The 55,693-nt window shown below is 70.2% G+C and carries 56 protein-coding genes and 1 tRNA gene (2 of these 57 cut by a window edge); 33 read left to right on the top strand and 24 right to left on the bottom strand.

All coding sequences use genetic code 11. The annotated features are described in order from the left end of the window. The 4 genes from ACK99Q_RS14315 to ACK99Q_RS14300 all read left to right on the top strand — a co-directional run. On the top strand, positions 1–912 hold the 3' portion of the coding sequence (locus ACK99Q_RS14315; RefSeq protein WP_410186783.1) for a phosphoglycerate kinase. Its footprint begins 285 nt before the window's first position; only the last 912 of its 1,197 coding nucleotides appear in the window; its start codon lies off the left edge, out of view; the stop codon is at positions 910–912. Positions 913–988: 76 nt separating this feature from the next. Beyond that, positions 989–1,786 carry a triose-phosphate isomerase gene (gene tpiA / locus ACK99Q_RS14310; protein WP_179424782.1) on the top strand — a complete coding sequence of 266 codons (798 nt, stop codon included), beginning with the start codon at positions 989–991 and terminating at the stop codon, positions 1,784–1,786. Between the two features lie 15 nt (positions 1,787–1,801). Further along, positions 1,802–2,038 carry a preprotein translocase subunit SecG gene (secG, locus tag ACK99Q_RS14305; protein ID WP_179424780.1) on the top strand — a complete coding sequence of 79 codons (237 nt, stop codon included), beginning with the start codon at positions 1,802–1,804 and terminating at the stop codon, positions 2,036–2,038. Further along, positions 2,035–2,391, top strand: coding sequence for an RNA polymerase-binding protein RbpA (locus tag ACK99Q_RS14300; RefSeq protein ID WP_410186997.1), 357 nt, complete (start codon positions 2,035–2,037; stop codon positions 2,389–2,391). Before secG ends, ACK99Q_RS14300 begins: the two co-directional genes overlap by 4 nt. 167 nt (positions 2,392–2,558) lie before the next feature. On the opposite strand, the gene pgl is transcribed toward ACK99Q_RS14300, so the two are convergent. The 6 genes from pgl to tkt are packed head-to-tail and all read right to left on the bottom strand — an operon-like array spanning position 2,559 to position 10,548. Further along, entirely contained in the window at positions 2,559–3,260 is a 702-nt protein-coding gene (gene pgl, locus ACK99Q_RS14295; RefSeq protein WP_410186782.1) for a 6-phosphogluconolactonase, read from the bottom strand. Positions 3,261–3,264: 4 nt separating this feature from the next. Then, complete coding sequence (locus tag ACK99Q_RS14290; protein WP_410186781.1) at positions 3,265–4,176, bottom strand: glucose-6-phosphate dehydrogenase assembly protein OpcA; 912 nt, start codon at positions 4,174–4,176, stop codon at positions 3,265–3,267. Further along, on the bottom strand, positions 4,176–5,693 hold the full coding sequence (zwf, locus tag ACK99Q_RS14285; RefSeq protein WP_179424772.1) for a glucose-6-phosphate dehydrogenase: 1,518 nt from the start codon (positions 5,691–5,693) through the stop codon (positions 4,176–4,178). The genes ACK99Q_RS14290 and zwf overlap by 1 nt, the downstream gene beginning before the upstream one ends. Next, complete coding sequence (locus ACK99Q_RS14280) at positions 5,690–7,249, bottom strand: glucose-6-phosphate isomerase (RefSeq protein WP_410186780.1); 1,560 nt, start codon at positions 7,247–7,249, stop codon at positions 5,690–5,692. The genes zwf and ACK99Q_RS14280 overlap by 4 nt, the downstream gene beginning before the upstream one ends. Before the next feature lie 2 nt (positions 7,250–7,251). After that, on the bottom strand, positions 7,252–8,340 hold the full coding sequence (tal, locus tag ACK99Q_RS14275) for a transaldolase (protein ID WP_410186779.1): 1,089 nt from the start codon (positions 8,338–8,340) through the stop codon (positions 7,252–7,254). A 24-nt stretch (positions 8,341–8,364) separates the two neighbouring features. Next, a complete protein-coding gene (gene tkt / locus ACK99Q_RS14270; protein WP_410186778.1) occupies positions 8,365–10,548 on the bottom strand; it encodes a transketolase in 2,184 nt (727 codons plus the stop codon). Between the two features lie 82 nt (positions 10,549–10,630). Here tkt and ACK99Q_RS14265 point away from each other — a divergent pair, with 82 nt between their 5' ends. The 3 genes from ACK99Q_RS14265 to ACK99Q_RS14255 are packed head-to-tail and all read left to right on the top strand — an operon-like array spanning position 10,631 to position 12,495. After that, positions 10,631–11,566, top strand: a complete 936-nt coding sequence (locus ACK99Q_RS14265; protein WP_410186777.1) for a heme o synthase — start codon at positions 10,631–10,633, stop codon at positions 11,564–11,566. Positions 11,567–11,593: 27 nt separating this feature from the next. Next, positions 11,594–11,959 carry a hypothetical protein gene (locus tag ACK99Q_RS14260; RefSeq protein WP_410186776.1) on the top strand — a complete coding sequence of 122 codons (366 nt, stop codon included), beginning with the start codon at positions 11,594–11,596 and terminating at the stop codon, positions 11,957–11,959. Continuing rightward, a complete protein-coding gene (locus ACK99Q_RS14255) occupies positions 11,956–12,495 on the top strand; it encodes a GNAT family N-acetyltransferase (RefSeq protein ID WP_410186775.1) in 540 nt (179 codons plus the stop codon). Before ACK99Q_RS14260 ends, ACK99Q_RS14255 begins: the two co-directional genes overlap by 4 nt. Here ACK99Q_RS14255 and ACK99Q_RS14250 read toward each other — a convergent pair. Genes ACK99Q_RS14250 through ACK99Q_RS14240 form a run of 3 tightly spaced genes read right to left on the bottom strand, consistent with a single transcriptional unit; the run spans position 12,389 to position 14,963 of the window. After that, complete coding sequence (locus ACK99Q_RS14250) at positions 12,389–13,261, bottom strand: COX15/CtaA family protein (protein WP_410186774.1); 873 nt, start codon at positions 13,259–13,261, stop codon at positions 12,389–12,391. The two genes, ACK99Q_RS14255 and ACK99Q_RS14250, sit on opposite strands and share 107 nt — an antisense overlap. Further along, on the bottom strand, positions 13,252–14,022 hold the full coding sequence (locus ACK99Q_RS14245) for an ABC transporter permease (RefSeq protein WP_410186773.1): 771 nt from the start codon (positions 14,020–14,022) through the stop codon (positions 13,252–13,254). The genes ACK99Q_RS14250 and ACK99Q_RS14245 overlap by 10 nt, the downstream gene beginning before the upstream one ends. Beyond that, positions 14,019–14,963, bottom strand: coding sequence for an ABC transporter ATP-binding protein (locus ACK99Q_RS14240; RefSeq protein ID WP_410186772.1), 945 nt, complete (start codon positions 14,961–14,963; stop codon positions 14,019–14,021). The genes ACK99Q_RS14245 and ACK99Q_RS14240 overlap by 4 nt, the downstream gene beginning before the upstream one ends. A gap of 31 nt (positions 14,964–14,994) precedes the next feature. Between ACK99Q_RS14240 and ACK99Q_RS14235 the strand changes: the two genes are divergently transcribed. Next, positions 14,995–16,083: an ATP-dependent DNA ligase gene (locus ACK99Q_RS14235; protein WP_410186771.1), complete on the top strand. Its 1,089-nt coding sequence runs from the start codon at positions 14,995–14,997 to the stop codon at positions 16,081–16,083. Between the two features lies 1 nt (position 16,084). On the opposite strand, the gene ACK99Q_RS14230 is transcribed toward ACK99Q_RS14235, so the two are convergent. Next, positions 16,085–16,480, bottom strand: a complete 396-nt coding sequence (locus tag ACK99Q_RS14230; protein ID WP_410186770.1) for a DUF2510 domain-containing protein — start codon at positions 16,478–16,480, stop codon at positions 16,085–16,087. A 228-nt stretch (positions 16,481–16,708) separates the two neighbouring features. On the opposite strand from ACK99Q_RS14230, the gene ACK99Q_RS14225 reads away from it, so the two are divergent. Then, a complete protein-coding gene (locus tag ACK99Q_RS14225) occupies positions 16,709–20,101 on the top strand; it encodes a M14 family zinc carboxypeptidase (protein ID WP_410186769.1) in 3,393 nt (1,130 codons plus the stop codon). A 54-nt stretch (positions 20,102–20,155) separates the two neighbouring features. Here ACK99Q_RS14225 and ACK99Q_RS14220 read toward each other — a convergent pair whose 3' ends face one another. Beyond that, complete coding sequence (locus ACK99Q_RS14220; RefSeq protein WP_410186768.1) at positions 20,156–21,211, bottom strand: DNA polymerase domain-containing protein; 1,056 nt, start codon at positions 21,209–21,211, stop codon at positions 20,156–20,158. 103 nt (positions 21,212–21,314) lie between these two features. Between ACK99Q_RS14220 and ACK99Q_RS14215 the strand changes: the two genes are divergently transcribed. The 10 genes from ACK99Q_RS14215 to ACK99Q_RS14170 all read left to right on the top strand — a co-directional run bounded on the left by ACK99Q_RS14215 (position 21,315) and on the right by ACK99Q_RS14170 (position 29,938). Further along, positions 21,315–22,019: a helix-turn-helix transcriptional regulator gene (locus ACK99Q_RS14215; RefSeq protein ID WP_410186767.1), complete on the top strand. Its 705-nt coding sequence runs from the start codon at positions 21,315–21,317 to the stop codon at positions 22,017–22,019. Then, the gene (gene sufB, locus ACK99Q_RS14210; protein WP_410186766.1) at positions 22,016–23,452 is read left to right on the top strand and encodes a Fe-S cluster assembly protein SufB; all 1,437 of its coding nucleotides are present in this window, start codon (positions 22,016–22,018) and stop codon (positions 23,450–23,452) included. The genes ACK99Q_RS14215 and sufB overlap by 4 nt, the downstream gene beginning before the upstream one ends. Positions 23,453–23,484: 32 nt before the next feature. Continuing rightward, entirely contained in the window at positions 23,485–24,639 is a 1,155-nt protein-coding gene (gene sufD, locus ACK99Q_RS14205; protein WP_410186996.1) for a Fe-S cluster assembly protein SufD, read from the top strand. Then, positions 24,636–24,962 carry a Rieske (2Fe-2S) protein gene (locus ACK99Q_RS14200; protein WP_410186765.1) on the top strand — a complete coding sequence of 109 codons (327 nt, stop codon included), beginning with the start codon at positions 24,636–24,638 and terminating at the stop codon, positions 24,960–24,962. Before sufD ends, ACK99Q_RS14200 begins: the two co-directional genes overlap by 4 nt. Next, the gene (sufC, locus tag ACK99Q_RS14195; protein WP_410186764.1) at positions 24,959–25,717 is read left to right on the top strand and encodes a Fe-S cluster assembly ATPase SufC; all 759 of its coding nucleotides are present in this window, start codon (positions 24,959–24,961) and stop codon (positions 25,715–25,717) included. The genes ACK99Q_RS14200 and sufC overlap by 4 nt, the downstream gene beginning before the upstream one ends. Before the next feature lie 2 nt (positions 25,718–25,719). Next, positions 25,720–26,952, top strand: coding sequence for a cysteine desulfurase (locus tag ACK99Q_RS14190; RefSeq protein WP_410186763.1), 1,233 nt, complete (start codon positions 25,720–25,722; stop codon positions 26,950–26,952). Position 26,953: 1 nt separating this feature from the next. Continuing rightward, positions 26,954–27,409 carry a Fe-S cluster assembly sulfur transfer protein SufU gene (gene sufU, locus ACK99Q_RS14185; RefSeq protein WP_410186762.1) on the top strand — a complete coding sequence of 152 codons (456 nt, stop codon included), beginning with the start codon at positions 26,954–26,956 and terminating at the stop codon, positions 27,407–27,409. Then, complete coding sequence (locus ACK99Q_RS14180; RefSeq protein WP_179424734.1) at positions 27,406–27,762, top strand: metal-sulfur cluster assembly factor; 357 nt, start codon at positions 27,406–27,408, stop codon at positions 27,760–27,762. Before sufU ends, ACK99Q_RS14180 begins: the two co-directional genes overlap by 4 nt. An 89-nt stretch (positions 27,763–27,851) precedes the next feature. Next, positions 27,852–28,202, top strand: coding sequence for a hypothetical protein (locus ACK99Q_RS14175; protein ID WP_410186761.1), 351 nt, complete (start codon positions 27,852–27,854; stop codon positions 28,200–28,202). A 134-nt stretch (positions 28,203–28,336) separates the two neighbouring features. Then, entirely contained in the window at positions 28,337–29,938 is a 1,602-nt protein-coding gene (locus tag ACK99Q_RS14170) for an ABC-F family ATP-binding cassette domain-containing protein (RefSeq protein WP_410186760.1), read from the top strand. On the opposite strand, the gene ACK99Q_RS14165 is transcribed toward ACK99Q_RS14170, so the two are convergent. Next, positions 29,925–30,668 (bottom strand): SURF1 family protein, encoded by a 744-nt coding sequence (locus ACK99Q_RS14165; protein WP_410186759.1) that lies wholly within the window; start codon positions 30,666–30,668, stop codon positions 29,925–29,927. The two genes, ACK99Q_RS14170 and ACK99Q_RS14165, sit on opposite strands and share 14 nt — an antisense overlap. Then, positions 30,669–30,950 carry a DUF3099 domain-containing protein gene (locus tag ACK99Q_RS14160; protein ID WP_179424728.1) on the bottom strand — a complete coding sequence of 94 codons (282 nt, stop codon included), beginning with the start codon at positions 30,948–30,950 and terminating at the stop codon, positions 30,669–30,671. It lies immediately after the preceding gene. Between the two features lie 60 nt (positions 30,951–31,010). On the opposite strand from ACK99Q_RS14160, the gene ACK99Q_RS14155 reads away from it, so the two are divergent. Further along, positions 31,011–31,226: a dodecin gene (locus ACK99Q_RS14155; RefSeq protein ID WP_179424726.1), complete on the top strand. Its 216-nt coding sequence runs from the start codon at positions 31,011–31,013 to the stop codon at positions 31,224–31,226. Between the two features lie 6 nt (positions 31,227–31,232). Here the strand turns inward: ACK99Q_RS14155 and serB are convergent, their stop codons facing one another. Further along, a complete protein-coding gene (gene serB / locus ACK99Q_RS14150; protein ID WP_410186758.1) occupies positions 31,233–32,465 on the bottom strand; it encodes a phosphoserine phosphatase SerB in 1,233 nt (410 codons plus the stop codon). 50 nt (positions 32,466–32,515) lie between these two features. Here serB and ACK99Q_RS14145 point away from each other — a divergent pair, with 50 nt between their 5' ends. Genes ACK99Q_RS14145 through ACK99Q_RS14130 form a run of 4 tightly spaced genes read left to right on the top strand, consistent with a single transcriptional unit; the run spans position 32,516 to position 35,570 of the window. Continuing rightward, complete coding sequence (locus ACK99Q_RS14145; RefSeq protein ID WP_410186757.1) at positions 32,516–33,319, top strand: ABC transporter ATP-binding protein; 804 nt, start codon at positions 32,516–32,518, stop codon at positions 33,317–33,319. Positions 33,320–33,327: 8 nt separating this feature from the next. Next, positions 33,328–33,777: an NfeD family protein gene (locus ACK99Q_RS14140; RefSeq protein WP_410186756.1), complete on the top strand. Its 450-nt coding sequence runs from the start codon at positions 33,328–33,330 to the stop codon at positions 33,775–33,777. Beyond that, positions 33,778–34,863 carry an SPFH domain-containing protein gene (locus tag ACK99Q_RS14135; RefSeq protein WP_410186755.1) on the top strand — a complete coding sequence of 362 codons (1,086 nt, stop codon included), beginning with the start codon at positions 33,778–33,780 and terminating at the stop codon, positions 34,861–34,863. Next, on the top strand, positions 34,860–35,570 hold the full coding sequence (locus ACK99Q_RS14130) for a lytic transglycosylase domain-containing protein (RefSeq protein ID WP_410186754.1): 711 nt from the start codon (positions 34,860–34,862) through the stop codon (positions 35,568–35,570). Before ACK99Q_RS14135 ends, ACK99Q_RS14130 begins: the two co-directional genes overlap by 4 nt. Before the next feature lie 16 nt (positions 35,571–35,586). Here ACK99Q_RS14130 and ACK99Q_RS14125 read toward each other — a convergent pair whose 3' ends face one another. Then, positions 35,587–36,114, bottom strand: a complete 528-nt coding sequence (locus tag ACK99Q_RS14125) for a YbhB/YbcL family Raf kinase inhibitor-like protein (RefSeq protein ID WP_410186753.1) — start codon at positions 36,112–36,114, stop codon at positions 35,587–35,589. A gap of 18 nt (positions 36,115–36,132) precedes the next feature. On the opposite strand from ACK99Q_RS14125, the gene ACK99Q_RS14120 reads away from it, so the two are divergent. Beyond that, on the top strand, positions 36,133–36,933 hold the full coding sequence (locus tag ACK99Q_RS14120) for a TrmH family RNA methyltransferase (protein WP_410186752.1): 801 nt from the start codon (positions 36,133–36,135) through the stop codon (positions 36,931–36,933). Here ACK99Q_RS14120 and def read toward each other — a convergent pair. After that, positions 36,920–37,525 carry a peptide deformylase gene (gene def, locus ACK99Q_RS14115; RefSeq protein WP_410186751.1) on the bottom strand — a complete coding sequence of 202 codons (606 nt, stop codon included), beginning with the start codon at positions 37,523–37,525 and terminating at the stop codon, positions 36,920–36,922. The two genes, ACK99Q_RS14120 and def, sit on opposite strands and share 14 nt — an antisense overlap. 135 nt (positions 37,526–37,660) lie before the next feature. Here def and ACK99Q_RS14110 point away from each other — a divergent pair, with 135 nt between their 5' ends. Continuing rightward, entirely contained in the window at positions 37,661–38,950 is a 1,290-nt protein-coding gene (locus ACK99Q_RS14110) for an acyl-CoA dehydrogenase family protein (protein ID WP_410186750.1), read from the top strand. Positions 38,951–38,963: 13 nt separating this feature from the next. Beyond that, positions 38,964–40,181 carry an acyl-CoA dehydrogenase family protein gene (locus ACK99Q_RS14105; protein ID WP_410186749.1) on the top strand — a complete coding sequence of 406 codons (1,218 nt, stop codon included), beginning with the start codon at positions 38,964–38,966 and terminating at the stop codon, positions 40,179–40,181. Between the two features lie 15 nt (positions 40,182–40,196). Here the strand turns inward: ACK99Q_RS14105 and ACK99Q_RS14100 are convergent, their stop codons facing one another. Then, positions 40,197–41,216, bottom strand: a complete 1,020-nt coding sequence (locus tag ACK99Q_RS14100) for a zinc-binding dehydrogenase (RefSeq protein WP_410186748.1) — start codon at positions 41,214–41,216, stop codon at positions 40,197–40,199. A gap of 19 nt (positions 41,217–41,235) precedes the next feature. Between ACK99Q_RS14100 and ACK99Q_RS14095 the strand changes: the two genes are divergently transcribed. Further along, entirely contained in the window at positions 41,236–41,598 is a 363-nt protein-coding gene (locus tag ACK99Q_RS14095) for an FKBP-type peptidyl-prolyl cis-trans isomerase (RefSeq protein WP_179424703.1), read from the top strand. 1 nt (position 41,599) lies between these two features. On the opposite strand, the gene hrpA is transcribed toward ACK99Q_RS14095, so the two are convergent. Genes hrpA through ACK99Q_RS14075 form a run of 4 tightly spaced genes read right to left on the bottom strand, consistent with a single transcriptional unit; the run spans position 41,600 to position 47,387 of the window. Then, on the bottom strand, positions 41,600–45,178 hold the full coding sequence (gene hrpA / locus ACK99Q_RS14090) for an ATP-dependent RNA helicase HrpA (protein ID WP_410186747.1): 3,579 nt from the start codon (positions 45,176–45,178) through the stop codon (positions 41,600–41,602). Between the two features lie 11 nt (positions 45,179–45,189). Continuing rightward, a complete protein-coding gene (locus ACK99Q_RS14085) occupies positions 45,190–45,939 on the bottom strand; it encodes a CPBP family intramembrane glutamic endopeptidase (RefSeq protein ID WP_410186746.1) in 750 nt (249 codons plus the stop codon). After that, positions 45,936–46,832 (bottom strand): neutral zinc metallopeptidase, encoded by an 897-nt coding sequence (locus ACK99Q_RS14080; RefSeq protein ID WP_410186745.1) that lies wholly within the window; start codon positions 46,830–46,832, stop codon positions 45,936–45,938. Before ACK99Q_RS14080 ends, ACK99Q_RS14085 begins: the two co-directional genes overlap by 4 nt. Positions 46,833–46,853: 21 nt before the next feature. Next, complete coding sequence (locus tag ACK99Q_RS14075) at positions 46,854–47,387, bottom strand: DUF937 domain-containing protein (RefSeq protein WP_410186744.1); 534 nt, start codon at positions 47,385–47,387, stop codon at positions 46,854–46,856. 82 nt (positions 47,388–47,469) lie between these two features. Here ACK99Q_RS14075 and ACK99Q_RS14070 point away from each other — a divergent pair, with 82 nt between their 5' ends. The 3 genes from ACK99Q_RS14070 (at position 47,470) to ACK99Q_RS14060 (ending at position 50,607) form a co-directional block, all read left to right on the top strand. Continuing rightward, entirely contained in the window at positions 47,470–48,732 is a 1,263-nt protein-coding gene (locus tag ACK99Q_RS14070) for a DUF445 domain-containing protein (protein WP_410186743.1), read from the top strand. A 378-nt stretch (positions 48,733–49,110) separates the two neighbouring features. Then, positions 49,111–49,196: transfer RNA gene (locus ACK99Q_RS14065), tRNA-Leu, on the top strand. A gap of 139 nt (positions 49,197–49,335) precedes the next feature. After that, entirely contained in the window at positions 49,336–50,607 is a 1,272-nt protein-coding gene (locus ACK99Q_RS14060) for a tyrosine-type recombinase/integrase (RefSeq protein WP_410186742.1), read from the top strand. A gap of 5 nt (positions 50,608–50,612) precedes the next feature. On the opposite strand, the gene ACK99Q_RS14055 is transcribed toward ACK99Q_RS14060, so the two are convergent. Next, positions 50,613–50,882, bottom strand: a complete 270-nt coding sequence (locus ACK99Q_RS14055) for a helix-turn-helix domain-containing protein (RefSeq protein ID WP_410186741.1) — start codon at positions 50,880–50,882, stop codon at positions 50,613–50,615. 223 nt (positions 50,883–51,105) lie between these two features. Here ACK99Q_RS14055 and ACK99Q_RS14050 point away from each other — a divergent pair, with 223 nt between their 5' ends. Beyond that, the gene (locus ACK99Q_RS14050; protein ID WP_410186740.1) at positions 51,106–51,348 is read left to right on the top strand and encodes a DUF2188 domain-containing protein; all 243 of its coding nucleotides are present in this window, start codon (positions 51,106–51,108) and stop codon (positions 51,346–51,348) included. A 57-nt stretch (positions 51,349–51,405) separates the two neighbouring features. Here the strand turns inward: ACK99Q_RS14050 and ACK99Q_RS14045 are convergent, their stop codons facing one another. Both ACK99Q_RS14045 and ACK99Q_RS14040 read right to left on the bottom strand, forming a co-directional pair. Then, entirely contained in the window at positions 51,406–52,608 is a 1,203-nt protein-coding gene (locus ACK99Q_RS14045; RefSeq protein ID WP_410186739.1) for a competence protein CoiA, read from the bottom strand. 406 nt (positions 52,609–53,014) lie between these two features. Then, on the bottom strand, positions 53,015–54,394 hold the full coding sequence (locus ACK99Q_RS14040; RefSeq protein ID WP_410186738.1) for an MBL fold metallo-hydrolase: 1,380 nt from the start codon (positions 54,392–54,394) through the stop codon (positions 53,015–53,017). A 317-nt stretch (positions 54,395–54,711) separates the two neighbouring features. Here ACK99Q_RS14040 and ACK99Q_RS14035 point away from each other — a divergent pair, with 317 nt between their 5' ends. Further along, positions 54,712–55,693, top strand: partial view of a hypothetical protein gene (locus tag ACK99Q_RS14035; protein ID WP_410186737.1) — the 5' portion only. Its footprint extends 401 nt past the window's final position; only the first 982 of its 1,383 coding nucleotides appear in the window; it begins with the start codon at positions 54,712–54,714; its stop codon lies beyond the right edge, outside the window.

The following is a 55,693-nucleotide window of genomic DNA, read 5'->3' as shown; positions in this document are numbered from 1 at the left end:
GTCGACGCGCAGCGCACCGCCCAGGAGCTCAAGAACGGCGAGGTCGCCCTGCTGGAGAACGTCCGGTTCAACGCCGGCGAGACCAGCAAGGACGACGCCGAGCGCGGCGCGTTCGCCGACCAGCTCGCGTCGCTCGCCGACGTCTTCGTCTCGGACGGCTTCGGGGTCGTCCACCGCAAGCAGGCCAGCGTCTACGACGTCGCCGAGCGGCTGCCCTCGGCCGTCGGCGGTCTCGTGCAGGCCGAGGTCGAGGTGCTCCAGCGCCTCACCGAGTCGCCCGAGCGGCCGTACGCGGTCGTGCTCGGCGGCTCGAAGGTCTCGGACAAGCTCGGCGTCATCGACCACCTGCTGACCAAGGCCGACACGCTCGTCATCGGCGGCGGCATGGTCTTCACGTTCCTCGCGGCCCAGGGCCACGGGGTCGGCTCCTCCCTGCTCGAGCAGGACCAGATCGAGGTGGCGAAGGGCTACCTCGACCGGGCGCAGGAGCTCGGCGTGTCGATCGTGCTGCCCACCGACGTCGTCGTGGCGCCGGAGTTCAAGGCCGACGCCCCGGCCACCACCGTCACGGTCGACGCGATCCCCGACGACCAGATGGGCCTCGACATCGGCCCCGAGTCGGCCGAGGCGTTCGCCGAGGTCGTCCGCGGTGCGAAGACGGTCTTCTGGAACGGCCCCATGGGCGTGTTCGAGATGGCGGCGTTCGCGGCCGGCACGCGCACCGTGGCACAGGCCCTCACCGAGGTCGACGGCCTGTCGGTCGTCGGCGGCGGCGACTCGGCCGCGGCCGTGCGCCAGCTCGGCTTCAGCGACGACCAGTTCGGTCACATCTCGACCGGCGGCGGCGCGAGCCTGGAGTACCTGGAGGGCAAGACCCTGCCGGGCCTGGCGGTACTGGAGGAGAACGCATGAGCGAGCGCCAGCGAGCGAACATGAGGACACGAATGACGGCACTGCCACACTGCACTTCTCCCAAGGCGGTGGCGTCATGAGCCGCACCCCGTTGATGGCAGGCAACTGGAAGTCCAATCTGAACCACCAGGAGGCGGTGGTCCTGGTCCAGAAGCTGGCGTGGACCCTGTCGGACAAGAAGCACGACCACGCCAAGAGCGAGGTCGTCGTGATCCCGCCGTTCACCGACCTGCGCAGCGTCCAGACGCTGATCGACGGCGACAAGCTGCCGATCGGCTACGGCGCGCAGGACGTCTCGGCGCACGACGGCGGCGCCTACACGGGTGAGATCTCGGCGGCCATGCTGGCCAAGCTGGGCTGCTCGTACGTCGTGGTCGGCCACTCCGAGCGTCGTGAGTACCACGGCGAGTCGGACGAGCTCGTGAACGCCAAGGCGGCCAAGACGCTCGCGGCGGGCATGACGCCCATCGTGTGCGTCGGCGAGGGGCTCGAGGTCCGCCAGGCGGGCGAGCACGTGGCCTACACGCTGGCCCAGGTCGACGGCTCGCTGGCCGGCTTCACGGCCGAGCAGGTCGCCGGTCTCGTCATCGCGTACGAGCCCGTCTGGGCCATCGGCACGGGCGAGGTCGCCACTCCGGAGGACGCCCAGGAGGTCTGTTCGGCCATCCGCGGGCGACTCGCGGAGACCTGGGGTACCGAGGCGGCCCAGCAGACACGTATCCTTTACGGCGGATCGGTCAAGGCGGCGAACGTGGCCGCGATCATGGCGAAGCCCGATGTCGACGGAGCGTTGGTCGGCGGGGCGAGCCTGGTCGCGGAGGAGTTCGCCGGGATCGCCCGGTTCTACGACATGCCAGACCTCCAGGGGTCCTGACCGAAAGGGAGCGACGTGGTCATCGCGTTCTCCGTGCTGCTCGCCCTGAGCAGCCTGCTCATGATCGTCCTCGTGCTGATGCACAAGGGCCGAGGCGGCGGTCTCTCCGACATGTTCGGCGGCGGCGTCTCCAGCTCGCTCAGCGGGTCGTCGGTCGCCGAGCGCAACCTCGACCGGATCACCATCGGCGTCGCCGTCGTGTGGGTCGTGTGCGTCTTCGCACTCGGCCTGCTGCTGAAGGTCAGCAACTGATGGCCGCCGGAGCGATTCGCGGCAGCCGCATCGGCGCCGGCCCCATGGGCGAGGCCGAGCGGGGCGAGGCCGCACCGCGTCAGGCCGTCTCGTACTTCTGCACGAACGACCACTCGGTCACGCTGAACTTCGCGATCGAGGCCGAGGTGCCGGTGGAGTGGGACTGCCCGAAGTGCGGCATGCCCGCCAGCATGGACTCGGACAACCGGCCCGACGCGCCGAAGACCGAGCCGTACAAGACGCACCTGGCGTACGTGAAGGAGCGCCGCTCCGAGACCGAGGCCGCCGACATCCTCAAGGAAGCCCTCGACACCCTGCGCAGCAAGCGCAAGACCGGCGAGATCATCTTCTGAGCAGCATCTGAGAAGGCCCGTCACCCCTCGCGGTGGCGGGCCTTCGTCATGCCGGGCCGCCCGAGGAGGCGGTGAGCTGTCAACCTCAACGGTGCCCCATGAGGTTGATGGCTCACCGGGGAGCGCGGGGAAGGGTTGAGGACTCACCGCTCCCGCGGCGTCCTGGGTCAGCGCGGCAGCTTCGAGGCCGCGGCGGTGTCGAGGAACCACAGGGTCTCCTCGAGGCCACGAGCGCCGGCGGCGGGCGCCTCGTCGATCGGCGCGCCGCTCATCGCCTTGGCGACGGCCTCGGCCTTGTCGGCGCCCGACACGACGAACCAGGTGGCCCGCGTGTGGTTGAGCGCCGGGTAGGTCAGCGAGATCCGCTGCGGCGGCGGCTTGGGGGAGTCGAGGACCTCGACGGCGCGGCGCTCGGTCTCGTGCACCTGAGGGTGGCCGGGGAAGAGCGACGCGATGTGGGCGTCCGGTCCGACGCCGAGCAGCACGACGTCGAACGGGTCCTCGGGCAGCGTCTTCGCGTACGCGTCGGCGGCGTCGGCCATCGACAGGTCGCAGCCGTGCGCGGGCATGGCGTGCACGTGGTCGGCCGGGACGCCGAGACGGTCGAGGAAGCCCTCGCGCGCCTGCCGGTCGTTGCGGTCCTCGTGACCCTCGGGGACGAAGCGCTCGTCCCCCCACCAGTACTCGGCGCGCGCCCAGTCGGCGTTCTCGCCCGACAGGCGTCCGTAGATCTTCCCGGCGATCGAGCCACCGGTGAGCACGATCCGCGGCGGGCGGCCCGCGGCCGTGACCGACTGCACGCGGGCGGCCAGCTGGCGCGACACCGCGAGGGCGAGGTCGTTGGCGCTGTCGAAGATCTGGATCGTCATCGGCTCATCGGTCCTTTCCGGTGACCAGGTGCTGCAGGGTCTCGCCGTAGATCTCGTCGGCGTCGAGGCGGCGCAGGTCCTCGGCGAGCAGCTCGGGGATCGTGCGGCGGCGGATCGGGACGATGCGCGGCGACGAGCCGGGCACGCTGAACTCGCACGCCATCTCGTCCGTGCGCCGGATGTCGATGTCGCCCACGTCGGTGAAGAGCGTGACGCGCTGGATCTGCGAGCCGGAGTCGTCGTCGACGAACTCGATCGGCACGCCGAGGCGGCACTCGAGCCACGCCTGCAGCAGCACGGCGACGGGGTTGATGTCGTCGGCGAGGATGCGGCCGCCCGTGGCCGAGCCCGAGGTCTGGTCGAGCGCGGCGGCGAGCAGCGCGCGCCACAGGGTGAGCCGGGTCCACGCCAGGTCGGTGTCGCCCGGGTCGTAGCCCGGCGCGAGCTTGTGGAGCCACTGCACCGGCGCTGGCGTGCGCTCGGAGTCGGTGAGTCGCCGCCGGGCGAGCCGGCCGATGGGGTCGAGCGAGGGCTCCAGCGGTCCCACGCCGGGCCACCAGACGACGACGGGGGAGTCGGGCAGCAGCAGCGGGAGCACGGCGGACTCCGCGTGCTTCACGAGCGGGCCGGACATGCGCAGCAGCACGGACTCGCCCGGCGAGCCGGCGCCGACACGCACGCGGGCGTTGAGACGCGGCTTGCCGCGCCCGTCGCCCAGGATCACGCCCAGGACGCGGGAGGGGTGCTCGTGCTGCAGCACGTTCGCGGCCTGCATCGCCTCGGCGACGTTCTCGTCGTCGGTGACGATGAGGAACGTGAGCACCATGTCCATCGCGGGGCTGCCCGCGAGCGAGCGTCCCTTCGTCAGCGCCTTGGCGACCGCCGCGGCGTTGGTGTCCTCGAGGGTCAGGTCCATCAGGGTCGCCTCCAGACGCGGCCGTCGCGGGCCAGCATGTCGACCGCGGACTGCGGGCCCCACGTGCCGGCCTGGTAGGTGTCGATCGTGCGCTTGCGCGACCAATGCTCGATCACCGGATCGAGGATCTTCCAGGACAGCTCGACCTCCCGGTGCTGCGGGAACAGCGGCGGGTCGCCGAGCAGCACGTCGAGGATGAGCCGCTCGTACGCCTCGGGGCTGCTCTCGACGAACGAGCCGCCGTAGACGAAGTCCATGTTGACGTCGCGGATCTCCATCGTGGTGCCGGGCACCTTGGCCCCGAACCGCATCGTGACGCCCTCGTCGGGCTGGATGCGCATCACGAGGGCGTTGTGCCCGAGCTCGGTCACGTCGTTGCTCTCGAAGGGCAGGTGCGGCGCCTTCTTGAACACGACCGCGACCTCGGTGACCCGCCGGCCCAGTCGCTTCCCGGTGCGCAGGTAGAACGGGACGCCGGCCCAGCGGCGCGTCTCGATGTCGAGGCGCAGCGCGGCATAGGTCTCGGTGAGGGACTTCGGATCGGTGCCCTCCTCCTCGAGGTACCCGACGACGGGCTGACCGCCCGCCCAGCCCTCGACGTACTGCGCGTGCGCCGAGTGCTTGTCGAGGTCGGCGGGAAGCCGCAGGCTGCGCAGGACCTTCTGCTTCTCGACCCGCAGGCTGGAGGCGTCGAACGCGACCGGCTCCTCCATCGCGACGAGGGCCAGCAGCTGGAGCAGGTGGTTCTGGATGACGTCGCGGGCGGCGCCGATGCCGTCGTAGTAGCCCGCGCGCGAGCCGATGCCGATGTCCTCGGCCATCGTGATCTGCACGTGGTCGACGTACTGGGCGTTCCAGACGGGCTCGAACATCTGGTTCGCGAACCGCAGCGCGAGGATGTTCTGCACCGTCTCCTTGCCCAGGTAGTGGTCGATGCGGAAGACCGACTCGGACTCGAAGACGTTGCCGATCAGCTGGTTGAGCTCCTTGGCGGACTCGAGGTCGTGCCCGAAGGGCTTCTCGATGACCACGCGGCGCCAGCCCGTGCCGGGCTTGGCCAGTCCGTGCTCGTCGATCTTGGACACGACGGTGGGGAACAGGCCCGGCGGGATCGACAGGTAGAAGGCGTGGTTGCCGCCCGTGCCCTGGCGCTCGTCGAGCTTCGTGAGTGTCTTGGCCAGCTCCTCCCACGCGTCGTCGTCGTCGAACTGCCCCGGGACGAACTTGATGCCGGCGGCCAGCTGCTTCCAGACGGTCTCGCTCCACTCGGTGCGGGCGCCGGCCTTGGCGGCCTTCTTCAGCAGCGCGGCGAACGTGCCGTCGCCCCAGTCGCGACGGGCGAAGCCGACGAGGCCGAAGCCCGGCGGCAGCAGGCCGCGGTTGGCCAGGTCGTAGATCGCGGGGATCAGCTTCTTGCGCGCGAGGTCGCCCGTGACGCCGAACATCACGACGGTGCAGGGTCCGGCGATCCGGGGGAGGCGGCGGTCGCGCGGGTCGCGCAGGGGATTGGGGCTCATGCCAGGGCGTCCTTGATCGCGACGAGTCCGGCCTCGAGGTCGTGCAGATGCAGGCGCAGCACGGGCCGGCCCTTGTCGCGCAGCACCTGGGCGTCGCCCGCGGCCTGCGACTCGATGAACTGGCCGAGGGTGAAGTCGCGCCCGGGCACCGGCAGGTCGTCGGCGGGGTCGCACGTGACCTGAAGGAAGACGCCGACCGGCGTCCCGCCCTTGTGGTACTGACCGGTGGAGTGCAGGAAGCGCGGGCCCCAGCCGAACGTCACCGGCCGCGAGAGGCGCGCGGCGAGCTGCGGCGCGAGCGACTCGAGGCCGCGGAGCGCCCAGCGGTCGAGGTACAGCTGGAGCGCGAGGTACTCGCGGTCGCCGACCTGCTGGAGCAGCTGGTCGATCGCGTCGGCCACGTTCGTGGCGGACGAGCCGTAGACGTCCGCGACGTCGCCACGGTGGTCGGGCTCGGGCAGCGAGGAGTCGCCGCCCAGCAGCTCGCGCGCGGCGGCCTTGGCGCTCTCGACGTCGGGCTGGTCGAACGGGTCGATCGAGAGGATCCGCCCGGCGACGGCCGTGGCGACCTCCCAGATCAGGAACTGACCGCCCAGCGAGCCCTGCACGGCGGCCGCCCAGGGCTGCGACGGCAGCTCCTCGGTGCCGAGATGGACGACGATCTCGTCGGCCGTGACGGGATCGCCGGGGGAGAGGGCGACGACGGGCAGGATGCCGGTCTCGTCCTTGCCGGTGGACTCCGCGACGAGCTGCTCGATCCAGTCGCCGAGCCCCCGGCCGTCGTGGTCGAACAGGACGACCTTGTCGACGCCCTCGCGCGCGGCGACGCCGAGCAGGGCGCCGAGCCGCAGTCCGTCGTTGGACGCCGCGTCGTCCTCGAGGTCGGAGACGACCTGGCCGGCCTGGTCGAGCAGCGCCGCGATGTCGGCCCCGGCGAGACCGCTCGGGACGAGGCCGAACGCGGTGAGCGCCGAGTAGCGGCCGCCGACGTGCGGATCGGCCCGGAAGACGCGGTAGCCCGCCGCCGTGGCCTGCTCGTCGAGGGGCGAGCCCGGATCGGTGACCACGACGATGTGGGCGGACGGGTCGAGCCCGGCGTCGGTGAACGCCTGCTCGAAGATCCGGCGCTGGCTGTCGGTCTCGACCGTGCCTCCGGACTTGCTCGACACGACCACGACCGTCGACTCGAGGTCGTGGATCGCCGACCGCACCATGTCGGGCTGCGACGAGTCGAGGACGTCGAGGTCGACGCCCTCGGCCGCGCAGATGACCTCGGGGGCCAGCGACGAGCCGCCCATGCCGCACAGGACCACACGGCTCACGCCGCGCCCGCGCAGCTCGTCGCGCAGGGCGACGATGTCGGGGACGAGCGCGCGCGAGGACTCGTGCAGGGTCACCCACGACAGGCGGATCGCCGCCTCCGACTCCGCCTCGGGACCCCACAGGGTGGGGTCCTCGGCGAAGAGCCGTGACGCGAACCGCTCCGCGACGAGAGCCTCGACGGCACTCTCGACCGACTCGTGCTGGGGTGTCTGGATGCGGAGCCGGTTCGTCATGGTCAGTCCTTGTGGAGCTCGGCCTTGACGGTCTCGAGGAGCTCGGCCCACGAGTCGTCGAACTTCTGGAGTCCCTCGTCCTCGAGCTTCTCGACCACCTCGTCGTACGAGATGCCCTGCGCCTCGAGCTCGTCGATCACCTGCTGGGCCTCGGCCGCGCGTCCGGTGACCGTGTCGCCGCGGACCTCGCCGTGGTCGGCGAAGGCCTCGAGCGTCTTCTCCGGCATCGTGTTGACGGTGCCGTCGACGACGAGCTCGGTGACGTACATCGTGTCGGAGTAGGCCGGGTCCTTGACTCCGGTGGAGGCCCACAGCGGGCGCTGCGGGTGGGCGCCCTTGGCGAGCAGCTCCTTCGCGCGGTCGGAGCCGAAGACCTCCTGGTAGGCCGCGTAGGCGAGCCACGCGTTGGCCAGCGCCGCCTTGCCGCGCAGCGGGCTGTCCTCGGGGAGCCGTCCGTCGACCTCGGCGTCGACGCGGCTGACGAAGAACGAGGCCACCGAGTGGATCTTCGACAGGTCGCGACCCTCGGCCGCGGCCTGCTCGAGTCCGTAGAGGTACGCGTCCATCACGCCGCGGTAGCGCTCGAGCGAGAAGATCAGCGTCACGTTGACGCTGATGCCCTTCGCGATCGCGGCGGCGATGGCCGGCAGGCCCTCGCGCGTGGCCGGGATCTTGATGAGCAGGTTCTCGCGGTCGATCTCGCTCCAGAGCCGCTCGGCCATCTCGACGGTGCCGTCGGTGTCGCGGGCCAGGCCGGGCTCGACCTCGATCGAGACGCGGCCGTCAAAGCCGCCGGTGGCGTCGTAGACGGGCTTGAGCACGTCGCAGGCGTCACGGACGTCGGTCGTGGTGAGCGCGAAGACCGTGGCGTCGATGTCCGCGCCGGAGGCCTTGAGCTCGGCGACCTGCTTCTCGTAGCGCTCGCCCTTGGCCAGCGCCGAGGCGAAGATCGTCGGGTTCGTCGTGACGCCGACGACGCTGCGCTCCTTGACCAGGTCGGCGAGGTTGCCGGTCTCGATCCGCTCGCGGGAGAGGTCGTCGAGCCAGATCGACACCCCCGCGTCGCTGAGAGCCTTCAGTCGTTCGGTCATGTCGATCACTCCTGTGATGGTGTGTCAGTGGGTCGTGTCGGGGAGCACGGGTCCGGTCGGTCGCGCGAAGACCGGGACGCCCCCCTCGTGCTGTGCGGCCTGGATGGACTCCTGCGCGGCCGCCACCGTGGTGGCCGCGGTGATGCCGAACCGCTCGTAGAGCTCGCTGTAGTTCGCCGAGGCGCCGAAGTGCTCGAGCGAGACGATGCGTCCCGCGTCGCCGACGATGTCGCGCCAGCCGAACGCGACGCCGGCCTCGACCACGACGCGCGCCCGCACGTGCGGCGGGATGACGCTGTCGCGGTACTCCTGGTCCTGCTCCTCGAACCACTCGCGGCACGGCATGGAGACGACGCGCGCCCCGATGCCCTGCTCGGCCAGCGTGCTGCGGGCGGCGACGGCCAGCTGCACCTCCGAGCCGGTGGCGACGATGATCACGTCCGGCGTGGCGTGGTGCAGGTCGGCGGGGGAGTCCAGCAGGACGTACGCGCCCTTGGCCACGTCGGAGGCCGGGGCGTACTCGCCCTCGCGCGGGAAGACCGGCAGGTTCTGGCGGCTGAGCGCCAGGGCGGCCGGGCGGTGGTGGCGGTGCAGGATCGTCTTCCACGCCGCCACGGTCTCGTTGGCGTCCGCGGGACGGACGACGTCGAGGCCCGGGATCGTGCGCAGCGCGGCGAGGTGCTCGACCGGCTGGTGCGTGGGGCCGTCCTCGCCGAGGCCGATCGAGTCGTGCGTCCACACGTAGGTGACGGGCAGCTCCTGCAGCGCGGCCAGGCGGACGGCCGGGCGCATGTAGTCGCTGAAGACCAGGAACGTGCCGCCGTACGGCCGCGTGGGGCCGTGCAGCGCGATGCCGTTCATGATCGAGCCCATCGCGTGTTCGCGGATGCCGAAGTGCAGCACGCGGCCGTACCAGTCGCCGCTGAACTTCTTCGTGGAGTTCTGCGGCGGCAGGAAGGACGGCTGGTCCTTCGGGGTCGTGTTGTTCGAGCCGGCGAGGTCGGCCGAGCCGCCCCACAGCTCGGGCAGGTGCGGCGCCGCGGCGGACAGGAAGTCGCCGGAGGCGACGCGGGTGGCGACGCCCTTCTCGTCCGGCTCGTAGACGGGCAGGTCGGCGTCCCATCCCTCGGGCAGCTCGCGGGACTGGAGGCGGTCGAGCAGGGCCTTGCGCTCACCGTTGGCGGTGACCCACAGGTCGAAGCGCGTCTGCCACTCCTCACGGGCCTCGGCGCCGCGCTGGATCGCGCCGCGGGTGTGCTCGATGACCGCTTCGTCGACGGCGAAGTCGACCTCGGGGTCGAAGCCGAGCAGCTCCTTGGTGGCCTTGATCTCGTCGGCGCCCAGGGCCGAGCCGTGGGCGGCGCCGGTGTTCTGCGCGTTCGGCGCGGGCCAGGCGATGATCGTGCGCAGGACGATGAGGCTCGGGCGGTCGCTGACCGACTTGGCCGCGGCGAACGCGTCGGCGAGGGCGTGGACGTCCTCGCGGTACTCGCCGCCGCCGTGGGTCCAGTCGACCGTCTGCACGTGCCAGCCGTAGGCCTCGTAGCGCAGCGCGACGTCCTCGGTGAACGCGACGTCCGTGTCGTCCTCGATGGAGATCTTGTTGTCGTCGTACAGCACCGTCAGGTTGCCCAGCTGCTGCAGGCCGGCGAGCGAGGAGGCCTCGCCCGACACGCCCTCCTGGAGGTCGCCGTCGGAGCAGATCGCGTAGATGTCGTGGTCGAACGGGCTCTCGCCCTGGCCCGCGAATGGGTCGAGGAGGCCGCGCTCGCGGCGCGCCGCCATGGCCATGCCGACCGCGTTGGCGACACCCTGGCCGAGCGGGCCCGTGGTGACCTCGACGCCCGGCGTGTGGCCGTATTCGGGGTGACCCGGGGTCTGGCTGCCCCACGTGCGCAGCGCCTTGAGGTCGTCGAGACCCATCGGGTAGCCGGCGAGGTAGAGCTGGATGTACTGCGTGAGGCTCGAGTGGCCGCACGAGAGCACGAACCGGTCGCGGCCGATCCACTGCGGGTCGGCGGGGTCGTGCCGCATCAGCTTCTGGTAGATCAGGTAGGCCGCGGGCGCGAGGCTCATCGCGGTGCCGGGGTGGCCGTGACCGGCCTTCTGGACGGCGTCCGCCGCCAGCAGTCGCGCCGTGTTCACGGCGCGGTCGTCCACGTCCGACCAGTCGATCGTCGGTTCAGTGGCATGGGGGGTGTGGGTCACCGCGGCACTCCTGGGTCGTCACGAGGTTGGTCGAGCGAGGTCTGCGTCTCGAGCCTATCCGTCGGGCATTAGACTGTGCCACGTGACCGTCCTTCCGCATGCCTCCGACGAGCACACCCGTATCGATCGGCCCAGCCGCCGTGATGTGGTGCTCGCCTACGTGGCTCTCACCAAGCCTCGCATCATCGAACTGCTCCTGCTGACGACGGTTCCGGTGATGTTCCTGGCGCAGAAGGGCGTCCCCGACCTGTGGCTCGTCGTGGCCACCCTGATCGGCGGCTCCCTGTCGGCCGGATCGGCCAACGCGCTCAACTGCGTGGTCGACGCCGACATCGACCAGAAGATGCGTCGCACGTCACGTCGCCCGCTGCCGCGTCACCAGGTCGGCACGCAGGACGCGCTCCGGTTCGGCCTCGTCCTGGGCGTGCTGTCCACCCTGTGGCTCGGCCTCACGGTCAACTGGCTCTCGTCGGCGCTCGCGCTGGCCGCCAACGTCTTCTACGTCGTGGGCTACACGATGATCCTCAAGCGGCGCACCACGCAGAACATCGTGTGGGGCGGCGCCGCCGGCTGCTTCCCGCCGCTCATCGGCTGGACCGCGGTCACCAACGAGCTCGCGTGGACGCCGGTCCTGCTGTTCCTCGTCGTCTTCTTCTGGACGCCGCCGCACTTCTGGGCGCTGGCGATGCGCTACCGCGAGGACTACGCCGCCGCCGAGGTCCCGATGCTCCCGTCGGTCACCACCTCGGCCGAGGTCGGTCGCCAGATCGTCCGCTACACCTGGGCCACCGTGCTGACCTCGGTGCTGGTCTGGCCGGTCGCGGACACCGGCTGGTTCTACCCGTCGATCGCGATCCTGCTGGGCATCGTCTTCCTGCTGGAGGCGTACGACCTGCGCGCCCGTGCGCGGGAGACCGAGGAGCTCTCGATCATCAAGCCGATGCGGCTGTTCCACTTCTCGAACGCGTACCTGGCGCTGCTGTTCGTCGCCGCCGCGATCGATCCGTTCATCGGCTGAGCGGCCCGCGCGCCGTAGGCTCGGCACATGCGCGCCTTCCTCGCCTGGATCCTTCCCGCCGCCGCCACGTTCGCCGCGTGGTGGGTCTTCCTCGGGATGGACGAGGACGACCAGTACACCGTGCCCCAGGTCGCGGGACTCGTCGTCGTCTTGATCGCCATCGGCGTCGCCTGCGGCTGGCTGGCTCGTCGCACCGAGCTGCTGGGCGTGATCGTCTCCGCCGTCGTGGGCGTCGCGGCCGCGTGCTGGACCAGCTGGTCCGACGACGAGAGCGGGATGTTCGTCGTCGGCTGGATCATGGTGGTCTTCGGGACGATCGTGGGCGCGGTCGCCGTCGTCACGATCACCGCTGCCGTGCGCCAGCGGCGCGAGGGTCGCGGCGCCACGCCGTGAGCGCCCGGATCGAGGTCGTCGAGCCCGACGCCTGGGAGCGCTGGCGGGCGATCCGCCTGCGCGCACTCGCCGAGGACGCTCCGGCCTTCGCCTGCAGCGCCCACGCGTGGATCGAGGGCGGCGACACCGAGCAGCGCTGGCGCGAGCGGATCGCCGCGCCGGGACGCCTGTACCTCGCCTCCGAGGACGGTCACGACGTCGCCATGATCGGGCTGGCGCCGGGGGACGAGCCCGAGCTGATCTCGATGTGGGTCGCGCCCGAGGCGCGCCGCGGCGGGATCGGGCGGGCGCTCGTCGAGACGGTGGTCGCCGCGGCCGGGGGAAGGGTGCTGCGGCTGCGGGTCATGGCGGACAACGCCGCCGCGATCGCGTTCTACGAAGGCTGCGGCTTCACGCTGACGGGCGCCCCGCCCGACGGCGACGGCACGCTCACGATGCGACGGGTCGTGCCACGATCCACCAGCGCGTGGCCAGCGCCAGCAGCACGGCCGCTCCCACGAGGTGGGCGCCCACCAGCAGGATCGGCAGATCAGTGAAGTACTGCACGTAGCCGATCAGGCCCTGGGCCAGACCGGCCGCCAGCACCAGCAGGCCCGCCTTGCGAGCCTGACCGCGCAGCAGCACGATCGCGACGACCGTGAGGATGATGAACGTCCACACGCTCAGGGCGTGCACGCGGCTCCACCACACGGGGTCGAGGCCGTTGCGCGGCGCGTCGGCGTCGCCGGCGTGCGGGCCGCTGCCCGTGACGATCGTGCCGAGGTAGATGGCCACCAGCAGCACGACGTAGGCGGCGCGCACGATCCAGGCCGCGCGCGGCGAGGCGGTGCCCTCGTCGGGACGCAGGCTCACGAGGAAGACCGTGGCGGCCACGACCAGCGCCATCGACAGGATGAGGTGCAGGGAGACGACCCACGGGTTGAGGTCGGTGAGCACGGTGATGCCGCCGATGACGCCCTGGAACGGGATGCCGAGCGCGATGCCCAGCACGAGCCGCAGCTGGTTGCGGGTGGCGCCGGTCCAGCGCCACGTGGCGATGACGGTGCCGATCGCGATGGCCATCAGCAGGTAGGTCAGCGTGCGGTTGCCGAACTCGATGACGCCGTGCCAGCCGAGGGCGCCGTGCGGGACGAAGGACTCGTCGGTGCACCGCGGCCACGTGGGGCAGCCCAGGCCCGAGCCGGTGAGGCGGACCGCGCCGCCCGTGAGGATGATCAGCGTGTTGGCGACGAGGTTGGCCCAGGCCCACTTCTCGACCGTCGCGCGCGACACGGTGCGCCGCGAGACAGCGCTCACTCCCATCGGAACCACCTTCCGGCGGCGGCCGCGGCCACGACGGACCAGGCGGCGAGCACCACCACGACGAACGTACCGGGCGATCCGGTCATGAAGGCCTCCCGCAGTCCCTCGCCGAGTGCCGCCGAGGGCAGCACGGAGAGGAGGTCGCGGACGGCCTCGGGGTACTGGGCCAGCGGCAGCAGGAGGCCACCGCCGACGAGCAGCAGGACGTAGACGAGGTTGGCCAGCGCGAGCGTGGCCTCGGCGCGCAGCGTGCCGGCGAGCAGCAGGCCCAGGCCGCCGAACGCGATCGTGCCGAGCAGGCCGAGCACGAGCAGCCACAGCGTGCCGGCGACGGGCGCCTCGGGCCGCCAGCCGAGAGCGACCGCGAGGCCGCCGAGCACGGCGAACTGGGCGACCTGGAGGATCGCGACGGCGCCGACCTTGCCCGCGAGCAGTCCGCCGCGGGAGAGGGGCGTGGCGCCGAGGCGCTTGAGCACGCCGTAACGGCGCTCGAACGCGGTCGCGATCGCCAGCGACGTGAAGGAGGTCGAGACGATGGCCAGCGCGAGCACGCCCGGCGCGAGGACGTCGAGCGGATCGTCGCCGTCGAAGAAGCGGTCCGAGCGCGAGCCGACGACCAGCAGCAGGACGGGGATCACGAACGTGACCACCATCTGCTCGCCGTTGCGCACCGTCAGCCGGAACTCCATCGCGGTCTGGGCCCACACGCGGCGCAGGCGCGACGCGGCGCCGGGCGCGGGGGAGAGGTCGAGGGCGGTCATCGCAGCTCCCGGCCGGTCAGCTCGAGGAACCGGTCCTCGAGGGTCTGGTGCTCGACGAGGACGGACTCGACCAGCACGTCGTGCGCCGCGCACCACCCGGTGATGCGGTGCAGGACGCCCGGGTCGACCTCGGTCGAGAGGACGTACTGGCCGGGCTCGGTCTCGACGACGACGGCGCCCTCGGGCAGCTCCTTGACGAGCGAGTCGGTGTCGAGGCCCGCGCGGGTGCGCAGCCGGATCGTGTTCTGGGCGCCGGCGGCGACGAGCTCGTCGGGCGTGCCCGAGGCGATCACCCGGCCGGCGTCGATGATGTGGACGTGGTCGGAGAGCTCCTGCGCCTCGTCCATGTAGTGCGTCGTGAGCACGGTGGTCACGCCGTGGCGACGCAGCTCGTCGACGAGGTCCCACGTGGCGCGGCGCGACTGCGGGTCGAGACCGGCGGTGGGCTCGTCGAGGAAGACCAGCTCGGGCCGGCCGACGATCGCCATGGCGAGCGAGAGCCGCTGCTTCTGGCCGCCCGACAGACGCCGGTAGGATGTGCGGGCGAACGACGCCATGCCGAGGCGCTCCACGAGGGCGTCGACCGGCATCGGGTTCGCGTAGAGCGACGCCATGTGGTGCAGCATCTCGCCGGCGCGGACGCCCAGCCAGGCGCCGCCGGACTGCAGCATGACGCCGACGCGCGGGCGCAGCTCGGCTGCCTCGGCGACCGGGTCGAGGCCCAGTACGCGCACCTGCCCGGACTGCGGGCGGCGGAAGCCCTCGCACGTCTCGATCGTGGTGGTCTTGCCCGCGCCGTTGGGCCCGAGGATCGACGTGACCGTGCCCGGCTCGACCGTGAGGCTCAGGCCGTCGACGGCGCGCACCTCGGCGTCGCCGCGCCCGTACCGCATGGCGAGGTCGCGAACCTCCACGGCGGGAGTCATCGTCGTCGAGGGCACCAGAACATTCTAGGTGTGGCAGGTTGAGGCCATGGACCTGCCCGTGATGCCGCCGCTGGCGCCGATGCTCGCCAAGTCCGCCAAGAAGGTGCCGCACGACGACGGGCACCTCTACGAGCCGAAGTGGGACGGGTTCCGCGCCATCGTGTTCCGCGACGGCGACGAGGTCGAGATCGCCAGCCGCTCGACCAAGTCGCTGACGCGGTACTTCCCCGACGTGGTCGAGGCGATCCGTGCGAACACGCCCGAACGGTGCGTGCTCGACGGCGAGATCGTCATCGCCCAGGACGGCCGGTTGAGCTTCGACCTGCTGTCGAACCGCATCCACCCCGCCGACTCGCGCGTGACGATGCTGGCCCGCGAGACGCCCGCCTCGTTCGTGGCGTTCGACCTCCTGGGGCTGGGCGACCGGTCCTTCCTCGACGAGCCGCTGGCGGTCCGCCGTCCGGCGCTCGTGGAGGCCCTGGCGCACGCGCAGCCACCCGTGCACGTCACGCGGGTCACCGAGGACCCCGAGGAGGCCGAGCACTGGTTCACCACGTTCGAGGGCGCGGGGCTCGACGGCGTCATCGCGAAGCGGCTGGACGGCCCCTACGCGCCGAACGGCCGCACGATGCTGAAGATCAAGCACGCGCGCACCGCCGACGTCGTCCTGGCCGGCTACCGGCTGCACAAGAACTCCACGGCCGAGCGTCCGCTGCTCGGGTCGATGCTGCTCGGGATCTACGCCGACGACGGCCGGCTCCAGCACGTGGGCGTGGCGGCGTCGTTCACCGAGGCGCGTCGGGCCGAGCTCGTCGACGAGCTCGAGCCGCTGCGGCTGGCGGAGGGGGAGAGCCACCCGTGGGACCGCTGGCAGGACGAGGCGGCGCAGGCCTCGGGCCGACTGCCCGGCGGGCAGAGCCGCTGGACCGGCACCAAGGACCTGTCGTTCGTGCCGCTGCGCCCCGAGCGGGTGCTCGAGGTCGCGTACGAGCACATGGAGGGCGAGGGCGACCAGGCCCGGTTCCGCCACATGGGCCGGTTCCAGCGCTGGCGCCCGGACCGCGAGCCCGAGTCGTGCACGTACGCCCAGCTCGAGGAGGTCGCCCGCTACGACCTCGGCGACGTGCTGCAGTGACTCACCAGGGCTCGAGGTCCTCGAAGTCCTGGTAGTCGTCGAGCTCCTCGACCTCGAAGGTCGGCTGCTCGACCGGCGTGGGGTCGGTGTCGACGGAGGCCAGGAGGCCCGCGGTGACGAGCGCGAGCACGGCGACGGTCAGGACGACGAGGGCGGCGACGGCGTTGCCGCCGATGCCGGAGGGTCGCCGCTGGGGCACCGACTGGGTCTGCCCGAGGGGCACGCGCTGCCCGTTGAGCAGCATCCAACCCTCGGGGAGACGCTCGCGCGGGTCGGACCCGGTGGCGCCGGGGACCCCTTGCACCTGCTCGGTCCAGGCCGAGCCGTTCCAGTAGCGTCGTCCGCCGCTGCCGGCCGGATCGTCGTACCAGCCCGCGGGCGGCTGCTGCTGATTCACGCGCCGAGCGTAGCGAACCGCCCCGCCGGAGGGAGCCCGACGGGACGGTCCGTGACAGGGAGACGGGGCCGGGGGCAAAACATGACGTAAACCTCAGTTATCCGCGTCGATTTCTGCCTCGAGGTCCGAGTTTTCCCGGAGCCGCAAGAAAAACTGATGCTGGTGCAGCAGTGCTTGCTGGGCCTACTGTGACGCCTGACACGTCCTACACGAACAGGAACAAGCCACATGCCCTCATCCCTCTCGATGCGGAGGAAGGCGGTGGTCGTGACGCTCGCGTTGGCGGCACCCGGCCTGCTCGCCGTGTCCGCCGTTCCCAGTGCCCTCGCCTCGTCCTCGCAGGCGCCCACCGACGTGGTCCTCGAGCGCCTGCCCGACGAGGTTCCCGACGTCGTGGAGATCACCGTCCCGGGGACGGAGGAGCTCGATCGCCTCGTGGCGACCGGCGTCGACCTCGACCACGGCGTGGAGCAGCGACCCGACGGCCTCGAGGTCCGCGCGATCATCACGCCCACCGAGGCGAAGGCCCTCCGCCAGGCCGGCTTCGAGACGGGCGAGACCCTCTACACCGCCGAGGACACCGAGGACGCGCTCGAGCAGCGCGACGCGACGATCCGCGCCGCGAAGGCCGAGAACGCCGAGTTCGCGGACGAGGCGACGCACCCGGACGTGTCGGACGTCAAGATCACCCGCGCCGAGTACTTCACGTCGTTCGGCGTCCCGGTCCTGTCGGTCGAGGCCAAGTGGGCCGAGGGCCAGACCGCGACCACCACGCTCACGGTGGAGCGCGACAGCGGACCCGGCACCGCGTTCGGCAGCGGTGGCACCCAGACGATCTCGCGCTTCGTCGACGCGAGCGTCTACCTCTACCACCGCGGCGCGAGCCCGACGACGGGCGCGGCGGCCCTGACCAGCCGTCCCGACCGCATCCGGATCACCAGCCCGTCGGGCGACGTCGCGATCGCGAAGGTCACCGACTGGCTGCCCACGGGCGACGAGGCCGACCCGTTCAAGGGCGCGGGCTACCAGGAGGACTTCATCACGTCCTACCTCGACCCGACCCAGCTGTACGACCGGATCCGCCAGCTGGCGACCGACCACCCGGACCTCGCCGAGATCGTCGAGCTGCCGAACAAGACGAACGGCTACCGACGTCACTCGCAGGCCGTCATCCCGGCCGGCACCGCGACGGCGGACAACCCGCGCCGCCTCGCGATCACCTCGAAGGCCTACGGCTCGGACGGCGGCAACGCGCTCTCGGTCCGGGTCGACCACCCGACGGCGGCCGACCAGGCCCTGACCGTCGCGGTCGACGGCTCGCTCGTCGTGGTGACCTCCGCGACGGACGGCTCCGGTGCGGCCACCAGCACGGCGGCCGAGATCGCCGCGGCGATCAACGCCCACCCCGACGCGAGTGCCCTCGTGTCGGCGTCGACGTACCGCGGCAACGCGGGAGCCGGGATCGTCCCGGCCGCGACCGTGGCGCTCTCGGACTTCCTGAACGCCCCGGCCAACGTGTCGCGCGACCCGCACGCGGTCTACGCGATCAAGATCGGCAAGGTCCGTGACGGATCCAAGCCGGGCGTGTTCTTCTACGCGCAGGAGCACGCCCGCGAGTGGGTCCCGCCTCTGGTGACGATCGAGACGGCCGAGCGCCTGCTGCGCAACTACGACTCGCACGCGGCCACGCGTGACCTCGTCGACAATCTGGAGATCTGGGTGCTCCCGTCGGTCAACCCCGACGGCGGCCACTACTCGTTCTACGACTTCAACTCGCAGCGCCGGAACATGACGATGCACTGCGGGACGACGGCGGGCGGCAACACCGACGCGAACGCGCGCAACCAGTGGGGCGTCGACGTCAACCGCAACTACGACGAGTTCAGCTTCTTCGACGGCTACTCGGGTGCCTCGAGCAACTGCAACGGCGACACCTATGCGGGTCCGTCCGAGCTGAGCGAGCCCGAGGCCAAGAACGTGGACTGGGTCGCCGCGCACCCGAACATGAAGTGGTCGATGAACGTCCACAGCTCGGGCAACTACTTCATGTGGTCGCCCGCCGCCTACCGGACGCCCGGACGCATCACCGCGCCCGAGCCGACGCTCGAGGAGGAGTCGCTGTTCCAGGGCGCCTCGTCGCGCATCCTCACCGCCATCAAGCGCCACCGCGGCCTGTCGGTGACCCCGGCGCGCACCGGTCGCGTCGTGGACACCCTGTACTCGGCGGCCGGCAACTCCGGCGACATGCTCTGGTACAAGTACGGCATCTACGCCTGGGACTTCGAGGTCGGCACCACGTTCCAGCCGCCGTTCGAGGCCGAGACGCCCACCGGCGCCGGAGCCCACCAGGAGGCGATGGAGTTCTCCAACGGCCTCGTCGAGATGCTGCGCATCGCCCGCGACCACGACACCGACGACGTCTCGCCGACCAGCGAGGTCACGGTCACGTCGAGCGCGACCGAGGGCCAGGTGAACGTGGAGTTCGCCACGAGCGAGCCGGCGAGCGTGTTCTACACGACCGACGGCACGGTCCCGAACCTTCGGTCCACGATGTACGCCGCCGCCGGTCTGCGCGAGGGCGGCGAGCGCATCCGCGTCGCCGAGGGCACCGAGGTCCGCTGGATCACGGTGGACGCCCGCGGCAACGTGGAGCGGGGCTTCGTCCCGGGCCGCGAGGGCAACTACCGCACGTGGGTGGCCGAGGTCGGGTACGAGGAGCCGCTCCCGGCGTCCTCCACGACCCTCACGCTCGACCGCGACGAGATCCGCGCCGGTCAGACCGGCGTCACCGCCTCGATCGAGGTGGCGGCCACGGGCGCCGGCACCCAGCCGGATCCCGAGGGCGTCGTCACCGTCTACGTCGGCGACGAGTCCGTCGGCTCGGCTGAGCTCGACGGCAGCGGGCGGGCAGAGGTCGCCCTCCCGGCGCTCACCGCGGTCGGCAGCCAGCTGGTGACCGCGCGCTACGGCGGCAGCGCCGAGCTGGCGGGCAGCACGTCGCTGCCGGTCGCGCTCAAGGTCGTGGCCGCGCCGGGCGTGCCGAGCGCGTCGGTGGCCCTGACGGTCTCCCCGAAGAGCATCGTGGCGGGCAAGCGGGCGACGGCGAGCATCGCCGTGAAGGTGGACCGCGACGGCGACGTGACGGCCGGCAAGGGGGTCGTGGACGTGTTCGTCGACGGTGTCCGGCACCGGACGGTGTCGCTCGACCGCAACGGTCGCGCCACGGCGCCCCTCGGCCCGTTCGCCACGACCGGTGCCCGCGTCGTCACCGCGACCTACCGGGGTGCCCAGGACGTCGGAGCGAGCTCGTCGAGCCCGGTCGTCCTGCGCGTCACGAAGGCCTCCTCGAGGGTCGGCGTGAAGATCACGCCGCGCAAGGTCACGACCGGGACGCGCGCGCGGGTCACGGTCACGGTCAAGGCCCCGGGCGCCCACGTCCGCGGCAAGGCGCTCGTCAAGGTCGGATCGCGCTCCTACGTGGTCACGATCAACGCGAAGGGCCGTGGCTCGGTCAAGCTGCCGCGGCTCAGCAGCGGCACGAAGCGCGTGACGGTGTCGTACCTGGGCAACGCGCACGTGAAGTCCGCGAAGAAGGCGGTGAAGCTCACCGTCCGCCGCTGAGGTGACAGGGGAACGGGGGTCGGCCGCACGGCGGTCGGCCCCCGTTCCGCGTCCTCAGTCCGTCTTCTTGCGCGAGGGCTGCACGCGACGCGGCTCGCCGGGCATCTTCGGGTAGTCCGGGGGATAGGGCATCTCGCCGAGGCCGTTCTCCTCGTCGCGGTCGTACCAGTCGAGAAGCGTCTGGATGGAGTGGTGGACGTCGTCGATCTCGGTCCACGGGTCGGGGCGCTGCTCCAGCAGGGCGGGCACGGTCGTGAGGTTGAGCGTGCGCGGGTCGTCGACGTCGAACAGCTCGTCCCACGTCAGGGGAGTGGACACGGGAGCGCCCGGCTTCGGCCGCAGGCTGTACGCGCTGGCGATCGTGCGGTCGCGGGCGTTCTGGTTGAAGTCGACGAAGATCTTCTCGCCGCGCTCCTCCTTCCACCAGGCCGTGGTGACGCCGTCGTCGCGGCGCTCCAGCTCGCGTCCGAACGCCAGCGCGGCATGGCGCACGTCCGTGAACGTCCACTTCGGCTCGATGCGCGCGAAGATGTGGACCCCGCGGTTGCCGCTGGTCTTGGCGAAGCCGCGGATGCCGATCTCCTCGAGCAGCTCCTTGGCCACCCGGGCGACGCGCTGCGCGTCGTGGAAGTCGGTGCCGGGCTGCGGGTCCAGGTCGATGCGGATCTCGTCGGGGTGGTCCACGTCGGCACGGCGCACGGGCCAGGGGTGGAACGTGATCGTCCCCATGTGGGCAGCCCAGGCGGGCACGGCGATCTCGGTGGGGCAGATCTCGTCGGCGCGACGCCCCGAGGGGAAGTTGATGCGCACGGTCTCCAGGTATGGGGGAGCGCCCTTGGGCACGCGCTTCTGGTAGAACGCGTCGCCGTGCCCGTCGGCGCGCGTGGCCATCACCATGTCCTCGCGCACGCCCTTGGGCCAGCGCTCCAGGGTGGTCGGCCGCTCGCGCAGCGCGCGCATCAGCCCGTCGCCGACGGCGACGTAGAACTCGACCACCTCGAGCTTCGTGATGTCCGGCGTGTGGTCGGTCTTCTCGAAGATCACGCGGTCGGGACTGGAGACGCGCACGGTGCGCCCTCCGGCCTCGACCTCCGCTGCGGATGCCCCCATGGGCCGACCTTATGGCCAAACGGCGTGGTGAGGCGCGGCTCACTGAGGCGAGCCTTCGTTGAACGGGGGGAATCATTAACGTCACAATGGTGTTGTGAAAAGCATGCGCGTGAATCATGAGGTGTCGTCCGTCGACGACCTCTCCACGCGCGAACGCGTCGCCGAGACCATTCTGGAGAACGGTCCCAGCACCGCCACGACCCTCGCGACACGGCTCGGACTCACTCCCGCGGCCGTCCGCCGCCACCTCGAGCACCTCGTCGAGCAGGGCCTCGTCGAGTCGCGCGAGGAGCGGGTCCGGGGCCAGCGCCGCCGTGGCCGTCCGGCCCGCGTGTTCGCGCTGACCGCCGCCGGTCGCGACACCTTCGCCCACTCCTACGACGACCTGGCCGCCGAGGCGCTGCGCTTCCTGCGCGCCACGGGTGGCGACACGGCCGTCATGGAGTTCGCGCGACACCGACTCGCCGATTTCCGCCAGCGCTACGAGCGACTGCTGCACGGGGTCCCGGTCGAGGACCAGGCCGCGGTGCTCGCCCGGGCGCTCACCGACGACGGCTTCGCCGCCTCCGCCAGCACCACCCCGCTCGGCGAGCAGATCTGTCAGCACCACTGCCCGGTGGCCCACGTCGCCGAGGAGTTCCCGCAGCTGTGCGAGGCCGAGACCGAGATCTTCGGCGAGCTGCTGGGATCGCACGTCCAGCGTCTCGCCACCATTGCCCACGGCGACGGGGTGTGCACCACGCACCTGCCCCGCGCCACCCAGACCACCACCAACGCTGTGTCTCCAACTGAAGGGGAGTCGTCATGACGACCACGAACGACACGACCTCGATCGAGGACCTGAACCCGGGACTGAAGGAGGTCGGCAACTACGAGTTCGGCTGGCACGACGCCGACGTCGCCGGCGCCAGCGCCCAGCGCGGCCTGAACGATGCCGTCGTCCGCGACATCTCGGGCAAGAAGAGCGAGCCCCAGTGGATGCTCGACCTGCGCCTGAAGGGCCTCAAGCTCTTCGATCGCAAGCCGATGCCGACGTGGGGCGCCGACCTCGACGAGATCGACTTCGACAACATCAAGTACTTCGTCCGCTCGTCGGAGAAGCAGGCCCAGTCGTGGGAGGACCTGCCCGAGGACATCAAGAACACGTACGACCGGCTGGGCATCCCCGAGGCCGAGAAGCAGCGCCTCGTCGCCGGTGTCGCCGCGCAGTACGAGTCCGAGGTCGTCTACCACTCGATCCGTGAGGACCTCGAGCAGCAGGGCGTCATCTTCCTCGACACCGACACTGCGCTCAAGGAGCACCCCGAGATCTTCGAGGAGTACTTCGGCACGGTCATCCCGGTCGGCGACAACAAGTTCGCCGCACTGAACACGGCCGTGTGGTCGGGCGGCTCGTTCATCTACGTGCCCAAGGGAGTCCACGTGGACATCCCGCTGCAGGCGTACTTCCGCATCAACACCGAGAACATGGGTCAGTTCGAGCGGACGCTGATCATCGCCGACGAGGACTCCTACGTCCACTACGTCGAGGGCTGCACCGCCCCGATCTACAAGACCGACTCGCTGCACTCCGCGGTCGTCGAGATCATCGTGAAGAAGGGCGCTCGCGTCCGCTACACGACGATCCAGAACTGGTCGAACAACGTCTACAACCTGGTGACCAAGCGCGCCACGTGCGAGGCCGGCGCCACCATGGAGTGGGTCGACGGCAACATCGGCTCCAAGGTCACGATGAAGTACCCGGCCGTCTACCTCATGGGCGAGCACGCCAAGGGCGAGACGCTGTCGATCGCCTTCGCCGGCGAGGGCCAGTACCAGGACACCGGCGCCAAGATGGTGCACGTCGCGCCGAACACGTCCAGCTCGATCCTGAGCAAGTCCGTCGCCCGTGGCGGTGGCCGCACCTCCTACCGCGGCCTGCTCCAGGTCAACGAGGGTGCCTACGGCTCCGCCAGCACGGTCAAGTGCGACGCGCTGCTGGTCGACCAGATCAGCCGCTCGGACACCTACCCGTACGTCGACGTCCGCGAGGACGACGTGACCCTCGGCCACGAGGCGACCGTCTCCAAGGTCAGCGACGACCAGCTCTTCTACTTCATGCAGCGCGGCATGGAGGAGGACGAGGCCATGGCGATGATCGTTCGCGGCTTCGTCGAGCCCATCGCTCGCGAGCTGCCCATGGAGTACGCGCTGGAACTGAACCGTCTCATCGAGCTGCAGATGGAGGGTGCTGTCGGATGACGACCGCAACTGTCGAGGGAACCGACAACGCCATGGCGGCAGCGCTGGAGCTGGACCACGTCCAGTCCCACCTGCATCCCGAGCCGTCGTACGACGTCGAGGCCCACCCCAAGCCCACCGGCCTGGAGGAGATCTGGCGCTTCACGCCGCTCAAGCGGCTGCGTGGACTGCTCGACGGCGCGCCGTCGGACGCCTGCCTGGAGTGGAAGGACGAGCTCCCCGCGGGGGCCACGCTGACCACGATCACCACCGACGAGGCCAAGGCGATCGGCGGCATCGCGCCGCTCGACCGCCTCGCGGCCCTCGCCGTGCAGAACGCCGGCGGCGCCACGCTGCTGTCGATCGACGGCGAGCTCGACGCCCCGGCCCGCATCCGGCTCACCGGCACCTCGGTCGACGAGACCGTCTGGGGCCACATCGTCGTCAAGGTCGCGCCGTTCTCCAAGGCCACGATCGCGTTCGACCACATCGGCTCGGCCACCTATGCCACGAACGTCACGTACGTCGTCGGCGACGGGGCCCAGCTCGACGTCGTCAACCTGGTCGACTGGGAGGACGACGCCGTCCACGCCGTGCAGAACGGCATCAGCGTCGGCCGCGACGCCGCCGTGCGGTTCTTCGAGTTCACGCTCGGCGGCGACCTCGTCCGGTCGTCGACCAACGTCGACTACCGCGGCACCGGCGGCAGCGTCGACCTGCTCGGCATCTACTTCGCCGACGCCGGTCAGCACCTCGAGCACCGTCAGTTCGTCGACCACACGGCGCCGCGCACCCGCAGCAACGTCGAGTACAAGGGCGCGCTGCAGGGCCAGGACGCGCACACCGTGTGGATCGGCAACGTGCTGATTCGCAAGATCGCCGAGGGCATCGAGACGTTCGAGCAGAACGACAATCTCGTCCTCACCGACGGCGCCCGCGCCGACTCGGTCCCGAACCTCGAGATCGAGACCGGCGACATCGCCGGTGCGGGCCACGCGTCCACCACCGGTCGCTTCGACGACGAGCACCTGTTCTACCTGCAGAGCCGCGGCATCGACCCGACCGAGGCCAAGCGCCTCGTCGTCCACGGGTTCTTCAACGACATCATCCGCCGGATCGGTGTCGAGGACCTCCAGGAGCGCCTCATGTCGGCCATCGAGGACGAGCTGGCCGCGGTGGTCGGCAACCCCTCGGCGGTGACCGGATGACCTTCCAGGAGGTCGCGAAGCTCGCCGACGTCCCCGAGGGCGCGGCGCTCGGCATCGAGTTCGAGGGTCACGACCTGGCCTTGGTGCGTGACGGCGACACCGTCTACTGCATCCAGGACTGGTGCTCGCACGCCGAGATCCCGCTGTCCGACGGCGACGTCGAGGGCTGCGAGATCGAGTGCTTCCTGCACGGGTCGCGCTTCGACCTGCGTACCGGCAAGGCCTTGGGCCTGCCCGCCACCGAACCCGTTCCCGTCTACCAGACCAAGATCGAGGGAGAGACCGTCTGGGTCGACCTCCCGAACCAAGGAGAAACAGCATGAGCACCCTGGAGATCAAGAACCTCCACGTGTCCGTTGACACCGAGGAGGGCGCCAAGGAGATCCTCCGCGGCGTCGACCTGACCATCAACTCCGGCGAGGTCCACGCCATCATGGGCCCGAACGGCTCGGGCAAGTCCACGCTGGCGTACTCGATCGCCGGACACCCCAAGTACACCGTCACCGAGGGCGAGGTCCTGCTCGACGGGCAGAACATCCTCGAGCTGAGCGTCGACGAGCGCGCCCGTGCGGGCCTGTTCCTGGCGATGCAGTACCCGGTGGAGATCCCGGGCGTCTCGGTCGCGAACTTCCTGCGTACCGCCAAGACCGCCATCGACGGCGAGGCTCCCAAGCTGCGCACGTGGGTCAAGGACGTCAACGCCGCGCTCGAGCGGATGACGCTCGACCCGTCGTTCTCGTCGCGCTCGGTCAACGAGGGATTCTCCGGCGGTGAGAAGAAGCGCCACGAGATCGCCCAGCTCGAGCTGCTGAACCCGAAATTCGCGGTGCTCGACGAGACCGACTCCGGCCTGGACATCGACGCCCTGCGCGTCGTCTCCGACGGCGTCAACCGCTACTCGGGCCAGGGCGATCGCGGCGTGCTGCTGATCACGCACTACACGCGCATCCTGAACTACATCCAGCCCGACTACGTGCACGTGTTCGTCGCGGGCAAGCTCGCCGAGACCGGCGGCCGCGAGCTCGCGGAGCTGCTCGAGGCCGAGGGCTACGACAAGTTCACCAAGGCGGCCGTCTGATCATGGCCGGCTACGACGTCGAGGCGATCCGCAAGGACTTCCCCATCCTGTCCAGGACGATGGCGGGGGACCGCCCTCTGGTGTACCTGGACAGCGCCAACACGTCGCAGAAGCCGCGTCAGGTCGTCGAGGCCATCGAGCGTCACTACCTCGAGCACAACGCCAACGTCGCGCGGGCGATGCACCAGCTCGGTGCGGAGGCGAGCGAGGCGTTCGAGCTCGGTCGCGACAAGGTGGCGTCGTTCATCGGCGCGCCGCGGCGCGAGGAGGTCGTGTTCACCAAGAACGCGTCCGAGGCGCTCAACCTCGTGGCTCGCGTCCTCGGTGACGCGGGACGCGTGGGCGCCGGCGACGAGGTCGTCGTCACCCAGATGGAGCACCACTCCAACCTGGTGCCGTGGCAGCTGCTCACGCAGCGCACGGGTGCCGACCTGCGCTGGTACGGCGTCACGCCCGAGGGCCGTCTCGACCTCGACTCGCTCACGCTGACGGAGAGGACGAAGGTCGTCTCGGTCACGTGGGTCTCGAACATGCTCGGCACGATCAACCCGGTCGCGGAGATCGTCCGCCGCGCGCACGAGGTCGGCGCGCTCGTCGTCATCGACGCGTCGCAGGCCGTGCCGCAGCTTCCGGTCGACGTGGCCGCGCTCGGTGCCGACTTCGTGGCCTTCACGGGTCACAAGATGGTCGGCCCGACGGGCATCGGCGTCCTGTGGGGTCGCTACGACCTGCTCGCCGAGCTGCCGCCGTTCCTCGGTGGCGGCGAGATGATCGAGACGGTGTCGATGGAGGCCACGACCTTCGCCGCGCCGCCGCACCGCTTCGAGGCGGGCACGCCGCCGATCGCGCAGTCGGTCGGACTCGGCGCCGCCGTGGACTACCTCTCGGCGATCGGCATGGAGAACGTCGCCGCGCACGAGCAGCAGATCACGGCCTACGCGCTCGAGGCGATGAACGACCTGCCGGGCGTGACGATCGTCGGGCCCCAGGAGCCGGTCGACCGCGGGGGAGCGATCAGCTTCACGATCGACGGGGTGCACCCGCACGACGTGGCGCAGCTGCTCGACTCGCAGGGCGTCGCCGTGCGCGCGGGGCACCACTGCGCCAAGCCGCTGCACGCGTGCTTCGGGGTGCAGTCCACGACCCGTGCCTCGTTCTACCTCTACACGACCGAGGCCGAGATCGACGCGCTCGTCGCGGGGATCCGGCACACCCAGTCGTACTTCGGAGCCTGACATGAACGCATCGAACGTCGACGCGCTGTACCAGGAGATCATCCTGGACCACTACAAGAATCCCCACGGGGCGGGCCTGCGCGAGCCCTTCGAGGCCGAGGTGCACCACGTGAACCCCACGTGCGGTGACGAGATCACGCTGCGCGTGCACCTCGACGGTGACCGTGTGGCCGACGTGTCCTACGACGCGGCCGGCTGCTCGATCAGCCAGGCCTCGGCCTCGGTCCTGAACGACCTCGTGGTCGGCCAGCAGGTCGACCACGCCCTGACCACTCTCGACGCTTTCCAGGAGCTCATGCAGGGCCGCGGACAGGTCGAGCCTGACGAGGACGTGCTGGAGGACGGCATCGCCTTCGCGGGCGTCGCCCAGTTCCCGGCGCGCGTCAAGTGCGCCCTGCTGTCCTGGATGGCCTGGAAGGACGCCGTCGCCCAGGCTTCGGCCAAGGAGGAAGCATGACCGATCACAGCGATCTGCCCGACGTCGCCGTCGCCCCCGGCGCCACCACCCAGGAGGACGTCGAGGAGGCCATGAAGGACGTCGTCGACCCCGAGTTGGGCATCAACGTCGTCGACCTCGGCCTCGTCTACGGCGTCCACGTCGACGAGCACAGCAACGCGATCCTGCAGATGACGCTCACGTCCGCGGCCTGCCCGTTGACCGACGTCATCGAGGACCAGACCCGCGCCGCGCTCGACGGCCTGGTCAACGACTTCCGGATCGAGTGGGTCTGGATGCCGCCGTGGGGCCCGGACAAGATCACCGACGACGGTCGCGAGATGCTCCGCGCCCTCGGCTTCAACATCGGCTGACGCCCCCGCCTCTGCGCGATACTCGCCCCGTGACCTACGAGGACCGCGTGTGGGGCCGGCTGATCAGCGCCCTGAACAGGTGGGCCACGGTGACCACGCTCGGTCCCGGCCGGCTCCGGGTGCGGTTCGTCGACCCGACGGGCTCGGTGCGAGCCGTCGACATCCTGATGACCCCTGATGAATGGGACGACATCGCGACCGTCGTGTGGGGCTCGGACGAACTCGCGGCAGCATGGGTGAAGCAGCGCATTCTCGACACCGAACCGCGTCACCGCTACCTCGTCCACTCGATCTGCGATCTGATCCCGTCGGAGACCGAGTTCCTTCCGCCGAATCCCCGCCTCGAACGCGCCAAGCAGGCGGTGAGGGACCGTCCCCAGGAACGGGGACGGTGGGTCGTCCTGGATGACGACGGCAACGTGGTGGACGAGTTCCGCTGAGCCGTCGCCGGATTTCACCCAGCGCAGTCTTGCTGCGTAGACTGTCGCGGTGGACATGATCCGGCTGGAGTGACGCGCGAGCACCTGCTCGCCCCTGCGAACTCGCCCTGCCCACTTCTCTCGAAGGCTCTTCCATGATCACCGCTTCCCACGTGGAGCTGCGCTTCGGCGCGCGCGTCCTGATGTCCGACGTCTCCTTCCGTGTCACGAAGGGGGACAAGATCGGCCTGGTCGGGCGCAACGGCGCCGGCAAGACCACGCTGACGAAGATGCTGGCCGGTGCCGGCGGCGAGCCCTCCTCGGGCTCGATCACCCGCTCGGGCACCGTCGGCTACCTGCCGCAGGACCCGAAGACGGGCGACCTGTCGATCACGGCGCGCGACCGGATCCTGTCGGCGCGAGGTCTCGACGACGCCCTGCGCCGCATCCGCCAGGCCGAGAAGGACATGGCCTCCGAGGACTCCTCGGTCGCCGAGGACGCGATGCGTCGCTACGCGCGCGCCGACGCCGACTTCGGTGCCGCAGGCGGTTACGCCGCGGAGGCCGAGGCCGCGACCATCTCGCACGCCCTCGGCCTGCCCGACCGGGTCCTGGAGCAGCCGCTGCAGACGCTCTCGGGCGGTCAACGCCGACGCATCGAGCTGGCGCGGATCCTGTTCAGCGACGCCGACACGATGCTGCTCGACGAGCCCACCAACCACCTCGACGCCGACTCGGTCGTGTGGCTCCGCGGGTTCCTGCAGACCTACTCCGGCGGGCTGATCATCATCAGCCACGACGTGGACCTCGTCGAGGAGACCGTCAACAAGGTCTTCTACCTCGACGCCAATCGCGCCACGATCGACATCTACAACATGGGCTGGAAGCACTACCTGCGCCAGCGCGAGTCGGACGAGGCGCGCCGCAAGCGCGAGCGCGAGATCACCACCAAGACGGCCGAGCGGCTCATCGCCCAGGGCAACAAGATGCGCGCCAAGGCCTCGAAGGCCTCCGCCGCCCAGCAGATGCTGCGTCGCGCCGAGCAGATGATGGCCGGCCTCGAGGAGGTCCGCCAGGTCGACAAGGTCGCCAAGATCGACTTCCCGAAGCCCGCTCCGTGCGGCAAGACCCCGCTCATGGCGGAGGGCCTGTCGAAGTCGTACGGGTCGCTGGAGATCTTCACCGACGTCGACCTCGCGATCGACCGCGGCAGCCGTGTCGTGGTGCTGGGTCTCAACGGCGCCGGCAAGACCACGCTGCTGCGCATGCTCGCCGGCACGCTGGAGCCCGACACCGGCGAGATCGTCCCCGGGCACGGCCTGAAGATCGGCTACTTCGCCCAGGAGCACGAGACCCTCGACCTCAGCCGGACGGTGCTCGACAACATGCAGCGAGCGGCGCCCGACCTGACCGAGACCCAGGCGCGCAGCGTGCTGGGCGCGTTCCTGTTCACCGGCGACGACTCCGAGAAGTCCGCGGGGGTGCTCTCCGGTGGCGAGCGCACGCGACTGGCCCTCGCGGGACTGATCGTCTCCAGCGCCAACGTGCTGCTGCTCGACGAGCCGACCAACAACCTCGACCCGGCGTCGCGCGAGGAGGTGCTGGCGGCGATCCGCTCCTACGAGGGCGCGATCGTGCTGGTCTCGCACGACGAGGGCGCGGTGCGGGCGCTCGACCCAGACCGCGTGCTGCTGCTGCCGGACGGCGACGAGGACATCTGGAACGACTCGTACGCCGACCTGATCAGCCTGGCGTGACCTCGGCAGCCGCCTTGGGGCGGCGCTCGCGCAGCTCGGCGCGGACGAACAGGAAGTAGCCGACGACCGCGAGGCCGGAGAAGAACCACCACTGGATCGCGTAGAACAGGTGGGGCCCGGTCCCGAGGTCGGGCTGCGGCGGGCCGGTCAGGCCCTCCTGCTCGGGCGACGTCAGCGCGACGTAGCCGGGCAGCGGCTCGGCGCCGAGGAAGTCGGTCCAGCGCTCGCCGTTCACGGCACGGACCTGGCCGTCGCGCGGCGTGGTGGCGGCCTTGTCGGCGGTGCTGGCGCGCTGCAGCCAGCCGGTGATCGTCACGGGACCCTCGGCGGCGGTGGGCACCTCGTCCGGTGCGGTGCCGTCACGCGGTCCGGCGATCCAGCCGCGGTCGACCAGGACGACCTGGCCGTCGGTGAGCCGCAGGGGAGTGATGACCTGGACGCCGGGGGCGCCGTCGCGGTGGGCGAACCGCACCGTGATCTCGCGCGAGGAGTCGAACGTTCCCGTGGCGGTGACGGTGCGGTACTCGAGGTCGGGGTCCCAGCCCTCGGCGAGGACGTCCTCGACCGGGACGGGCTCGCCGGCGACGTTGGCCTCGACGATCGCGTTGTCGGCCTTGCGCTGCTCCCAGCGGTCGTACTGCCAGCCGCCGAGGACGTAGCAGGTGACGGCCATCAGCACGACGAAGATCGCGAGCCCGATCCAGCGCGGGCTCACCAGGAAGCGCAGCACCTACTGGTCCAGTTGCTTGCGGTCGACGCCGAACGGCGAGGGCCCGTCGCCGGAGCTCCGGATGGCCGAGTTGCCGATCACGACGGCGACGTACGGCAGGAACACCGCGCCGACGAGCAGAATCCACCGGGTCCAGTGGTCGACGGCGACGAAGCCGATGAAGCAGGCGACGCGGACGGCCATCGAGATCAGGTAGTTGCGCTCGCGATGGTCGACCTGGGAGCTGTAGGGCTCGCGCGCACTCGTGATCGAGTGCACCTCTTCGGGTTCGCGCCGGGCCATGTCCCGAGTCTACGCCGTGGGTCCTGCGCGGCACCCGCCGCCGGGTGGGACGATGAGCCCATGAGCAACCGCACCTATCGAGTCACCGAGATCGTCGGCACCTCCCCGGCGGGCGTCAGCGAGGCCATCGACAGCGGCATCGCGCGAGCGTCGCAGACCCTGCGGCACCTGGACTGGTTCGAGGTCGTGGGCATCCGCGGCCAGATCGTCGACGACGAGGTCGAGCACTACCAGGTCACCCTCAAGATCGGCTTCCGCCTCGAGGACGACGAGTAGGACCGGCTACGGCGCCGCCGTCACGTCGGCGGCGTCGGCCGCCTCGACCTCCTCGCGCGTGATGCCCATGAGGTACACGATCGCGTCGAGGTAGGGGACGTTCACCGAGGTCTGCGCCTGATCGCGCACGAGCGGCTTGGCGTTGAACGCGATGCCGAGTCCAGCGGCGGCCAGCATGTCGAGGTCGTTGGCGCCGTCGCCGATGGCCACCGTGTTGCGCACGTTGATGCCGGCCTGCGCCGCGAAGTCGCGCAGCGCCTCGGCCTTGCCCGCGCGGTCGACGACGCGGCCCAGGACGCGACCGGTGAGCGCGCCGTCGACGACCTCGAGGTCGTTGGCGGCGAAGTAGTCGATGCCGAGGTCGGCGGCGATGCGCTCGATGATCTGCGTGAAGCCACCGCTCACGAGGGCGAAGCGGTAGCCCAGACGCTTGAGCGTGCGGATCATCGTGCGCGCGCCGGGGGTGTAGCTGAGGTTCTCGTAGACCTCGTCGAGCGCCGAGGCTGGCACGCCCCGCAGCTGGGCGACGCGCTCGTGCAGGGACTCGGCGAAGTCGAGCTCGCCGCGCATGGCCCGCTCGGTGACCTCGGCGACGGCCTCCTCGCAGCCCGCGTGGGCGGCGAGCATCTCGATGACCTCGCCCTGGATGAGCGTGGAGTCGACGTCCATCACGACGAGGCGCTGCGCGTGCCGCAGGATGCCGTGCTCCTGGACGGCCACGTCGGTGCCGTGGTCGTGGCCGATCGCGGCCAGCTCGGACTGGAGCGCGTCGGGATCGGCGCCCGAGACCTCCATGCGGATCGCCGTGACGGGGTAGCGCGCCATCCGGACGATGCGGTCGATGTTGCCGCCGAGGCCGTTGATCCCCTTGGTGAGCGCGGCCATCGCGTCGGGGCGCAGCGGGGCGCCCAGCACGACCACCTGCGAGCGGCCCACCCGTCGGGGCCGGTTGTCTCCCGTGCCGTGCACGACCTCGACCTCGAGGCTCAGGTCGGCGCCCACGGCGTCGAGATCGGACTGGAAGCCCGGGAGCTCGTCGGGGGTGGTCACGAGCACGCTCAGCACGAGCCGGCCGCGCACGACCAGCTGCTCGACGTCGATGACCTCGACGCCGTGGGCGGCCAGGGCGGAGAAGACCCGACTGGAGACGCCGGAGCGGTCGGGACCACTGAAGGTCACCAGCACCGTGGGCTCGGTCAGGTGCAGCGTCGGGACGTGGCCCGGGACAGGCGTGCTCATCGTGTCGAGGGTATCGGCAGAACGTTGCGGCCAACCGATAGGTTGGTGGTGTGACCGCCGTGTTCGACCTGACCGACGTCACCATCGTGCGCTCGGGCAAGACTCTCCTCGACCGCGTCTCGTGGCGCGTGGAACCGGGGGAGCACTGGGTCATCGTGGGGCCCAACGGTGCGGGCAAGACCACCCTCCTGCAGGTGGCGTCCGCCAACATGCACCCCACGGCCGGCAGCGCCGAGATCCTTGGCGAGCGTCTCGGCGCCGTCGACGTCTTCGAGCTGCGTCCCCGCATCGGGCACACGAGCGCCGCGATCGCCGACCGCGTGCCGCCGGGCGAGACCGTGCGCAACCTCATCCTGTCCGCGGCCTACGCGGTCCTCGGGCGCTGGAACGAGGAGTACGACGACGAGGACCACCGCCGCGCCATGGCGATGCTGGCCGAGCTGGGCATCGCCCCGCTGGCCGACCGCACCTTCGGCACGCTCTCCGAGGGCGAGAAGAAGCGTGTCCTGCTGGCGCGCTCGCTCATGACCGATCCCGAGGTGGTCCTGCTCGACGAGCCCGCCGCCGGCATGGACGTCGGCGCCCGCGAGGACCTCGTCGAGAGCCTGGAGGCGCTGGCCTCCGACGAGCTCGGCCCGTCGCTCGTGATGGTGTCGCACCATCTCGAGGAGATCGCGCCCGGCTTCACCCATGCACTGCTGCTGGCCGGCGGACGCGTGGTAGCGTCCGGGCCCATCGCCGAGACGCTGACGTCGCAGAACCTGTCGGTGGCGTTCCGTCAGCGCCTCGATGTCACGCACGACGCGGGGCGGTTCTCGGCACGACGCCCGCCGGTGCGGCGGCGCGCGAACTAGGAGGGGACATGGACTGGTTCGGGGACGACATCTGGCTCACGTGGGCCGCGCTCGGCGTGCTCGTCTGCCTGATCGAGCTCGCCAGCGGCGAGCTCATCTTCCTCATGTTCGGCATCGCGGCGTTCTCCGCCGCGGCCGCGGCCGGCCTGGGGGCGCCGATCGCGATCCAGCTGGCGCTGTTCGGCGTCATGTCGGTGGCCCTGCTCGCCCTCGTCCGCCCGCGCATCGCCGCCCGCGTCCACGACGGCCCGTCGCTGCCCTCGGGCCAGCACGGCCTCGTGGGCCAGCTCGCGATCGTCGACGAGCACGTGAGCCGCCACGGCGGCCGTGTCCGCATCGGCGACGTCCTGTGGACCGCTCGCCCGATCGACCCCGAGGCGGCCTACGAACCTGGCGACGAGCTCCTCGTCGCCGACATCGACGGCGCGATCGCCCGCGTCGTCCGGAAGGAGAGCTGAATGCTGGAGTCCGCCCTGTTGGTCTTCTTCATCCTGCTGGTGGTGCTGCTCGTCGTCACCGCCACGATGAGCCTGAAGATCATCCCGCAGAACTTCGCGGGAATCGTCGAGCGCCTCGGCAAGTACCGCACCACCCTGACCCCCGGACCGCACCTGATCGTGCCGTTCCTCGATCGCGTGAAGTACCGCGTCGACCAGCGTGAGCAGGTGGTCTCCTTCCCGCCGCAGGGCGTCATCACCGAGGACAACCTGACCGTCGAGATCGACACGGTCATCCTGTTCACGGTCAACAACCCGGTGGCCGCGACGTACGAGATCGTCAACTACATCGACGGCATCCACCAGCTGACGATGACCACGCTGCGCAACATCATCGGTGGCATGACGCTGGAGCACGCGCTCACCAGCCGTGACCAGATCAACCGCACGCTGAGCGCCGAGCTCGACGCGGCCACGGGTCGCTGGGGCATCAAGGTCAGCCGGGTCGAGCTCAAGAGCATCGATCCGCCGCCGACCATCATCGACGCGATGGAGAAGCAGATGCGCGCCGAGCGTGACAAGCGCGCCGCGATCCTCACGGCCGAGGGCGAGCGCCAGTCGGCGATCCTCAGCGCCGAGGGCCAGAAGCAGGCCGCGATCCTCACGGCCGAGGGCCAGAAGCAGTCGGCCATCCTGACCGCCGAGGGCGAGAAGACCGCGGCGATCCTGACCGCGCAGGGCGAGGGCCGCGCCATCGAGACCGTCTTCCAGGCGATCCACGACGGCAACCCCGACCAGAAGCTGCTGTCCTACCAGTACCTGCAGACGCTGCCGAAGATCGCGCAGGGCCACAACGCCTCCACCTGGATCATCCCGGCCGAGGTCACCGCGGCGCTCAGCACGATCGGCAACGTCGTCGGCTCGATCCCGGTCGACGGGGGCGGCTCGCACAAGCGGGTCGACCTCGACGAGCCCGTCGAGACGGCCTCGTCCGGTCCGGCCGAGACGTCGAGCGCGGTCGAGGAGGCCATCCGGGCCGCCAAGCAGGCCGAGTCGCCCGTCTCCACGCAGGACGAGCCGCCCACGGACCAGCCGCCGACTGCGTGACCTCGCGACTCCTCGTCCTCGGTGCCGCCGTGCTCGCCACGGTGGGCATCGTCATCGCCTGGCTCGTGGTGGGCCGCGGCGGCGACGACGACCCCGTCAGCGGGCCGGCGGCGCAGCAGGCCGAGGAGGTGCCCCTCGCCGATGGCTCGACCACCGAGCCCGACGAGGACTGGGTCACCCGGACCGCGGCCGACCGGCAGATCCCGGTGCGCGCGATGCAGGCGTACGCGCGCACCGAGATCAGCCAGCGCGAGGCCGCGCCGGACTGCAACTTGCGCTGGAACACCCTCGCCGGGGTCGGCTCGGTCGAGTCGGCGCACGGCACGCTGGGCGGCGCCGGCCTCGACGCGGCCGGCGTGCCGAGCAAGCGGATCATCGGTCCGCCGCTCAACGGCGAGAACGGCACGCGGGCGATCAAGGCCACCAAGGAGTCCACGGCCCTGCACGGCGACGAGGAGTGGGACCGCGCCGTCGGCCCCTTCCAGTTCCTCACGTCGTCGTGGGAGCTGTACGGGGCCGACGCGGACGGTGACGGCCGCGCCGACCCGCACGACATCGACGACGCCGCCCTGGGCGCCGCGAACCACCTGTGCGACCGCGAGCGCGACCTCGCCGGCGAGGGCTGGGTGCCGGCGGTGTTCGCCTACAACAACTCGATGGCCTACGTGAAGAAGGTCCGCGGCATCGCCGACAGCTACGCGAAGTAGCGCCGGCGGCCCGGGGTCACCACTGCCAGGTGCCGTGGATGATCGCGCGGCCCAGCGTCTTGAACGCCAGGTTGAACCCGACGACGGCGGGGGAGGCCGACGCGTCCACGCCCAGCGTCTCCTCGCCGACGGCGTGCACGACGAAGTAGTAGCGGTGGGGCTGGTCGCCCTCCGGCGGCGCCGCGCCCATGAAGTTGAGGCCGCCGCCGTCGTTGCGCACGTGGAAGGCGTTGCCGGGGAGGGTCTCGTCGCTCGCGCCGGCGCCGGTGGCCAGCTCGGTGACGCCGGCGGGGATGTCGACCACCGCCCAGTGCCAGAAGCCCGACACGATCGGCGCGTCGGGGTCGAAGCACGTGACGACGAAGGACTTCGTGCCCTCGGGGGCTCCGCTCCACGCCAGGTGCGGCGAGGTGTCGCCGTGCGCGTTGACCTGGTCCTCCTTGAGGGAGGCGCCGTCGGTCACGTCGTCGCTGGTGACGGTGAAGGACGCGGCGGCGGGCAGCAGCGGGTACGGATCGGGAGTCACGGGTCGGTCGAGGCTCATGCCACCTAACCTAGTGCGGTGGCCGACCTGATCGCACTCGATGACGCCCGCGACGAGCGGCTCCGCGACTACACCGACCTGCGCGACGTGCAGCTGCGGACGACCGTCGAGCAGGAGCGCGGGATCTACATCGCCGAGGGCGAGAAGGTGATCCACCGCGCGGTCGCCGCCGGGCACACGCCGAAGTCGCTGCTGCTCGCCCCGCGCTGGCTCGACAACCTGTCCGACGTCCTCGAGTCGACCGACGCGCCCGCCTACGTGCTGACCGAGAAGGCGATCGAGCAGGTCACCGGCTTCCACGTGCACCGTGGGGCGCTCGCGGCGATGCAGCGGCCGCCGGAGCGCGAGCCTCGCGAGGTGCTGACCTCGGTCCGTCGCGTGCTCGTGGCCGAGGACCTCGTCGATCACACGAACATCGGGGCGATCATGCGCAACGCGGCGGCGCTGGGCTTCGACGCGGTGCTGCTCTCACCCCGCTGCGCCGATCCGCTGTACCGGCGCTCGATCAAGGTGGCGATGGGTGCGGTGTTCTCGCTGCCGTGGGCCCGCCTCGACGACTGGTACGGTGCGCCGGCGCTGCTGCGGGAGCTGGGCTTCACGACCTACGCGATGACGCTGGCCGACGACGCGGTCAGCCTCGAGGACGTCGAGCCGGCCGAGCGCGCGGCGGTGATCGTCGGCTCGGAGGGACCGGGCCTGACCGAGCACTGGCAGCGCGAGGCCGACCACCGCGTCATCATCCCGATGGCGGCCGGTATCGACTCGCTCAACGTGGCGGCGTCGACGGCGATCGCCTGCTGGCACTTCAGTCGGCGCTAGGGTCCTCGCCCACGGGCCAGTCGTCGGGGTAGTCCTCGGCGAGCGTCTTGTGCTGCTTGTAGAGCTTCTTGCGCGCCTTCTCGGGCACCCGGTCGCCGAAGACCGTGCCGAACAGGTGGTCGGTCTCGTGCTGGAGGCAACGAGCCAGCAGGCCGGTTCCCTCGAACGCGACGGGCTCGCCCGTGTGGTCGACGCCCGTGACCCACGCGTGGTCGGGGCGACCGCACTCGGTGAACGCGCCGGGCAGCGAGAGGCAGCCCTCGTCGGCGACGTCGAGCTTGCGGTCGGTACCGTCGGGGAGGCGGAGCACGGGGTTGCACACGACGCCCGTGATGCGCTGGTGGTCGGCGTCGGGGCAGTCGAAGACGAAGACCTTGAGGTCCTCGCCGACCTGGTTGGCGGCGAGGCCGACGCCCTCGGCGGCGTACATCGTGGCGACCATGTCGGCCACGAGGGTGGCGAGCTCGTCGTCGAACGTGGTGACGTCGCGCAGCTCGTGGTGCATGACCGGCGTTCCCCAGCGGGTGATGGGGCGGACGGAGCCACCGGTGGGCAGCGGGCGGGACTGGTCGGCGGAGGGCGTTTCGGGCACGCCTCAGCCTATCGACTGGCCGACACGCGCAAAGCGTTGGCAACTGACACCGATTTCAGATACTCTCGGTATGTGAAACTGTAAACGGCAGTTTCGGCAATCACCGAGGGAGTGAACGTGGCGGGTAGAGACCCCATGGCCTACGGACTTCGCGCACTGAACAAGCTGGCGGCCTCCGAGACGCTGGACCGCATCGGCCTGCGCAAGTTCGCCGAGCGGGCGGTCCACGGATCGACGAAGGCGGGATTCCAGGCGATCGGCGCGGCACAGCGCACGTTCACCAAGGTCTCCGGCAGCTCGCAGGGCAGTCGTGTCGAGGCCGCACAGCCGTCCGGCGTGTTCGACCTGACGCCCACCGAGGACCAGCAGATGATGGTCGACGTCATCGGCGAGTTCGCCGCCGAGGTGCTGCGCGCCGGTGCCGAGCAGGCCGAGGCCGCCGACGACACGCCCAAGGAGGTGCTGGCGCAGACCTCCGAGTTCGGGCTCAGCCTCGTCAACATCCCCGAGACGCTCGGCGGACTGGCCGAGCAGCGCTCCGCCGTCACGGGCGTCCTCGTCGCCGAGGCACTCGCGCACGGTGACATGGGCCAGGCCGTCGCGTGCCTGGCGCCGTCGGCCGTCGCCACGGCGATCTCGCTGTGGGGCACCGAGGGCCAGCAGCAGACGTACCTGCCGTCGTTCACCGACGGCGACGTCCCGGCCGCCGCGCTCGTCGTGGCCGAGCCGGTCCCGATGTTCGACCCGTTCACCCTCGCCACGGTCGCGAAGCGCGCCGGCTCCGGATATGTCCTCAACGGCGTGAAGTCCGGTGCCGTCCGCGGTGCCGAGGCCGAGCTGCTGGTCGTCGCGGCCGACGTTGAGGGCCGCGGCCCGTCGATGGTCATCGTCGAGGCGAGCACCGACGGCGTCGCCGTCGCGGCCGACCCCGGCATGGGACTGCGCGCCGCCGGTCTCTCGCGCATCCAGCTGACGGACGTCCAGGTCGCCGAGGACGCGATCCTCGGCTCGGCCGACGACTACCGCGAGATGATCCGTCTGTCGCGGATCGCCTGGGCCGGGCTCGCGCTCGGCACCGGCCGTGCGGTGCTGGAGTACGTCAGCGAGTACGTGAAGACCCGTGAGGCGTTCGGCGAGCCGATCGCCCACCGCCAGGCCGTCGCGTTCACCGTCGCCGACATGGCGATCGAGCTCGAGGGCATGCGCCTGGTCACCCTCAAGGCCGCGTCGCGCGCCGAGCACGGCGCCGACTTCGCCCGCGAGACCGCGCTGGCCCGCCGCCTGGCGGCCGAGTACGGCATGAAGATCGGCACCGACGGCGTGCAGATGCTCGGTGGCCACGGGTTCGTCAAGGAGCACCCGGTCGAACGGTGGTACCGCGACCTGCGTGCCGTCGGCGTGATGGAAGGAGCAGTCCTCGTCTGAGGGCGCAGCGATCATGATCTACCTCGAGACCCCCAAGAAGTTCCGCGGCTTCGTCCAGCAGGCGCACGACGTCGCCAACGAGTTCCTGCGCGCCAACTCGCGCAAGTACGACCTGGCCGAGCACAGCTACCCCAAGGAGCTCGACCTCCTGGCCTCGCTGATCGACGGCCTCAACGAGTCGGGCAACAGCACGGGCGCCGGTGCCGCCGGCGTGCGCGTCAAGGACGACACGAAGAAGAAGGACCAGGGCGTCCGCAACGCCACCAACATGGCGTCGGTGCTCTCGGTCATCGAGATGTGCTGGGGCGACGTCGGCCTGCTGCTGTCGATGCCCCGCCAGGGCCTGGGCAACTCGGCGATCGCCTCGGTGGCCACCGACGAGCAGGCCGAGCGGTTCAAGGGCACGTGGGCGTCGATGGCGATCACCGAGCCCAGCTTCGGCTCGGACTCGGCGGCCATCAAGACCACCGCCACGAAGGACGGCGACCACTACGTCCTCAACGGCGAGAAGATCTTCGTCACGTCGGGCGAGCGGTCGGACTCGGTGGTCGTGTGGGCCACCCTCGACAAGTCGCTCGGCCGCGCCGCGGTCAAGTCGTTCGTCGTGCCGAAGTCGCTGCCCGGCATCCGGGTCGAGCGTCTCGAGCACAAGCTCGGCATCCGGGCGTCGGACACCGCCGTGATCGTGCTCGAGAACTGCCGCGTTCCCGCCGAGAACCTGCTCGGCAGCCCCGAGATCGACACGAAGCAGGGCTTCGCGGGCGCGATGGCCACGTTCGACAACACGCGTCCGCTCGTGGCCGGCATGGCCGTGGGCTGCGCCCGCGCCTCGCTGGAGGTCATGCGCGACCTCATCGAGCAGTCGGGCCTGGTCGTGGACTACGACCGCGCGCCGGCCCTCCAGCCGCACGTCGTCGCCGAGTTCCTCCAGATGGAGGCCGACTGGGAGGCCGCGCTGCTGCTGACCCTCGAGGCCGCCTGGATGGCGGACAACCGGCAGGCCAACTCGCTGCAGGCCTCCATGGCCAAGGCGAAGGCCGGCCGCGCGGGCAACCAGATCACGCTCAAGTGCGTCGAGCTCGCGGGCTCGCTGGGCTACAGCGAGACCGAGTTCCTCGAGAAGTGGGCCCGCGACAGCAAGATCCTCGACATCTTCGAGGGCACGCAGCAGATCCAGCAGCTCATCGTCGCGCGACGACTGCTGGGCCTGAGCAGCTCGCAGCTGAGGTGACCCGACGGGCCGCGATCAGGGACGCAGCAGCGCCTTGATCGCGGTCCGCTCGTCCATCGCCGTGTAGGCGTCGGCGACCTCGTCGAGCGCGAACGTGCGGTCGAAGACCGCGCCGGGCCGCAGATCGCCCGAGAGCACCTCGGGCAGCAGCTCGTCGAGGTACGCGCGCACCGGCGCGACGCCACCGGCGAGGCCCTGGTTGCGGCCGAACATCGCCGGGACGTTGAGCTCGACGCCGTGGGGGACGCCCACGTAGCCGACCGTGCCGCCGGGACGCAGCGACAGGAACGCCTGCTTCATCGACTCCTTCGTGCCCACGCACTCCAGCGCGGCGTCGGCGCCGATCCCGTCGAGGATCTCGCGCACCTCGGCCGCGCCCTCCTTGTCGCGCTTCTCCACGATGTGGTCGGCGCCGAACTGCGTGGCGAGCGCCTGGCGGTCGGCGTGCCGCGACATCGCGACCACGGTGGAGGCGCCGAGGCGCTTCGCGGCCAGCACGGCCGAGAGGCCGACCGCGCCGTCGCCCACGACCACGACGGTCGAGCCCGCGGTGACGCCCGCGCTGACCGCCGCGTGGTGACCCGTGGGGAAGACGTCGGTCAGTGCCAGGACGTGGGGCAGGAGGTCGTCGCCGACCTCGCCCGGAACCGTGACGAGGGTGCCGTCGGCCTGCGGTACGCGGACCAGCTCGGCCTGGCAGCCGGTGTAGCCGCCGCCGTTGACGCACGAGGTCTGCACGCCGTTGCGGCAGTGGACGCACGTGTTGTCGCTGTACATGAACGGCGCGATGACGAAGTCACCCACCGAGAGCGCGGAGACGTCGCTGCCGACCCGCTCCACGACGCCCACGTGCTCGTGACCGATCTGGTGCGGCTCGGTCTGCGGCTTGTTGAGGCCGCGGTAGGGCCACAGGTCGCTGCCGCAGACGCACGCGGCCACGACGCGCACGATCGCGTCGGTGTCGGCCTCGAGGTCGGGATCGGGAAGGGTGTCGAGTCGAATGTCGCCGGGGGAGTGAAGGACTGTCGCGCGCATGCGTGCAAGGATGGCAGACATGAGTGAAAAGCCCGAAGTCGATTTCACCCCCGGCCCCGCCCCGACCGACCTCGTGATCGAGGACATCACCATCGGTGACGGCGACGAGGCGGTCAACGGCGGCGTCGTCGACGTCCACTACGTGGGCGTGGACTTCGAGACCGGCGAGCAGTTCGACTCCTCCTGGGACCGTGGCCAGTCGGCCCGCTTCCCGCTGCCCCAGCTGATCGGCGCCTGGCAGCAGGGCATCCCCGGCATGAAGGTCGGCGGCCGCCGCAAGCTCATCGCCCCGCCGGAGCTGGCCTACGGCCCCGCCGGCGGCGGACACCGCCTCTCGGGTCGCACGCTGGTCTTCGTGATCGACCTGCTCGGCGTCGGCTGAGCTAGATCTCGGCGAGCGCCTTCGCCACCCGTTGGGCCGAGATCGGCCCGACGGCCCGCAGTTCCTGCGCGAAGGTGCTCACCCGCAGCTCCTCGAGCATCCAGCGCACGCGCCGCACGGGCGGCGTGAGGCGCTGCCACGGGCGCAGGTCCTTCGTGCGCTCGTGGAACCGTGCCTCGAGGTCCCAGATCTCGCCGGCGTCCTTCGTGGACGTCAGGCGCTTCGCCGCTGCCCGCAGGTAGACCGCGAGGCGCCCCACCTGGTCCGCGCCCATGTCGCGGATGAAGCCAGGGTGGACGAGCCACGAGACCTGCACGCGCACGTCCTCGGCGGCCTCACCGGTGCCGGGGCTCAGGTCGCCGAGCGCCTGGAGCGCCGTGATCACCTGGCGCACGATTCGCTCCGTCAGTGGCACGGCGTCGGCCCGCACCAGATCGCGCAGGCGCCGATAGGCGGCCTCGTCGCGCACCGGGCCCCCGTGCTGCACCACGAGGTGGTCCAGCGCCGTCAGCCACGACTCCTCGATCACGGCCGCCGCGTCGCCCTGCGGCGACGTGGACAGCAGCAGCTTGTCCTGCAGCGAGAGCGCCCGCCCGACCGTGCTCAGCGGTGAGCCGGTCGACAGCGCGATGAGCCGCGCCGTGCCGCGCACCGTGGCGACGCGCTGCTCCGCCTCGGTTCGCAGGACCCGCAGCGCCACGCTGTCACCCTCGTCGACGATCGCGGGATAGCCCGTGACCTGGCCGGCCGTGATGCTGACGGGCAGCTCGTCGAAGTCCCAGTCCTTGATGCCGGTGCGCTCCTCGCGACGGGCGCGCTGCTGCAGGTCGCGGCGCAGACGGGGCTCAAGCTCGCGGCGCAGCGCCTCCAGGTCCTTGCCCGAGGTCAGCTCCTTCTCGCCGTCGACCACGCGGAACGTGGGGCGCAGGTGCGCCGGCAGCGCCGTGGGGTCGATGAGCGAGGGGTCCACCTCGAGGGCGCGACCCAGCTCGCCGCGCAGGTCGCGCGAGGTGTCCAGCGAGGGCAGCACGCGCTCGGCCGACTGCGCCGCCGGCGCGAACCGCCGGCGCTCGGACTTCGGCAGCCCACGGATCAGCTCGGTGACCAGCTCGAGACGCCGGCCGGGCACGCCCCAGGCGAACTCGTCGCCGTCGATCGTCAGCAGGTCGTCGACCGGCACCGTGATCGTGATGCCGTCGTCGGCGGCCTGCGGGTCGAAGCGGTAGGACACGTCGAGCACGGCGTCGAAGTCGGCGCTCTGCGACGTCCACGAGGTCGGGAACGCCTCGGCGTCCACGTCGGCGCGGAACAGGTCGTCGGTGAAGTCGAGGATGCGCTTGTCGGGCTGCTTCTTCCACCACGCGTCGAAGTGGCGCACCGAGACGACGTCGGCGGGGATCCGCGCGTCGTAGAAGTCCACGAGCGTCTCGTCCTCGACCCGGATGCCGCGGGTGCGGACGCGCTCCTCGAGCTCCTCGATCCTCGCGATGCGGTCCTGGTTGCGCTGCCAGAAGCGGTGGTGGGTGCGCCACTCGCCGCCGACCAGCGCGTGGCGGATGAAAAGCTCGCGGGCGAGCGGGGCGTCGTGCTGGGCGAGCATCACGGTGCGGTCGACCACGACCGGCAGGCCGTAGAGGGTGGACCGCTGGGTGGCCACGGCCGCGCCGCGCTTCGCCGACCAGCGCGGCTCCGAGTACTGGTGCTTCAGCAAGTGGCCGCCGGCCTTCTCGACCCACGCGGGATCGATGCGGGCGTTGTCGCGGGCGAACAGGCGCGAGGTCTCGACGAGCTCTCCGGCCATCAGCCAGCGCGGCGGCTTCTTGGCCAGGCCCGAGCCGGGGAAGACCATGAAGCGCGCGCCGCGGGCGCCGAGGTACTCGCGGGTCTCGGCGTCGCGCAGGCCCACGTGCGACAGCAGGCCGTGCAGGAGGGCGCGGTGGATCGCGTCGGCGTCGGGCTCGCTGCGCACCTTCCCGGGCTTGAGGCCGAGCTCGCGCACCGTGCGGCGGAGCTGGGAGTTCACGTCGGCCCACTCGCGCACGCGCAGGTAGTGCAGGAACTCGTCGTGGCACATCCGGCGGAACTTCGTGTGCGAGAGCTCGTCACGCTGCTCCTGCAGGTAGCCCCAGAGCTTCAGCAGGCTCAGGAAGTCCGAGTCGGGCTGGCGGAAGCGCGCGTGCATCGTGTCGGCGGCCTGCTGCTTGTCGAGCGGGCGCTCACGCACGTCCTGGATCGAGAGGCCGGCGACAATGACGAGCACCTCGGGAAGGACGCCCAGCCGGTCGGCGGCCAGCACCATGCGCGCGTGGCGGGGGTCGAGCGGCAGCCGCGACATCGTGCGGCCGATCCTCGTCAGGCGGTCGCCGCCGTCGAGCCGGGGAGCGAGCGCGTCGAGCTCGCGTAGCAGGGTGAGGCCGTCGGCGACGGCACGGTGGTCGGGCGCGTCGAGGAACCCGAACTCGCGGATGTCACCGAGGTCGAGCGCGGCCATCTGCAGGATGACGCTGGCGAGGTTGGTGCGCTGGATCTCGGGGTCGGTGAACTCGGGGCGGGACTCGAAGTCCTCCTCGTCGTACAGGCGGATGCAGATGCCGTCGGCGACGCGGCCGCAGCGACCCGCGCGCTGGGCGGCGCTGGCCTGGGAGATCCGCTCGATGGGCAGTCGCTGCACCTTGAGGCGGGCGCTGAAGCGGGAGATGCGCGCCAGCCCCGGGTCGACGACGTACCGGATGCCCGGCACGGTGATCGAGGTCTCGGCGACGTTCGTGGCCAGCACGATCCGCCGGCGCGGCCCGGTCTGGAACACGCGCTGCTGCTCGTGGGCGGCGAGTCGGCCGTACAGGGGCACGACGTCGCCGAGGGACTTGCCCTCGAGGACCTCGGCGGTGTCGCGGATGTCGCGCTCGCCGGGCAGGAACACCAGGACGTCGCCCTCGCGCGGCAGCTCGCGGACGGCGCTGACGATCCCGTCGATGACGTCGTCGTCGCGGTCGAGCGGGCGGTAGCGGACCTCGACCGGGTAGGTGCGGCCGCTGACCTCGATGACGGGCACGGGTCGCTCGGGGGTGCTGAAGAGCTCGGCGAAGCGCTCGACGTCGATCGTGGCCGACGTGACGACGACCTTGAGGTCGGGGCGTCGGGGGAGCAGCTCGCGCAGGTAGCCCAGTAGGAAGTCGATCGAGAGCGACCGCTCGTGGGCCTCGTCGATGACGATCGTGTCGTAGCGCTCGAGGCGGCGGTCGTGCTGGAGCTCGGTGAGCAGCAGGCCGTCGGTGACGAGCCGGATGACGGTGTCGGGGCCGGAACGATCGTCGAAGCGCACGGCGTAGCCGACCTCGGCGCCCAGCTCGACGTCGACCTCCTGCGCGATGCGGGCGGCCACCGAGCGCGCGGCGATCCGGCGCGGCTGGGTGTGCGCGATCCGCTTCCGGCCGAGCTCGGCGAGGATCTTCGGCAGCTGCGTCGTCTTGCCCGATCCGGTCTCGCCGGCCACCACGACCACCTGATGGTCGCGGAGGGCGTCACGGATCTCGTCGTGCCGGGCGGCGATCGGCAGGGCGGGGTCGAACTCGAGTCTCATCGCTCCCATCTTCACCGCAGGCCGATGGCGTCGGCGAAGAGGGCATACCCGACGAAGGCGACGACGTCGAGGATCGTGTGCGCGATCACGAGCGGCATGACCCGTCCGGTGCGGTGGAACCACCACGCGAACACCACGCCCATCGCGGCGTTGCCGAGGAACTGACCGAAGCCCTGGTAGAGGTGGTAGCTGCCTCGCAGCAGGGCCGAGGTGGCGATGATCGCCGGCAGGCCCCAGCCGAACTGCTTGAGCCGCGTCATCAGGTAGCCGACGACGATGACCTCCTCCAGCAGCGCGTTCTGCACCGCGGAGAGCACGAGGATCGAGATCGACCACCAGTACAGCTGGTCGGGGCTCGTCACGATGTCGGCGGTGATCCCGAGCGCACGCCCGCCGAAGTAGACCGCGAGCCCGGGGATGCCGATGACGGCGGCGAGTGCGGCGCCGAAGCCGAGATCGCGCCACGGCTGACCGCGGTCGAGACCCAGGCGCCTGAGCACGGGCGGAGCCTGGTCGAGGCTCAACAGATACAGCGCGAGTGCGACGGGCACGAGCGCGAAGCCGATGGCGAGCAGCTGGTACGTGAGGTCGAGCCACGGGATCGCGTGACGCGATTGGTTGAGGCCGGCGGTGGCGTCGCGCAGCGAGCCCTCGGAGAGCTTGCGCAGCAGGCTGACGACCGCGTAGACGGCGGACTGGCCGAGGGAGAGGCCGAGGACGATCCAGACCTCGGCGCGCAGGCGCCGGGGTGCGGTGGTCACAGGTCGTTCGTGTTGAACGTGTCGCACGAGTTCAGGTTGCCGGACTCGTAGCCCGTCGTGAACCAGCGCTGGCGGGACTCGCTCGATCCGTGCGTCCACGAGTCCTGGTTGACCCGGCCGCCGCCGAGCGTCTCCTGGATGTGGTCGTCGCCGACGGCGGCTGCGGCCGACAGCGCCGACTCGATGTCGGCCCGGGTGAGCGGCTGGATGAGCGCCGTGCCCTGGTCGTCCTGCGTGCTGGCCGCGTGGTGGGCCCAGACGCCGGCGAGGCAGTCGGCCATGAGCTCGATGCGGACGCCGCCGCTCTGCGGGCCGGTCTGGCCGTCCTGGCCGCGGGCGAGGATGCCGAGGATGTTCTGGACGTGGTGGCCGTACTCGTGGGCGACGACGTACATCTGGGCGAGGTTGCCGCCGTCGGCGCCGAACTGGCTGCTCAGCTGGTCGAAGAACGAGGCGTCGATGTAGACGCGCTCGTCGGACGGGCAGTAGAACGGGCCGGTCTGGTTGGAGGCCGTGCCGCACGGCGACTGCGTGGCGCCGGAGTAGATCACGGTCTGCGCCTCGCGGTACTGACGGTTGATGTCGGCCGGGAGCGCGTCGGTCCAGTAGTCCTGGGCGCTGTTCACCGTGCCGACGATGCGGCACACGTCGTTCTCGTTCGCGTCGGCGCCGGTCTGGCACTCGCTCACGTCGATCGACGACGAGTTGCTGCCGCCGGTGAGGATCTGGTTGACGTCGAAGCCCGACGACGTGCCGCCACCGAGGGGGTTGCCGCCGAGGAACACGACCAGCAGCATCAGGACCAGGCCGCCGATGCCGCCGCCGATCACGGCGCCGCCCTTGCCGCCGGTGACCTGGCTCGTGTCGAGGCGTGCGCCCTCGTTGAACGTCATGCGCCAGATTCTAGGCGCTGGTCACCGCTTCCCGCCGCCCAGAAGGCCGCCCAGCAGGCCGCCGAGGACGCCGCCGGCGCCCGAGGAGGTCCCACCGCCGAGGATGCTCCCGAGCAGGTCCTCGATGCCACCGCCCGACGAGGCCTTGCCTCCCTTGCCGGTCACGTGCTGCGCCAGGTACGCCATGACGATGGGCGCGAGAATCGGCAGCAGCTTCTTGACCAGCCCCGTGTCCTGGGCGCCAGGGGAGGAGCCGAGCGCCTGGGCGACGTCGTCGGTCCTCTCGCCGAAGACGTTGCGGACGATCTTCTCGCCGTCGCCGGTGTCGATCGCGTCGACGTCCACCCCGCCGTCGAGGAGCGAGGCGTCCTTGCCGGCCACGGCGCCGCTGAGGGATGCCGCGCCCGCGGGGTCCTTGGCGTTGGCGTCGAGCCCGCCGAGCAGGGCCGGCAGGGCCGCGTCGATGCCCTGCTGGGCGGTCGCGGCGTCGACGCCCAGCCGGGCGGCGATCTGGTCCACGGGGATGAGGCTGCGCAGCTCGTCGAGACCGGCCATGGCGACTCCTTCGTCGTGCGGCCCGTCGTCGGACCGGCGCTTCGATCGTATCGCCGCGCGCGATCCTGCCTAGGGTGTCGCCATGACGGATGTGATGAGCCCGGTGCTGCCGATGACGGGCGACGACGAGGCGCGCCGCGCGGGTCTGCGACGCATGCGGACCCTGGCGACGTCGTTGCTCGTCGTCGCCGCGATCGTCTTCGCGCTGACCCACGGCCGTGACGGTGCGTGGGGGTACGTGAACGCGGCGTCCGAGGCCGCGATGGTCGGCGCGATCGCCGACTGGTTCGCCGTCACGGCGCTGTTCCGCCATCCGCTGGGGCTGCCCATCCCGCACACGGCGCTCATCCCGAGAAAGAAGGACCAGCTGGCCGCGAGCCTGCAGGACTTCGTCTCCGAGAACTTCCTGCGTGAGGACGTCATCCGCGATCGGATCGCCGCCGCCGGTCCGGCCGAGCGCGTCGGAGCGTGGATCGGCGTGCCGGGACGCGCCCATCGGCTCGTCGACGAGGGCGCGCGCGTCGCCTCGGACCTGCTCGGCCGGGTCAAGGAGGAGGACGTGCAGGCGGTCGTCACCGAGCTGATCGTGCCGCGCATGCTCGAGGAGCCGCTGAGCCCCGCAGTCGGCCAGCTGCTGGCGGAGGTGCTCGACGAGGGCGCCCACACGGGTCTGGTCGACCTCGGCCTGGACGAGCTGCACGGGTGGCTGGAGCGTCACCCCGAGCGCATCACCGACCTGATCGTCGCCCGCGCGCCCGACTGGGCCCCGCGCTGGGCGAACACGCTGATCGCGGAGCGGCTGTTCCGCGAGGTGCTCACGTGGGTCCGGGACATCCGCGACGATCCGCGCCACGATGCTCGGATCGCGCTGGACCACTGGCTCGTCACCCTTGCGCACGACCTCCAGCACGACCCCGAGGCGATGGAGCGCGCCGAGCGGCTCAAGGCGCGGCTGCTGACCCAGACGAAGGCCGCCACGACCGCCGTGAAGCTGTGGGACTCGTTCCGCCGCGGCCTGATCGAGGCGCTCGCCGCCGAGGACGGCGTGCTGCGCAGGCGCGTCGTCGAGGAGATCGAGACCCTGGGGGAGCGGCTCCAGTCAGACCCCGCGCTCGCCGCTCGCGTCGACGGCTGGGCCGGGGACGCCGCGGCGTACGTCGTCGAGCACTACGGATCCGAGATCGCCACGGTCATCTCGGCGACCGTCGAGCGGTGGGACGGACAGGAGACCGCGGAGCGCATCGAGCTGCACGTCGGACGCGACCTGCAGTTCATCCGCATCAACGGCACGGTCGTCGGAGGCCTCGCGGGACTCGTGATCCACGCCGTTGCGCAGGTCCTGTGATCCACAGCTGTGGACGATGACTGTGGACGGCCTGTGGACCGGAGCGCGCGTGCGTGTGGACAACCTGTGGACGCGAAAATTCCTGCGATGACTTCGAAAAAGCCTCTTGTGCAGTGCGTCACGGTGCCCTAGAAATGACTCACGCACTCCTCCGGGAGAGCGGGAAGGAAGCCCCGACTCCCTCCACGCAGACGGCGCAAGCCCGACGCAGCACGCCTGGTGATGCAGGTGTGGGAAGGAACCTCACGGGCGACCTGAAACGAAGGCAGCCATCACGCACCATCGATCCGAAGGCCCCGGGAACTCATACTTCCCGGGGCCTTCTTCATGGCCTCGCGAAGGGCCTGATAGAGTTCACTGCTGTTGAACAACGCACCTGTCCGGGTGGCGGAATTGGTAGACGCGCTAGCTTGAGGTGCTAGTGCCCGGTTACGGGCATGGGGGTTCAAGTCCCCCCTCGGACACACCTGCGAAGTGGCCCCTGATCTGCGGAAACGCAGACGGGGCCACTTTGCATTTGCGGCCATGGCGGCACCATGGCGGCACATGGGCTCCCGCGGGGCGCACCGATGACACCTAACGAGGGTCAGAGGAGCACCCGACATGGCATGGATTCAGAAGCGACGACGCAGGACCGATGGCGGACTCTCGGTGCGCGTCGAATGGCGGATGGGTGGAGGCCGCGCCGGCGTCCGTCAAGACGAAACGTTCAGCGCCGGCACCGACGCGCAGAACCTCGCGCGCGCCGAAGGCTTCAAGAAGATGGTCGAAGCGGCGGGCAACCGCTGGCCAGAAGGCTGGGTCAAGGGCGAGGGGTTCGTCCGCTCGCCCGCCGACCATTACGTGCCGCCGCCGTACTTTGCCGAGGTGGCCGAGGAGTACGTCCGCCAGATCGTCGACCTGTCGCCAGGTCAGCGCAAGCGCTACTTGTCGCAGGTGAAGGTCTTGGCGCGCACCGAGGTCCGCGGTGCCCGGATCTTTCACCGTCGCATCGATGCGATCACCGAGAAGGACATCAAGGCCTGGCTGATCGACTGGGACCGCTCCATCAAGACCAAGGCGAACTACCACGGCTTGCTCTTCGGCATCTTCACCTACGCCAAGGAGGAAGGTCAGGTCGACGAGAACCCGTGCGCGCGCACCGCGCCCAAGCGCTCGCGGATCCGCCAGTCCCAGGCCGACCTGCGCTTCCTGACCGAGGACGAGTTCCGAATCGCCGCCCAGCTCGCGGCCGATGCCCAGGACCTGCTCACCCTCACCGTCGGCACCGGCCTGCGATTCGGCGAAGTCACCGCGCTGTGGTGCAGCGACATCGACCTCGAGCACGGCACCGTCCGGGTCAACAAGGCGTGGAAGCGCGACGGCGAGGACGGCGAGACCGAGACGCCCGGATGGCTCAAGAAGCTCGTGCGGCCCAAACACGCCATGCGCGGACATCACCTCGGCAACCCCAAGACCCCGAAGTCACGCCGCACCGTCACAGTCGCACCAGCGCTCGTGGACCTGCTGCGTCCCTTGGTTGAGGGTCGACCGGCTGACGACGTCGTCTTCCTCTCGCCGACCGGGCTGGCGATCCACAACAGCGACTTCTACGAGCGGGTATGGCAGCCACTCCAGCGGGACCTTCAAGCTTCCGGGATCGCGCCGTTCCGATTCCACGACCTGCGCCACACCCACGTCGCCTGGCTCATTGCCGGCGGCGCACCGCTGCCGCACATCCAAGCGCGCCTGGGTCACGAGTCGATCACCACGACCATCGACACCTACGGACACCTGCTGCCAGCCGGAGACGAGCTGATCTCCGAGATCATCGAGACCGCGCTCAGCGGTGGACGCATCCGACCAGTCATGCGGCTGTTGCGAGGTGATGGGTGAGCCCGTCACAGGTGCGAGCGCCCGGTCGATGCCCGCCGGAGCACGGCGACGTTCGACGGATGCTCGAGTACCGGTTGCTCGCCAGCTTCGATGAGCTCCTCAAGATCAGCGAGCCGGAAGCGCACATGCTTGCCGATCCGCGTGCAGCGGATCTTTCGCGCGCGGACCGCGTCCGAAACCCAGCGCGCCGGCACGTTCAGGTACGCCGCCGCCTCGGCGATGGTCAATAGGTGCAGATCGTCCGCGCCTCGGTCGAAATTGAGTCCGCTCGACATCGATCGCTCCTCCCAGGTGGAGCTCGGCGCGTGACCTTCGATTCGATGGCCGCGCCGGGCAACCATCAGGTGTGCACAAACTCGCGTTCACCCGACGCCTTGACGGCCAAACGACGGGTCCTGACCTGCGCGCCCCATAACTTGAGCAGCGATCGAAAGATCACCGCCGGACGCCATTTGGGACGCATCATGGGACCACCAGTGGTCGACGAAGGGGCATGTGATGGCTGGAAATCAGAATCGTCGGGATGTCTCGGGTAATCGGAGAGACGGTTACAAGGTCACCGGGGACGGCAAGTCGACAGCGGAGACTCGGACCCAGCGTGAGGCCGAAGCTGAGGCCAAGGCACAGGTCCGGGATGCCGGTGGAGGCCAGCTGTACATCCACGGGACGGACGGACGGATCCGCGACGCCGACACCGTTGCGCCCGGGAATGAATCGCCCGCCAAGGACAAGAAGCACTGAGTACAGCCGATGCGGTCTCGAGAGGGGCCGTGTCGTCCTGCTAGGCCGAAGACCGCGTCACGTGCGGAGACCTGACTCCAAAATGATCTGAGCCGCAGGCGCGTCCGTTGGTCGATCAGCGTGTTTCGGCGGTTCACGCTGCGCAGGCGTCTCCATGGGCGTGCCCCCGGCTTCTAACAGTTGAATTCTCTGTTGGCGATCGCACGCCTTGGCAAGGCGCTGCATCTCGGCGGCCGTGCTCGCGAAGACGGTCAGCGAGAGCAGCCGACGCGCGAGCCGAGGTGTGATCCGCGAGGCGACAGGACATATGACCGCCACGGGCCGGCCCTTGAACGTGAGCGGGACTCCCATCGCCCACTCGGGTGTGATGCTCTCCTCCCGGACGTAGATGCCATCACGGTGGAAGATGAATTCGATCGCTGGCCGGAGAAGTCGTTGCTGCCGCTCGAGCAGGGCTCGGATGCGTTCGCGATGAGCCGCTTGCTCGTCGAGCGCTGCTCTTCGTCGCATTTCGAAAGCTTCAGCTCGACGCGCTAGCTCATCCACCCGGTGGACATGGGGTCTCGTCGTCCAGACAGTCGTCGACCGGTCATGTCGATAGACGAATACCGACCCGGCGAAGAGCCCTCGCAGAAAAGGTTGCAGTTCCAAGGTCACTGGTGACCATTCCGCATGCTCTGGGCAGCCGGCTATCGGTGCATAGCATCCGCCGCCGCAGCCACGCGCGCGGCTGGCGCCTAGGCCCGCCGTGATCGAGTCGCCCTGGAGGACGATCGACGGAACGCCGCTCGTCCACACCTTCCCCTCGTCGGATACCCAGCAGACCTCGACTCCATCGTCCTCGTAGCGTGCAGTCCGCTCCGAAAGGTCGGTGATCGTGGCGGAAGCCAACTGAGCCTCGAAGGCGATTCGGCGGCCGCTAACCGGACACGTCGCGAGGATGTCCGCTCGCCAGCGTTCACCGGAGACTTCAAGTTCCGCATTCCAGCCGGCATCCCGGATCGCATTCGCAAGTCGAATTTTGAGAAGTCGATGTGCCATAGATTCGCCCGCGCTGGCGCAGTTCGTGGCCTTGTCGTGCGCAAAGAACTGATGACCGAGCCTTGACTGCTTCGGATGGACACTTTGCTTGCACTCGCGACACGAGAGCGGCGCCCGCGGCTTTGCCCTGTGGATATCCGGCCACGTGAGGTTGGGATTGATCGGGTCCGCGCTTAGATCAATCAGACCCCACGAAGCATGATCAGCGGACAAGGGCATGATTCATGATGACAGCGCGGTCGACACTCTCGGGCGGGTTCACCAACCTCTGACTAAAAGCTGACGCGAAGGCCGGCTCGGCTACGGTTCATTAGCGGCGGAGTGGCGCAAGTCCGGATCGGTGTCGGTGTGAGCACTGAAGGCCTCCGCGGGTTACGACTGCTCCCGTTTCGTGGTGACCGGGTTGGACGTCGCCGGTTCGGGGAGCGCCGACCGACAGGCGGCCGAACGGCGCGTAACCACGCACGGCGACCCGCGGACCTCGGGACGGGACAACCATGCAGTCGCCACCGCGGTCCCATAGATGTACTAGCGGCGTACGTCGCGGGCCCCAGCAGGCGGTCATCCCTGCATCGCCGCACGACCGCGGACATCACACATGAGCCACGGGCGCGTACGCGCCGCCTCAGATAGGCCACCATGGCACCCGGAGGTTTCCCGACACCTCTGTCGAGAGCGCGAATCCGCACCCGTGACTCGACAGGTGCCGGTAGGCCCGCGTCAGGTGTGACGGGCCGTTCTGAAGCACGCACACACCGATCTCGGGGAATTTCGGAGGCATCCTCACGGTGCCGTGATGGGGAGCCAAGGCCAGATCGAAACTGCTCTGGGTCTTGAGCAGCTCGCGTCCAACGTGACGCAACGACCATCCCTGCGTGTCGCCGAGCGCCACGAAACCGGTCTGCTGGTCGGCCAGGACCAGGCTCAGGTGGTTGTTGAGCACGCCCAGACGACGAGCGAGATCTCGCAGACGTTCCCGATGTGGCATGCCGATCTTGTCCGGGCCGAACATCTCGGTGTGGCCGGAGTGCCCCGGCCCCACGCGTGGTCCGGGCAGGTCCTCGACTGCCTGCCCGCCAGGTTGCCCATCAAGCGCCTGGTCGTGTCCCTGACGCCAGTTCTCGGGCAGGCCGTGCTCGGAGTTCGTCGGCGAACGGTCGTCTCTAGGATCGAGCGGCTCCCAGTTCTCGGGGTGGGGCGGCAGCTCGTCGTCCCACACCCCCTCGCCGGCCAAGTCCCATGCCACACCGGCCTCCAGATCCTCCCGTGAGCCTGGGGGTGGCGGGAGTTCTGCGTTGTCTGCTGTCCTGATTGGCTCCGGGTCCTCATCCCCGGCTGTCCCGGCCAGGTACCCGACCTCTTGGTCGTAGCCCCAGCCCTCCTCGCGTGCCGCCTGTTGTCCTGCCCCCGGCCAGGCGTCCTGGTATGCCTCATCGAGCGCTCGGTCTAGGGACGGGATCTGTTCGGCCAGTTCGGTGAGCTCGTCGAGAGTGCGCTGAGCCGCGGCACTCCACGATCGCGGCAGATCTCTCGGTGGCCACACGACGTCGAACGTCATGTCCCCGAGCAGAAGTTCAGAGCCAGCGAACAGAGGTTCCGCGTCAACCTCGGCCACGGTCTTCCATGCAGCGATGAGGTCTTGAGCTCGCAGACTCACGCCCTCGTCGACCGCTCGCAAGGCCAGGTAGGCGGCTGTCGTCTCTTGGGCCAGACGTGGAAGTCCCGGGTATCGGATCCGCACCTGCTGAGGCAGATTGGCGCGCGGTGCCTCCGAGGGCAGCGCGGCCAGACCTTTCCAGTGGTCGGCATCGAAGTGGGAGACCGCCAACGTCTTGGCCGAACGCAGCTTGCGACCGAGAGCATGAGCCAGGGCCTGCGCCTGCGGTCTGCCGCCGGAGCGCCACGACCCGCAGTCGAGGACCATCCGCTCATCGTCCGACTCGGTGATCACCGAACAGGCTCCGTCTCCCACGTTGAGAACGTCGAGCGACAGGAAGGGCCACATGGCGCAATCCTTGCACTCCTCGCGGGGTGCCGACCGGGCGAAGGTGACCTAACCAGGGACACGGTCGGGGCGCCGTTCCCTGTGGTTCCGCCTGTTCATGTGAGTCGCCAGCGGCTCTTCGTCGCGACGTCGTCCTGTGAGCCTTTCCCTGTCACGGACACCCCAGGGCCTCAAGTCGGTCGTGAACTGTCGGTGCCTCGTGCTTTCATGAACCCAACGATTCGAAGCTGACACTCCCATGCCGCGCGAGCCCCCGGGTGGGCGGACACCGCGGGGAGGATCAAGACCTCCAGCACTGCTGGAAGCAGGAGAACAGCATGGCCCCGCCGCCGACCGAGACGGACCGCTCAACCTCGCTCGCCCACACCGACGCCCCGCCCGACATGGGTGCGGTCTTCTGGCCCGTCGGAACCGGCGACTCCACCACGCTGGTCGTCTCGGACGAGGTGGTCGTGCAGATCGACCTACACGACATGGCCCTCGCTGATGACGAGGCGAACCCGGAGGTGCCGGTCGTCGACCTGCTCGCCGAGACCCTCCCGAAGGTCGACGACGAGCCGTACCTGGCCGTCTTCGCGCTGACGCACGCCGACAAGGACCATTGCCTCGGCTTCGCAGACCTCCTCGACAAGGTGCGTATCGGCGAGCTCTGGGCCACCCCGCGTCTGTGGCGCGAGTACCAGCTGGAGTACGCGCCGGACCTGTGCGCCGACGCCAAGGCGTTCCAGGAGGAGGCCGAGAGGCGGGTCGCCGCCGTCAAGGCTGCCATCGCGAAGGGCGAGGAGCCGGCGAGCGGCGACCGCATCGTCATCATCGGCTACGACACCGACCACGACCAGCACGCGTACGCCGAGCTACCCGCGGAGTACAAGTCCGGTCCGGGCAAGTCGATCACCGTCCTCGACGGACACGACTGCAGCGACAAGTTCGAGGCCTTCATCCACGCTCCCTTCGCGGACGACTGCGCGAGTGCCCGGAACGACACCTCGTTGGCCATGCACGTCACGCTCGTCGACGCCTCAGGCGTCGGTGGCCGGGTGCTGATGTTCGGCGACCTCGCCCACGAGACGATCATGAAGATCTTCGACTACAGCGAGAAGAAGGGCCGCGAGGAGTACCTCTCCTACGACGTCCTGCTCGCCCCGCACCACTGCTCCAAGAAGGTCATGTACTTGCCCGACGCTGATGGCAAGGACGTTCTCCAGAACAACGTGATCGAGGCCTTCGAGCGTCACGCGGCCGCGGGCGCCGTCGTCGTGTGCAGCAGCGGCCCGATCCCGCCCCAGGACAAGCCCCGGG

It is taken from the genome of Aeromicrobium sp. MLTX1 (assembly GCF_046452335.1).
Lineage (GTDB): Bacteria > Actinomycetota > Actinomycetes > Propionibacteriales > Nocardioidaceae > Aeromicrobium.
The sequence above is the reverse complement of the archived record's forward strand: the minus strand, read 5'-3'. Positions and strand labels throughout refer to the sequence as shown.

Coding starts and splice junctions, on each gene's coding strand:
- tpiA (WP_179424782.1), top strand. CDS start 989: ATGAGCCGCACCCCGTTGATGGCAGGCAACTGGAAGTCCAATCTGAAC.
- pgl (WP_410186782.1), bottom strand. CDS start 3,260: ATGACGATCCAGATCTTCGACAGCGCCAACGACCTCGCCCTCGCGGTG.
- ACK99Q_RS14290 (WP_410186781.1), bottom strand. CDS start 4,176: ATGGACCTGACCCTCGAGGACACCAACGCCGCGGCGGTCGCCAAGGCG.
- zwf (WP_179424772.1), bottom strand. CDS start 5,693: ATGAGCCCCAATCCCCTGCGCGACCCGCGCGACCGCCGCCTCCCCCGG.
- ACK99Q_RS14280 (WP_410186780.1), bottom strand. CDS start 7,249: ATGACGAACCGGCTCCGCATCCAGACACCCCAGCACGAGTCGGTCGAG.
- tal (WP_410186779.1), bottom strand. CDS start 8,340: ATGACCGAACGACTGAAGGCTCTCAGCGACGCGGGGGTGTCGATCTGG.
- ACK99Q_RS14260 (WP_410186776.1), top strand. CDS start 11,594: ATGCGCGCCTTCCTCGCCTGGATCCTTCCCGCCGCCGCCACGTTCGCC.
- ACK99Q_RS14250 (WP_410186774.1), bottom strand. CDS start 13,261: ATGGGAGTGAGCGCTGTCTCGCGGCGCACCGTGTCGCGCGCGACGGTC.
- ACK99Q_RS14245 (WP_410186773.1), bottom strand. CDS start 14,022: ATGACCGCCCTCGACCTCTCCCCCGCGCCCGGCGCCGCGTCGCGCCTG.
- ACK99Q_RS14235 (WP_410186771.1), top strand. CDS start 14,995: ATGGACCTGCCCGTGATGCCGCCGCTGGCGCCGATGCTCGCCAAGTCC.
- ACK99Q_RS14225 (WP_410186769.1), top strand. CDS start 16,709: ATGCCCTCATCCCTCTCGATGCGGAGGAAGGCGGTGGTCGTGACGCTC.
- ACK99Q_RS14220 (WP_410186768.1), bottom strand. CDS start 21,211: ATGGGGGCATCCGCAGCGGAGGTCGAGGCCGGAGGGCGCACCGTGCGC.
- ACK99Q_RS14215 (WP_410186767.1), top strand. CDS start 21,315: ATGCGCGTGAATCATGAGGTGTCGTCCGTCGACGACCTCTCCACGCGC.
- sufB (WP_410186766.1), top strand. CDS start 22,016: ATGACGACCACGAACGACACGACCTCGATCGAGGACCTGAACCCGGGA.
- sufD (WP_410186996.1), top strand. CDS start 23,485: ATGGCGGCAGCGCTGGAGCTGGACCACGTCCAGTCCCACCTGCATCCC.
- ACK99Q_RS14200 (WP_410186765.1), top strand. CDS start 24,636: ATGACCTTCCAGGAGGTCGCGAAGCTCGCCGACGTCCCCGAGGGCGCG.
- sufC (WP_410186764.1), top strand. CDS start 24,959: ATGAGCACCCTGGAGATCAAGAACCTCCACGTGTCCGTTGACACCGAG.
- ACK99Q_RS14190 (WP_410186763.1), top strand. CDS start 25,720: ATGGCCGGCTACGACGTCGAGGCGATCCGCAAGGACTTCCCCATCCTG.
- sufU (WP_410186762.1), top strand. CDS start 26,954: ATGAACGCATCGAACGTCGACGCGCTGTACCAGGAGATCATCCTGGAC.
- ACK99Q_RS14180 (WP_179424734.1), top strand. CDS start 27,406: ATGACCGATCACAGCGATCTGCCCGACGTCGCCGTCGCCCCCGGCGCC.
- ACK99Q_RS14170 (WP_410186760.1), top strand. CDS start 28,337: ATGATCACCGCTTCCCACGTGGAGCTGCGCTTCGGCGCGCGCGTCCTG.
- ACK99Q_RS14160 (WP_179424728.1), bottom strand. CDS start 30,950: ATGGCCCGGCGCGAACCCGAAGAGGTGCACTCGATCACGAGTGCGCGC.
- ACK99Q_RS14155 (WP_179424726.1), top strand. CDS start 31,011: ATGAGCAACCGCACCTATCGAGTCACCGAGATCGTCGGCACCTCCCCG.
- serB (WP_410186758.1), bottom strand. CDS start 32,465: ATGAGCACGCCTGTCCCGGGCCACGTCCCGACGCTGCACCTGACCGAG.
- ACK99Q_RS14140 (WP_410186756.1), top strand. CDS start 33,328: ATGGACTGGTTCGGGGACGACATCTGGCTCACGTGGGCCGCGCTCGGC.
- ACK99Q_RS14135 (WP_410186755.1), top strand. CDS start 33,778: ATGCTGGAGTCCGCCCTGTTGGTCTTCTTCATCCTGCTGGTGGTGCTG.
- ACK99Q_RS14125 (WP_410186753.1), bottom strand. CDS start 36,114: ATGAGCCTCGACCGACCCGTGACTCCCGATCCGTACCCGCTGCTGCCC.
- ACK99Q_RS14110 (WP_410186750.1), top strand. CDS start 37,661: ATGGCCTACGGACTTCGCGCACTGAACAAGCTGGCGGCCTCCGAGACG.
- ACK99Q_RS14105 (WP_410186749.1), top strand. CDS start 38,964: ATGATCTACCTCGAGACCCCCAAGAAGTTCCGCGGCTTCGTCCAGCAG.
- ACK99Q_RS14100 (WP_410186748.1), bottom strand. CDS start 41,216: ATGCGCGCGACAGTCCTTCACTCCCCCGGCGACATTCGACTCGACACC.
- ACK99Q_RS14095 (WP_179424703.1), top strand. CDS start 41,236: ATGAGTGAAAAGCCCGAAGTCGATTTCACCCCCGGCCCCGCCCCGACC.
- hrpA (WP_410186747.1), bottom strand. CDS start 45,178: ATGAGACTCGAGTTCGACCCCGCCCTGCCGATCGCCGCCCGGCACGAC.
- ACK99Q_RS14080 (WP_410186745.1), bottom strand. CDS start 46,832: ATGACGTTCAACGAGGGCGCACGCCTCGACACGAGCCAGGTCACCGGC.
- ACK99Q_RS14075 (WP_410186744.1), bottom strand. CDS start 47,387: ATGGCCGGTCTCGACGAGCTGCGCAGCCTCATCCCCGTGGACCAGATC.
- ACK99Q_RS14070 (WP_410186743.1), top strand. CDS start 47,470: ATGACGGATGTGATGAGCCCGGTGCTGCCGATGACGGGCGACGACGAG.
- ACK99Q_RS14060 (WP_410186742.1), top strand. CDS start 49,336: ATGGCATGGATTCAGAAGCGACGACGCAGGACCGATGGCGGACTCTCG.
- ACK99Q_RS14055 (WP_410186741.1), bottom strand. CDS start 50,882: ATGTCGAGCGGACTCAATTTCGACCGAGGCGCGGACGATCTGCACCTA.
- ACK99Q_RS14050 (WP_410186740.1), top strand. CDS start 51,106: ATGGCTGGAAATCAGAATCGTCGGGATGTCTCGGGTAATCGGAGAGAC.
- ACK99Q_RS14045 (WP_410186739.1), bottom strand. CDS start 52,608: ATGCCCTTGTCCGCTGATCATGCTTCGTGGGGTCTGATTGATCTAAGC.
- ACK99Q_RS14040 (WP_410186738.1), bottom strand. CDS start 54,394: ATGTGGCCCTTCCTGTCGCTCGACGTTCTCAACGTGGGAGACGGAGCC.